This window comes from Dyadobacter sp. HNCC25DJ185, from assembly GCF_056895195.1.
This window is the reverse complement of sequence record NZ_JBXHAR010000007.1, coordinates 1-57,671: the sequence shown is the minus strand read 5'-3', so window position 1 is coordinate 57,671 and position 57,671 is coordinate 1. Positions and strand designations below refer to the sequence as shown.

The 57,671-nt window shown below is 47.6% G+C and carries 43 protein-coding genes; 37 read left to right on the top strand and 6 right to left on the bottom strand.

What is annotated here, in order from left to right:
- Nucleotides 1–20: 20 nt before the first annotated feature.
- Complete coding sequence (locus tag AC1XUF_RS20245; RefSeq protein WP_483343648.1) at nt 21–1,484, top strand: alpha-L-fucosidase; 1,464 nt, start codon at nt 21–23, stop codon at nt 1,482–1,484.
- A gap of 296 nt (nt 1,485–1,780) precedes the next feature.
- On the opposite strand, the gene AC1XUF_RS20240 is transcribed toward AC1XUF_RS20245, so the two are convergent.
- Nucleotides 1,781–2,854 (bottom strand): glycoside hydrolase family 76 protein, encoded by a 1,074-nt coding sequence (locus tag AC1XUF_RS20240; RefSeq protein WP_483343647.1) that lies wholly within the window; start codon nt 2,852–2,854, stop codon nt 1,781–1,783.
- A 178-nt stretch (nt 2,855–3,032) separates the two neighbouring features.
- Here AC1XUF_RS20240 and AC1XUF_RS20235 point away from each other — a divergent pair, with 178 nt between their 5' ends.
- The 5 genes from AC1XUF_RS20235 (at nt 3,033) to AC1XUF_RS20215 (ending at nt 11,365) form a co-directional block, all read left to right on the top strand.
- The gene (locus tag AC1XUF_RS20235; RefSeq protein WP_483343646.1) at nt 3,033–3,638 is read left to right on the top strand and encodes an RNA polymerase sigma factor; all 606 of its coding nucleotides are present in this window, start codon (nt 3,033–3,035) and stop codon (nt 3,636–3,638) included.
- A gap of 88 nt (nt 3,639–3,726) precedes the next feature.
- The gene (locus AC1XUF_RS20230; protein ID WP_483343645.1) at nt 3,727–4,839 is read left to right on the top strand and encodes a FecR family protein; all 1,113 of its coding nucleotides are present in this window, start codon (nt 3,727–3,729) and stop codon (nt 4,837–4,839) included.
- A gap of 177 nt (nt 4,840–5,016) precedes the next feature.
- The gene (locus AC1XUF_RS20225; RefSeq protein ID WP_483343644.1) at nt 5,017–8,595 is read left to right on the top strand and encodes a SusC/RagA family TonB-linked outer membrane protein; all 3,579 of its coding nucleotides are present in this window, start codon (nt 5,017–5,019) and stop codon (nt 8,593–8,595) included.
- Between the two features lie 46 nt (nt 8,596–8,641).
- Nucleotides 8,642–10,300 carry a RagB/SusD family nutrient uptake outer membrane protein gene (locus AC1XUF_RS20220; RefSeq protein ID WP_483343643.1) on the top strand — a complete coding sequence of 553 codons (1,659 nt, stop codon included), beginning with the start codon at nt 8,642–8,644 and terminating at the stop codon, nt 10,298–10,300.
- A 90-nt stretch (nt 10,301–10,390) separates the two neighbouring features.
- Entirely contained in the window at nt 10,391–11,365 is a 975-nt protein-coding gene (locus tag AC1XUF_RS20215; RefSeq protein WP_483343642.1) for a sugar phosphate isomerase/epimerase family protein, read from the top strand.
- A gap of 89 nt (nt 11,366–11,454) precedes the next feature.
- On the opposite strand, the gene AC1XUF_RS20210 is transcribed toward AC1XUF_RS20215, so the two are convergent.
- The gene (locus AC1XUF_RS20210; RefSeq protein ID WP_483343641.1) at nt 11,455–12,624 is read right to left on the bottom strand and encodes a LacI family DNA-binding transcriptional regulator; all 1,170 of its coding nucleotides are present in this window, start codon (nt 12,622–12,624) and stop codon (nt 11,455–11,457) included.
- Between the two features lie 393 nt (nt 12,625–13,017).
- Between AC1XUF_RS20210 and AC1XUF_RS20205 the strand changes: the two genes are divergently transcribed.
- From AC1XUF_RS20205 to cobA, 17 genes are all read left to right on the top strand, one after another.
- Complete coding sequence (locus tag AC1XUF_RS20205) at nt 13,018–16,044, top strand: SusC/RagA family TonB-linked outer membrane protein (RefSeq protein ID WP_483343640.1); 3,027 nt, start codon at nt 13,018–13,020, stop codon at nt 16,042–16,044.
- Nucleotides 16,045–16,075: 31 nt separating this feature from the next.
- Entirely contained in the window at nt 16,076–17,569 is a 1,494-nt protein-coding gene (locus tag AC1XUF_RS20200; protein WP_483343639.1) for a RagB/SusD family nutrient uptake outer membrane protein, read from the top strand.
- 4 nt (nt 17,570–17,573) lie between these two features.
- Nucleotides 17,574–18,506, top strand: coding sequence for a hypothetical protein (locus AC1XUF_RS20195; RefSeq protein WP_483343638.1), 933 nt, complete (start codon nt 17,574–17,576; stop codon nt 18,504–18,506).
- A gap of 218 nt (nt 18,507–18,724) precedes the next feature.
- Nucleotides 18,725–20,503, top strand: a complete 1,779-nt coding sequence (locus AC1XUF_RS20190) for an FAD-dependent oxidoreductase (protein ID WP_483344037.1) — start codon at nt 18,725–18,727, stop codon at nt 20,501–20,503.
- Between the two features lie 302 nt (nt 20,504–20,805).
- Complete coding sequence (locus AC1XUF_RS20185) at nt 20,806–21,735, top strand: FAD:protein FMN transferase (RefSeq protein WP_483343637.1); 930 nt, start codon at nt 20,806–20,808, stop codon at nt 21,733–21,735.
- On the top strand, nt 21,732–24,299 hold the full coding sequence (locus tag AC1XUF_RS20180) for a glycoside hydrolase family protein (RefSeq protein ID WP_483343636.1): 2,568 nt from the start codon (nt 21,732–21,734) through the stop codon (nt 24,297–24,299). Before AC1XUF_RS20185 ends, AC1XUF_RS20180 begins: the two co-directional genes overlap by 4 nt.
- Before the next feature lie 114 nt (nt 24,300–24,413).
- On the top strand, nt 24,414–26,135 hold the full coding sequence (locus AC1XUF_RS20175) for a sodium:solute symporter family protein (protein ID WP_483343635.1): 1,722 nt from the start codon (nt 24,414–24,416) through the stop codon (nt 26,133–26,135).
- A 33-nt stretch (nt 26,136–26,168) separates the two neighbouring features.
- On the top strand, nt 26,169–28,196 hold the full coding sequence (locus AC1XUF_RS20170) for a glycoside hydrolase family 2 protein (RefSeq protein WP_483343634.1): 2,028 nt from the start codon (nt 26,169–26,171) through the stop codon (nt 28,194–28,196).
- 60 nt (nt 28,197–28,256) lie between these two features.
- Complete coding sequence (locus tag AC1XUF_RS20165; RefSeq protein ID WP_483343633.1) at nt 28,257–30,533, top strand: FAD-dependent oxidoreductase; 2,277 nt, start codon at nt 28,257–28,259, stop codon at nt 30,531–30,533.
- A gap of 195 nt (nt 30,534–30,728) precedes the next feature.
- Nucleotides 30,729–31,841: a sulfite exporter TauE/SafE family protein gene (locus AC1XUF_RS20160; RefSeq protein ID WP_483343632.1), complete on the top strand. Its 1,113-nt coding sequence runs from the start codon at nt 30,729–30,731 to the stop codon at nt 31,839–31,841.
- 90 nt (nt 31,842–31,931) lie between these two features.
- A complete protein-coding gene (locus AC1XUF_RS20155; protein ID WP_483343631.1) occupies nt 31,932–33,119 on the top strand; it encodes a trans-sulfuration enzyme family protein in 1,188 nt (395 codons plus the stop codon).
- Nucleotides 33,120–33,279: 160 nt separating this feature from the next.
- Complete coding sequence (locus tag AC1XUF_RS20150) at nt 33,280–33,621, top strand: PIN domain-containing protein (RefSeq protein ID WP_483344036.1); 342 nt, start codon at nt 33,280–33,282, stop codon at nt 33,619–33,621.
- Nucleotides 33,622–33,687: 66 nt separating this feature from the next.
- Nucleotides 33,688–34,392, top strand: a complete 705-nt coding sequence (locus AC1XUF_RS20145) for a phosphoadenylyl-sulfate reductase (RefSeq protein ID WP_483343630.1) — start codon at nt 33,688–33,690, stop codon at nt 34,390–34,392.
- Between the two features lie 45 nt (nt 34,393–34,437).
- Nucleotides 34,438–35,382 (top strand): sulfate adenylyltransferase subunit CysD, encoded by a 945-nt coding sequence (gene cysD, locus AC1XUF_RS20140; protein WP_483343629.1) that lies wholly within the window; start codon nt 34,438–34,440, stop codon nt 35,380–35,382.
- A 41-nt stretch (nt 35,383–35,423) separates the two neighbouring features.
- On the top strand, nt 35,424–36,665 hold the full coding sequence (locus tag AC1XUF_RS20135) for a sulfate adenylyltransferase subunit 1 (protein WP_483343628.1): 1,242 nt from the start codon (nt 35,424–35,426) through the stop codon (nt 36,663–36,665).
- Between the two features lie 126 nt (nt 36,666–36,791).
- Entirely contained in the window at nt 36,792–39,020 is a 2,229-nt protein-coding gene (locus AC1XUF_RS20130; RefSeq protein WP_483343627.1) for a HEPN domain-containing protein, read from the top strand.
- Nucleotides 39,021–39,099: 79 nt separating this feature from the next.
- Nucleotides 39,100–39,873 carry a uroporphyrinogen-III C-methyltransferase gene (gene cobA / locus AC1XUF_RS20125; protein WP_483343626.1) on the top strand — a complete coding sequence of 258 codons (774 nt, stop codon included), beginning with the start codon at nt 39,100–39,102 and terminating at the stop codon, nt 39,871–39,873.
- On the opposite strand, the gene AC1XUF_RS20120 is transcribed toward cobA, so the two are convergent.
- Nucleotides 39,870–40,211, bottom strand: a complete 342-nt coding sequence (locus tag AC1XUF_RS20120) for a hypothetical protein (RefSeq protein WP_483343625.1) — start codon at nt 40,209–40,211, stop codon at nt 39,870–39,872. The two genes, cobA and AC1XUF_RS20120, sit on opposite strands and share 4 nt — an antisense overlap.
- Nucleotides 40,212–40,324: 113 nt before the next feature.
- On the opposite strand from AC1XUF_RS20120, the gene AC1XUF_RS20115 reads away from it, so the two are divergent.
- From AC1XUF_RS20115 to AC1XUF_RS20065, 11 genes are all read left to right on the top strand, one after another.
- Nucleotides 40,325–41,212, top strand: a complete 888-nt coding sequence (locus tag AC1XUF_RS20115) for a lysophospholipid acyltransferase family protein (RefSeq protein WP_483343624.1) — start codon at nt 40,325–40,327, stop codon at nt 41,210–41,212.
- Between the two features lie 12 nt (nt 41,213–41,224).
- Nucleotides 41,225–42,223, top strand: a complete 999-nt coding sequence (locus AC1XUF_RS20110; RefSeq protein WP_483343623.1) for a lysophospholipid acyltransferase family protein — start codon at nt 41,225–41,227, stop codon at nt 42,221–42,223.
- Nucleotides 42,216–43,202, top strand: coding sequence for a glycosyltransferase family 9 protein (locus tag AC1XUF_RS20105; RefSeq protein WP_483343622.1), 987 nt, complete (start codon nt 42,216–42,218; stop codon nt 43,200–43,202). Before AC1XUF_RS20110 ends, AC1XUF_RS20105 begins: the two co-directional genes overlap by 8 nt.
- Nucleotides 43,203–43,245: 43 nt before the next feature.
- Nucleotides 43,246–44,139, top strand: a complete 894-nt coding sequence (locus tag AC1XUF_RS20100; RefSeq protein ID WP_483343621.1) for a carbon-nitrogen hydrolase — start codon at nt 43,246–43,248, stop codon at nt 44,137–44,139.
- A 791-nt stretch (nt 44,140–44,930) separates the two neighbouring features.
- Nucleotides 44,931–48,086 carry a SusC/RagA family TonB-linked outer membrane protein gene (locus AC1XUF_RS20095; RefSeq protein WP_483343620.1) on the top strand — a complete coding sequence of 1,052 codons (3,156 nt, stop codon included), beginning with the start codon at nt 44,931–44,933 and terminating at the stop codon, nt 48,084–48,086.
- A gap of 39 nt (nt 48,087–48,125) precedes the next feature.
- Nucleotides 48,126–49,604 carry a SusD/RagB family nutrient-binding outer membrane lipoprotein gene (locus AC1XUF_RS20090; protein WP_483343619.1) on the top strand — a complete coding sequence of 493 codons (1,479 nt, stop codon included), beginning with the start codon at nt 48,126–48,128 and terminating at the stop codon, nt 49,602–49,604.
- Nucleotides 49,605–49,637: 33 nt separating this feature from the next.
- A complete protein-coding gene (locus AC1XUF_RS20085) occupies nt 49,638–50,210 on the top strand; it encodes a hypothetical protein (RefSeq protein ID WP_483343618.1) in 573 nt (190 codons plus the stop codon).
- Between the two features lie 122 nt (nt 50,211–50,332).
- Entirely contained in the window at nt 50,333–51,523 is a 1,191-nt protein-coding gene (locus AC1XUF_RS20080; RefSeq protein ID WP_483343617.1) for a pyridoxal phosphate-dependent aminotransferase, read from the top strand.
- 431 nt (nt 51,524–51,954) lie between these two features.
- Nucleotides 51,955–52,896 (top strand): AEC family transporter, encoded by a 942-nt coding sequence (locus tag AC1XUF_RS20075; protein ID WP_483343616.1) that lies wholly within the window; start codon nt 51,955–51,957, stop codon nt 52,894–52,896.
- A 21-nt stretch (nt 52,897–52,917) separates the two neighbouring features.
- On the top strand, nt 52,918–53,526 hold the full coding sequence (locus AC1XUF_RS20070) for a hypothetical protein (RefSeq protein WP_483343615.1): 609 nt from the start codon (nt 52,918–52,920) through the stop codon (nt 53,524–53,526).
- A 159-nt stretch (nt 53,527–53,685) separates the two neighbouring features.
- On the top strand, nt 53,686–54,744 hold the full coding sequence (locus AC1XUF_RS20065; RefSeq protein WP_483343614.1) for an agmatine deiminase family protein: 1,059 nt from the start codon (nt 53,686–53,688) through the stop codon (nt 54,742–54,744).
- A 7-nt stretch (nt 54,745–54,751) separates the two neighbouring features.
- Here the strand turns inward: AC1XUF_RS20065 and AC1XUF_RS20060 are convergent, their stop codons facing one another.
- The 3 genes from AC1XUF_RS20060 to AC1XUF_RS20050 all read right to left on the bottom strand — a co-directional run bounded on the left by AC1XUF_RS20060 (nt 54,752) and on the right by AC1XUF_RS20050 (nt 56,027).
- Nucleotides 54,752–54,889 (bottom strand): hypothetical protein, encoded by a 138-nt coding sequence (locus AC1XUF_RS20060; RefSeq protein ID WP_483343613.1) that lies wholly within the window; start codon nt 54,887–54,889, stop codon nt 54,752–54,754.
- 42 nt (nt 54,890–54,931) lie between these two features.
- Nucleotides 54,932–55,159 (bottom strand): hypothetical protein, encoded by a 228-nt coding sequence (locus tag AC1XUF_RS20055; protein ID WP_483343612.1) that lies wholly within the window; start codon nt 55,157–55,159, stop codon nt 54,932–54,934.
- 64 nt (nt 55,160–55,223) lie between these two features.
- Nucleotides 55,224–56,027 carry a glycoside hydrolase family 25 protein gene (locus tag AC1XUF_RS20050; RefSeq protein ID WP_483343611.1) on the bottom strand — a complete coding sequence of 268 codons (804 nt, stop codon included), beginning with the start codon at nt 56,025–56,027 and terminating at the stop codon, nt 55,224–55,226.
- A gap of 168 nt (nt 56,028–56,195) precedes the next feature.
- Between AC1XUF_RS20050 and AC1XUF_RS20045 the strand changes: the two genes are divergently transcribed.
- From AC1XUF_RS20045 to AC1XUF_RS20035, 3 genes are all read left to right on the top strand, one after another.
- Complete coding sequence (locus AC1XUF_RS20045; protein ID WP_483343610.1) at nt 56,196–56,573, top strand: T9SS type A sorting domain-containing protein; 378 nt, start codon at nt 56,196–56,198, stop codon at nt 56,571–56,573.
- Between the two features lie 297 nt (nt 56,574–56,870).
- A complete protein-coding gene (locus AC1XUF_RS20040; protein ID WP_483343609.1) occupies nt 56,871–57,248 on the top strand; it encodes a hypothetical protein in 378 nt (125 codons plus the stop codon).
- A gap of 53 nt (nt 57,249–57,301) precedes the next feature.
- Nucleotides 57,302–57,671: hypothetical protein (locus AC1XUF_RS20035; protein ID WP_483343608.1), on the top strand; the 370-nt coding region annotated here is incomplete at its 3' end.

Here is a 57,671-nt window from a genome sequence, read left to right as displayed (position 1 = left end):
CCTAATACTTACAATAGAAGATGACAAAATCGCTCGCCGCACTTTTACTTCTAACGGCACTGAATTCTTTTGCCCAAACCCCACCCAAACCCTACGGCGCATTGCCTGCCCCCAGGCAGGTTGCCTGGCACGAAACGGAAGTTTATGGCATCATGCACTTTACGCCGACCACTTTTGAGAACAAAGAATGGGGTTTCGGGGATGCTGATCCGAAAACGTTTAATCCAAGCGATTTCAATGCAGAACAAATCGTGTTGGCTGCAAAAGCAGGTGGCTTGAAAGGAATTGTGCTGGTAGCAAAGCACCATGACGGCTTTGCGCTCTGGCCAACTAAAACAACGGAATATAACATTTCAAAAAGCCCTTTCCGCAATGGAAAAGGCGATCTGGTAAAAGAAGTCGCGGACGCCGCCCGGAAGCACGGACTGAAATTCGGGGTATATTGCTCTCCCTGGGACCGCAACAATGCCAAATATGGCACACCGGAGTACCTCGCCATTTACCGGGAACAGCTTCGCGAGCTGTATACCAATTACGGCGAGCTTTTTATGTCCTGGCACGATGGTGCCAATGGCGGTGACGGCTATTACGGAGGCGCGAGAGAGAAACGATCGATCGACAACACCACCTATTACCAATGGGATTCCACCTGGACAAACCTAACACGTAAGCTGCAGCCTTCGGCAAACATTTTCAGTGACATTGGATGGGATGTGCGCTGGGCAGGCAATGAGGATGGAAGTGTGAGTCCTACATCCTGGGCTACACTTACGCCCAAACCTTCGGAAGGAAAAAACGTAGCGGTGCCCGGGCAAGCAAATGCGACGGAAAATCCGGGTGGCACCCGCAATGGAAAGTTCTGGATCCCAGCTGAATGTGATGTGCCGCTGCGCAAAGGCTGGTTTTACCATCCAACTGAAAAGCCTAAAACACCTGAAAAACTGTTTGATCTCTACCTCAAAAGCGTAGGCCGGGGCGCTGCATTGGACCTCGGGCTTGCGCCGGATACGCGCGGCCAGTTACACGAGGACGACGTGGCCGCACTTAAATCATTTGGAGACCATGTAAAACAGACATTTGCTACAAACCTTGCCGCCCGTGGTTCTTCCAAAGCAGTCAACGTACGGGGATATAATTCTATTTACAGCGCTAAAAACATCCTGGATGGCAAAGCAGATACCTATTGGGCCACGGATGATGACTTTAAAACTCCAGAAGTAATTGTTGACCTGACGAACCCCGTGGTTTTTGACGTGATCTGCATACAGGAATACATCAAGCTTGGCCAGCGCATCGAGGAATTTGCTGTCGACGCCTGGCAAGGCAACGAGTGGAAGGAAGTGCATAAAGGCACCAGCATTGGCGCCAAAAGACTGGTGAAGCTCGAAATCCCCATCACCACACAGAGAATCAGGTTGCGTGTTACCAAATCGCCTGTCAGTATTGCGATTAGTGAATTTGGGATTTACAAAGATTCGGAGTAGTGTCTATTTAAAATCACCATTTTATATCTATAAAATGGTGATTTTAAATGAAGAAAGATTTTGTATTCTTGAAAAATGGGATCTGTTATAGGTGACTGGTTCGGTACAATGAACTTCGGCTATTGCTGTATGCAGGCAGTCATTAAAATGTTGAAAACCCGTTTTTCTGCTAGTCCCAAAGCTCTTCGGTATTCTCCCAATTGATAAGCATACGGATTAAATGATAGCAATCCACTCAGTTTCAAAAGAATTGCAGGAACAGGCACGAATAGCACTTATTAAACCGAAACCGCGATCTACTTGCCCGAACTCAACGATTCCAGCCTCCCATACATCTCCAGCATGGCAGCCTGATCGATCAGGGATTTAACGGGTTTGCTCCCCAGCAGGCCGGTATCGTCTTTTTCATTCTTCCAGATGAGTTCGGCATCATCGGCAAACATTTGAAAATCGCCGGCGACAGCGTCAATTTTGTGTAGTTCCTCAAAACCTCTCAGCAAAACTACGTTGAACCAATAGTTGTCCGGTAGCCTGTTATTTTTATAAAAGTACTTTTTTGAGGCCTCTGCCATGATTTTGGCCTCTTCCAGGTATTTTTTCTCCTGTGTAACTGAGTAAAGCAGCACATTGGCCTGCAGCATCGTGCCCGTATTGTAAGTATATCTGGCCGAGTCGATTTTCAGGTCCGGTATCTTGATCGCATCGTAATAAATACCTTCAGGGGAACGCAGATTTTTCTTTGTCCAATCGTACAGTTGGATTGCAGTCGTGAGATATTCCTTATTTTGGGTGATCTTGTAAAGCTGCAGCGCTACCAAAATCCCCGGGCCGTTGGAACATGTATTTTTAGTATTCTTTTCGTCTTCTTTCCAATAGATCCCTCCTCCTGCTTTCGTATCATAGCCTGTCATCTGGAATTGATATATTTCCTCGGCTATTTCAAGGTAAGACTTGTCCTGCGTGCGATTGTATCCATCCAGGCAGGCAATCGCAATCCATTGATTGTCATCGTAGAAACGCGTATCCTTCTGTTCTTTTCTGACATAGGCCTGATAGCCAGGCGCAGGGGCGTCGGTATTGTAGTACTGCTCTACTGCCGCCAGGACGGGCTTCATATACTGCTTGCCGGGCAAAACCGTTTCAACCTCATCCGCCGCCTGCACCAGTGCGCACAGAGGCCATAAATAAGAATGCGGCTTCTCGTTTTTCCCGTTTGTCTCCAAAAAAAGACCCGTCGAAGGTTCGTAAAAGTTCTTTTGGATATTCCACATAATCTGTCCCATTCTGGCTCTGTAATCAGGGCTGGACTGGGCTTTGATTTTCCCAAATATGAAAATTGCAAAAAGCACCGACAGGAGTGTTCTGGACATAAAAATGTGGATCATTGGAAAGATGCGCGCGGATTGGAAGGGCCTCTCTAAACCAATCAACGCTATTTTGTAAAATAAAACAATAAAATTTTGTTATTTTAATATAATGCAAAATACTATTTTTAATACAAAGCCCATTGCCTATTTTTGAAATATACCCCAAATCCCCTGACATCGATTGGACCGGTCCACTGTACATAGCGACGATTCAGTTTTGTGGAATCTTTTCCGGAATGGGGACGAACACGCATACACAGTACTGGCCAAACGCTACTATCGTACCTTATTGACTTACGGGCTCAGGTTTACCCCTAACCTGCAGATCATAGAGGATGTTTTACAAGACCTGCTGATCCATCTCTGGCTGCATAGAGAATCAATCAATGACACTAATTCGGTACGTTTTTACCTTCTGAAAGCCTTTCGGAACAGAATCTTGAAAACCATGAAGCCTCTTGCGGACGAAGTGGAACTGACCGATCAGTTCGACGACCACAACATTGATTTCTCGGGAGAAGACCTTCTCATCCAGGGCGAAAACCACAGGGCACTTACCATGCAGGTCCGTCATGTAATAGAACAGTTGCCCGTCCGGCAGCAGGAAGTCATATACCTGCGCTTTTTTCAAAATCTCAGAACGGAAGAAATCGCCGGTCTGCTTGCAATCAACCCCCAGTCGGTAAGTAACATTATCCAGCGCGCCCTTTCCAACCTGCGCAAATGCTGGTCCCCCTCTTCTACATTTTCTGTTTTCTTTTACTGGTTTTGCCAAATTTTCGCATGAATTGAAAAAATGGACAAAATAATCTTGTCCAAATGAGTATCCGGGCAATTTTTTAGGATAATGCTTTCAGCTGACCCTAGAAAGCCTTATGAATTCCTGGTTTACCGACACATTAGAACGATTGCTTGAGAATCCCGACTTTGCCGGCTGGATCAAAGGTGAAAGGCCTCAAGACAATTCACGCTGGGAAACCTGGGTGGCCGAGGAGCCGGCCCGGCGGGATGTTCTGGAAAAAGCGAGGGAAGTGATAACGGCCATGGACCGCGAAAAGCGTCAGTTTTCCGACGACTATATTGAGTCCAGGGTTGACCAGGCATTGAGAAACGCAAAACAAATCGAGGCAGCGGGCCGAAGGAATGCGCAAAGCCGGTTTCAGTTTTCGGCCTGGACAATGGCGGCATCCTTGTTCATTGTTTTAGGAATCGGCTTTTCGGTTTTTAAAATTTACAGGAACAGTCATGTGGGACAGCCAGGGAACCTGCCCGTTTCGGAAAGCGAAAACCCAGACCTGTTTGCAAATGTCACAAACCGGCATGCAGCAGTAAGATATGTGAGACTACCGGACGGAAGTGCCGTTGTTTTACAAAAAAACAGCAGTGTCCGTTTTCCAAAAGAATTTAAAAAAACGAAAAGGGAAGTTTATCTGGTTGGGGAGGCATTTTTTGAAGTCGTCAAGGATCCCGAGCAGCCTTTTTTTGTGTATGCCAATGAGCTGGTAGCCAAGGTTCACGGAACGAGTTTCAGCATTAAAGCCGATGAAAAAGACGAGCAGGTGACCGTGGCAGTGAAAACAGGGAAAGTATCGGTATTCGCCAAAGATGATTCCAAAGCGAAGGAGTATGAAACGGACCGTGCATTGACAGCCTTGTTACTGACCTGCAATCAGCAGGCCACATTCGAAAGAAGCCGCTCGCGATTGGTGCGGTCATCGGCAAAGAGTCCGGTATTGCTGCATATACCAATCGAAAAGCAGGTGTTCACTTATTCTGAAACGCCGGTTAGCGAAGTATTCGCTTCGTTGGGGCAGGCCTACGGGATCGAGATAGCCTACGACCGGGAGGCTATGGCCAATTGCAGCATTACCGCAACGCTTGGCGATGAACCACTTGAAAATAAGCTGAAATGGATCTGCACGATACTGGAAGCATCCTATGAAGTCGACAATGAGAAAATCAAGATAAAAGGGAATCCCTGCAGATAATTATTACTCACCATAAACCAAGACTATTTGACTAAAAACAAAAAAGGTGAACGATGCGTCAACATCATTCACCTTATCTAAAATCCCCCATTTCTATGCTGGCGCTAAGATCGAATCCCGGAAGGGACCTGGGAATTATTTTGCCGATTTTTTATCACCTACAAAACAAACAAAAGTATGAAAAAAACCTTTTACCGGCAGGGACTACTGCTCAAAATTATGAGAATCAGCCTCGTACAAATGTTGATTATCGCTGCGTTTTCGCCACTATCCTTTGCGTTCGACGGATTCGCGCAGGAGGTTCTCGGCCGCAAGCTGACAGTCAACATCAGGGAACAAAAAATAGGAGCAGCACTCCATCAGATCGGTAAACTTTCGGGCGTCCATTTCATGTACAGCCCGGAGCTCATCGGTTCGCAACGCAAAGTTACTTTTTCCGCAAAAGATGAAAAACTGGAAGTGGTGCTGGACAACTTTCTGACGCCGCTGCAGGTCACTTATGAGGTTTCCGGCAAACAGATCCTGCTGAAAAGAGCGTCCGCAAAACCAGCGCAAACCTTGCCTGATCCGCCCAGCCCTTCTATCAAAATGATCCAGCCCGTTGACGTACCCGTTAAAGGGAAAGTCTCAGACGCAAGCGGTGCTTCCATTCCCGGAGCAACTATTGTTTTAAAAGGAAGCTCATCCATCGGTACTACTACCGACGCAGAAGGCGCCTTTTCCCTGACTGTCCCGGACGGCAGCACCAAGCTGGTGGTATCGTCTATTGGGTTTCTGACCATGGAAGTGGATATCACCAACAAGTCACAGGTCGACGTGACCCTGCAGTCGGACGTAAAATCACTGAGCGAGGTAGTCGTAACAGGCTATTCCTCCCAATCCAAAAGGGATATCACAGGGGCGGTTTCGACAGTCGATGCGACCGAACTCACCAAAGTTGCTGCCCCGAACGTAGCCCAGCAATTGCAGGGACGTGTTGCCGGGGTAACCGTTACTTCCAACAACAGCCCCGGGGGTGAAGCCACCGTCCGTATCCGCGGTTTCGGGACCATCAACAACAACGATCCATTGTACGTGATCGACGGGGTACCAACCAAAGGCGGGCTCAACAGCATTAACCCCAATAACATCGAATCCATGCAGGTGCTGAAGGACGCATCTTCCGCCTCCATTTATGGGTCAAGAGCAGCAAATGGGGTGATCATCATCACCACAAAAAAAGGAAAAGCAGGCGCGCCCAAATTTACGTTCAATTCAAGGGCTGGCCTGCAAACCGGCAAGGTCGACCTCGACCTGATCAAGGACCCGCAGCAATTCGGGGATTTGCTTTGGACGCAACGCAAGAATGCAGGCGTGTTGACCAATGGTAACCCCTCGCATCAGCAGTACGGCAATGGCCCGACGGCCGTGGTGCCGGACTACATTCTGGCAGGTTCCAGCTATGGTCTTTTTGAGGGCGACCCAAAAACCAACCCTTCCCTGTACAACTACAACCGTACCGGATTCTACCAGATTGTGAAGGCAAACAAAGAAGGAACAGACTGGCATAAAGAAATACTTCGCCCTGCCGCGATCCAGGAGTACAATGTGGGTGCGCAGGGTGGTACCGAAACCGGCCGCTATGCAATTGCGTTCAACTATTTCAAACAGGATGGGGTGCTGATACATACCTCATTTAACCGTTATTCTCTGCGTTCCAATACCGAGTTTTCTTTCAAAAAACGGATCAGGCTGGGTGAGAACCTGGAAGTAAGCTATACGGAAAACAAAGGTTATTACAACAACAACGGGACAGCCAGTACTGCCAACAACCAGGACGGTAACCCGATCGGAAATGGTTACCGCATCCCCTCCATCATCCCGGTCTATGATATCATGGGGAATTTTGCCGCAACCCGTGCTGCCGGGCTCGGGCCAGCTACCAACCCGGTCGCACAGCTCTGGAGAACCCGGAAGAACCAGACCAACAACTTCCGCGCATTCGGTAACGCTTATCTGGAAGTAGACATCCTGAAAGATCTGACCGCGAAATCAAGCATCGGTATCGACCTTACCGCCGCAAACCGCGTAGGTTATACCTTGCTGGATCTCGAAGAAGCTGAAATTGAAGCCGCCAACGCGCTGACCAATGCCAATGCCTACGATATTAACTGGACGTGGTCAAACACCTTGAATTACAACAAAACCTTTGGTACCATCCACAAGCTCGGCGTGCTTCTGGGAACGGAAGCGATCAAAGGGACCGGGCGCGATTTTTCTGCTACGCGTACCACCTTTTTCTCCGAAGACCCGCAGTATATGTTCCTTAACTCGGGAACTGCAGGTATCAACAATGCAGGCGGTGGCTACGAATGGGCGCTCTTCTCTATTTTCGGAAAGATCAACTATTCCTTAAAAGACCGCTATCTGCTCGAAGCGACCGTACGTCGCGACGGTTCATCCCGTTTTGGACAAAACAACCGCTACGGAACATTTCCGGCATTCAGCGCAGGATGGAGACTTTCGGAAGAATCGTTTTTGAAACCCGTAAACTGGATCGAAGACCTGAAAATCAGGGCTGGCTGGGGACAAACCGGGAACCAGGAAATTGGCAACTACAACGGTTTCAGTACTTATCGTTCCAATCTGGGCCTCTCTTCCTACGCAATCGACGGCTCTAACAATGCCGTGCAGCCGGGGTTCGACACAGATGCATTCGGGAACCCCGACGCGAAATGGGAGACCACAACACAGACCAATATCGGCCTGGACGCGACTTTCCTGAAAGGGATGTTTGGCTTTAATCTTGATTTGTACAACCGTACTACTTCCGACATGCTTTATCAGGTGGCACTGCCTGCTACCCAGGGCGTAGCGACAATTCCTTTTGTGAACGTCGGTGAAATGAACAACAAAGGGATCGATCTGGGTATTGATTTCAATAACAAGGCATTGAACGGCGACCTGACTTACTCGGTGGGTGTCAATTTCTCAACCTACAAAAACGAGGTAAAAAAACTGAACAACAGCGCAACAGCCGTACTACTTGGCCCCGCGATCCGCAGTTATACCTGGACCCGCTCCGTAGCCGGAATGCCTTTGTATTCATTCTACGGTCTGCAGATCGACGGTATTTATCAAAACCAGGGAGAAGTGGACGCCGGCCCGAAATATCCGGGATATGCTGCGGTAGGTAAGTACAAATACCATGACACCGACGGTGACGGCACCATTACCGACAACGACCGGAAATTCCTCGGCAACCCCCACCCTGATTTCACTTATGGCATCAACCTGAATGTGGGTTACAAAAACTTCGACCTTTCCGCATTCTTCCAGGGCGTAAAAGGCAATCAGATCATCAATATGGTGAAACGCTGGGTTGATTTCAACAACCAGGCGGGCAACAGAAGCCTGCGCATGCTGAACGATTCGTGGACTCCGGAAAACCCTGACGCGGTCCTGCCGATTCTTGATGCCAATGACAGCCGCAGCCAGCAGCCTTCCAGCTATTTCATTGAGGATGGTTCTTATTTCCGCATGAAAAACCTGACACTGGGTTACACGTTGCCCGCCGGCGTTTTGTCCAAGATCGGGTTTGAAAGTGCGCGTGTTTATCTGCAGGCCCAAAACCTGTTCACGATCACCAAATACAGCGGCATCGATCCCGAGGTCACCTCGGTGGGTTCAACGCCGGGAAGCACTGTACTGGGTGTTGACCAAGGCAATTATCCTAATTCCAAAATGTACCAGATCGGGATCAATTTTGGATTTTAAACCACGCTGATCAAAATTTTATTATCTGATAATCATTAGCTTATATATGAAAAAGACCATATTAACAGCAATAATCTGTGCGGCGATGATGACGTCGTGCAGCGAAAGCTTTCTGGAAACCACGCCGCTCGGCGTTGGAAATGAGCAATCGCTTTCCAACAAAACAGGGGTCAATGCCGTTCTGATCGGCGCATACAGCTTGCTGGATGGCGTGGGCTCTGGCCCTGTCAACACCTCATCAGTAAGCAACTGGATCTACGGCTCCATTGCGTCCGACGACGCCTACAAAGGCAGCGACGTGGGTGACCAGGCGCAAATCACCACCATCGAACGCTACATTCCGCAGGCCGATATCGGCGCTTATAACGACAAATGGGTCGCGGTTTACGACGGCGTGTCCCGCTCCAATAATGCCATTAAGCTCATTGGCCTGGCAACCGATATGACCGACGCAGAAAAAGCGCAGGCATTGGGCGAGGCACGGTTCCTGAGGGCATGGTATCATTTTGAAGCCAAAAAACTTTGGAATATGGTCCCCTATGTCGACGAAACAGTCACCGATTACATCAACCTCCCCAATGATAAGGATATCTGGCCAAACATTGAGGCCGACTTCCAGTTCGCAATCGACAATGTTTCTGCAACCAAAGCACAGGTGGGCCGTGTGAGCAAGTGGACCGCGAAAGCCGCTTTGGCAAAAGTGCATATGTACCAGCAGGACCTCGCTGCTGCCAAGCCGCTTTTAGAAGATATCATTACAAATGGACCCTTCTCATTGGTTAATAACTTTCATGAGAATTTCCGGATTACTACGGAAAACAATGCAGAGTCGATCTTTGAAGTGCAGATGTCGGTCGGTGATGGTGGAAGCGGGCAAAATGGGAGCTGGGGAGATAATTATAACTTCCCTTATGGCTCGGCTCCCGGCGGCTGCTGCGGCTTCTATCAGCCTTCTCAAAATCTGGTCAATGCATTCAAAACCGATGCGGCCGGGCTTCCATTACTGGATACTTTCAATGATGTGGATGTTTCCAACGACGAGGGGCTTTCTTCTACGGACCCTTTCACGCCTTACGCCGGCACATTGGACCCGAGATTGGACTGGACAGTAGGCAGAAGAGGGTTGCCATTCTTGAACTGGGGCATCCATCCGGGTAAAAACTGGATCCGTGACCAGAGCTTCGGCGGTCCTTACACTTTTAAGAAATTCTTTGCTTACAGCGGCGAAAACGCTGGGGCCGAATCGCCCCGCGCCAATGCAAACAACTACCGCGCAATCCGCTTTGCGGATATCCTGCTGATGCGCGCCGAGGTGGCTGTGGAAGAAAATGACCTGGCCACAGCCTTAAAAATCGTGAACCAGATCCGCACCCGCGCCGGCAATGTGGTGGTATTGGACGCCGCAGGAAAGCCCGCAGCCAATTATCTGGTAAAACCTTATCCCGCATTCTCCAGCCAGGAATATGCCAGAAAAGCTGTTCGGTTCGAGCGCCGTGTAGAGCTTGCCATGGAAGGTCACAGGCATTTTGACCTGGTTCGCTGGGGAGTGGCTGACGTTGTCCTGAATGCCTACCTGGCCAAAGAAAGCAAAAAGAGGACTTACCTGTCCGGCGCGACGTTTGTAAAAGGAAAAAGCGAATATTTCCCAATCCCTCAGGCTCAGATAGATATCATGGGATCCGGTGTTTTGAAACAAAATCCGTGATGGATCTGGACAAAGCAATTTGTTTTATTTAACTTGCTTTGTCCAAGTTTTTCAAATTTAAGTGATATAAACAGTTGAAACTCTTAGTCAATGAAGCCATTTGATTTGAAAGAAAATAACGACACTAACTCGCGCCGGGATTGGTTGAAAACGGCCGCCGTTACCGGGATCGCAGCACTGGCTGGCGGTCCTGCCCTTGCCAAAGTAGCGAAAAGGACAGTCGCTCCCCCTCCTGCCAGACGAATTCCTTTGGCAGTTTCGACTTATTCATACTGGCATTTTGGGAAAGACAAATACCCGGTCGAAAAAGTAATCGAAGATGCTGCCCGCCTCGGGTTCGACGGTGTGGAAATCCTTCATCGCCAAATGGACAATGAGACAGTTCCTTACATGAACAAGCTGAAAAGGCTGGCGTTCGATAACGGATTATCGCTTCCATTGCTCTCCATTCACCAAAGTTTTGTTCAGCCGAAAGCCGAAGACCGCAGGAAAGACATTGAACATACGATCAAGTGCATCAATATGGCGACGCAGATGGGTATACCGGCGATCCGGATGAACACCGGAAGCTGGAGAACAGTGAAGCGCGATGCCAACTACTATAAGGATGGAAAGGAGCCGCCGATTGAAGGATATACCGATCAAGATGCGATCAAATGGTGTATCGACTCAATGGGGGAATGTCTGGTGGCGGCGGAAAAAGCCGGTGTCGTGCTGGCAATTGAGAACCACTGGGGTCTGTCGTCCAACATTGATTATCTGCTTGAAATATACAAACCGCTGGCCTCTTCACCGGCCATGGGAATGAACGTAGATACCGGCAATTTCGTGGGCGATCCGTACCCACAATTCGAGAGGCTGGCACCGTACGCAACGATTGTGCAGGCCAAGACGTATTATGGCGGAGGCCATTATTATGATTTAGATCTTGATTATAAGAGAATTGCGGATATTCTGCGGAAGGCCAATTTCAAGGGGTATATCTCCCTGGAAATGGAAGGAAAAGAAGATGCCGCCACGGCAGTCCCGAAAAGCTTAAAGTTATTCAGGGAAGTATTCAGCTGACGCTCCCGCCAACAAACCCATAATTATATTCTGTTAGTTAATAAAGTGCGTTTTCCCTGAGGACGCACTTTTTGCTTTTTTGCAACCCATCACAACCCACACCTCCGCGAGGAGCCCCGCACGATCAGCTCCGTCTTCAAAATCTTCTTCTCAGGCAAATGAACATCCTCCATATCCACGAGTTGTAAAATCCAGTCTGCCGTGATCCGCCCCATTTCCATAGTCGGTTGGCGGACGGTCGTAAGCCCCGGACCGATGTAGACGGACTCTGGGTTATCACTAAACCCGACCACTCCCAATTCATCCGGAATACCGATCCCCTTTTCCCTGGCCATCAACATAATTTCAATGGCGGAAGAATCATTAACGGCGAAAATGGCATCGGGACGTTCGGCCAGGTCGAGCAGGTACTGGCCGTAAATCCGGGCTTTCTGCTGGGTAAGCATCCCCTGAATGATCATGTGATCTTTAATGGTTTTTCCATGCTTTTCCATCGCAGCTTTGTAGCCCCGCAGCCTTTCCTGGCTAACCAGCAGATTCAGCGGCCCGCCCAGGTGGGCAATACGCTCGTAACCATTCAGGATCAGGTGCTCCACTGCCTGAAAAGATGCCTCAAAATCGTTTACGACTACCTTCGGAGCGTCGACCTGCTCGCAAACTCGGTTGAACATGATCAGCGGGATCCCGCGCTTGGCGAATACATTCAGATGTTCAAAATTGTTGGTCTCCTGAGTCAGCGAGATCAGCAGTCCGTCGATCCGGTTGGCCAGCATCGCCCTGGTATTGGAGACCTCAACCTGGTACGACTCGTTACTCTGCATGATCGTCAGGTTATAGCCAGCCTGCGTCAATACTTCATGGGCGCCGACAATCACATTCGGGAAAAATGGATTTTGAAACTCAGGGGCAATAAGCCCGATGGTATTGGTTTTGCTTTTGACCAGGTTATATGCCAATTGATTGGGTTGATAGTCCAATTGGTTGGCTTTTTCCAGAACAGCCTGCCTGGTTTCCGGACTGATATCGGCGTGATCGTGCAAGGCACGGGAAACGGTGGAATTGGACACACCAAGCGACCGGGCGATGTCGATGATCGTGGTCTGATGACGCTTTCTTTTCAGAGGCGAACTCGCAGACGGATCTCTTTCGGATTGTGTGAAATAGTAGTTGCAGGATTTGCAAAGATACCGTTGCCTTCCCCTCACATAGCCTGCCTTCATGATGCTATCCACCTGCCCGCACTTGACGCATTTGATCATGTTGATTGTATTATTTTAATACTATTATTTATCCCACGAAAACATTCGGGCACAGATTCAGCTGATGTGACCGCCATGGGTATATTTCCTACTTACCATTTCAGTGGCGGCAAATTTAAAAAAATACCATATTAAAAATGCATAAAACCATATATCGGCAACGTATCCGCAAACGTTGCCGATATTTTTTGATTTAATTCTGGAAATTCTTGTGGTATTATCTGCTCACACAGGCCGATTACGCTCTATATCTTTATCAAAAAAGGAGGTTTCTGGTATCGCTGATCCATGGAAATTTTTCACAATGCTCAGCTATATCCTGATCTGCCAGCTCTATCGATTTTGTACTATTCCTATTTTAAGAAAAATTAATCAACCCTAATGTCTGTTTCAATGAAGAAAAAAATACCCCATCTGTTTATGCTCCTCTTTTTTGGTCTGGGCATAACCCAATCTTTACTGGCACAATCGGGCAACGTAACCGGAAAAGTGACCGACGAAAAAGGCGAAGCGATCCCTGGCGCGAGCGTTACGATCAAAGGCACTCAGCAAGGCACTCTAACGACGGTAGAAGGTACCTATTCATTGGAAGCAGCCGGAAATGCCACGCTTGTATTTTCTTTTGTGGGTTATCTGAAGGAAGAAGTCGGAGTGAATAACCGCTCGAATGTGAACATCACCCTCCGTGCGGATACTAAAGCATTGGAAGAAGTAGTGGTAGTAGGCTACGGAACACAGCGCCGCGTGGAAACAACCGGTTCCATAGCGTCAGTTAAAGCGGCCGACCTCGTCCAAACCCCTGTTGCAAACATCGCACAAGGCCTTCAGGCAAGGGTTTCAGGTGTTCAGATCAATCAGAACTCCGGCGCCCCGGGCGGTAATATCAGCGTCCGGATCAGAGGCACCAACTCGATCAACGGGTCTTCGGAGCCACTTTATGTGATCGACGGTATCCAGATCTCCAACGGCGGCGGCATCACCGATGTCAGCCCGCTCTCCACCATTAACCCCAATGATATCGAGTCTGTTGAGGTCTTGAAAGATGCGTCCGCTTCGGCAATCTATGGTGCCAGGGCTGCAAACGGGGTCATTTTGATCACCACTAAAAGAGGTAAAAACGGGGCAACCCGCGTCACGTTCGACAGCTATTATGGCACACAGAAAGTAAATAAAACACTGCCCGTACTGAATGCCGCCGAATTTGCCCAATTGGAAAATGAAGTTTTTAAAAATAATTACTACCCGGACCCCGCGTCGCTTGGCGAGGGTGTCAACTGGCAAAGTTATATTTTCCGCAAAGCGCCGATCCAGAACCACCAGCTTTCGATCAATGGGGGCACCGAAAAAACGCAACTTGCTCTATCTCTCAACTATTTCGACCAGGAGGGAACATTCATCGGCTCCGGCTTCAAGCGCTATTCCTACCGCCTGAACCTGCACCACCGGATCAGTAAAAACATAAAGATCGGGACCAGCATCCTGGGAAGCTATTCTGTTAACGACGGCATCCAAACAGGCGGTGAAAACATCGGCGACGGCGGTGCAGTATTGTCGTCTGTGTTAGGCGCCGCCATAGGCGCGCCTCCTACTTTAAAACCCTATCGTGAAGATGGTTCTATATTTCCTTTTGGCGAACAGGCAGCCGGACAATACCGCGAGGTTGTCAACCCGCTTAATTTTGCAGCTGCTTTGAACAAAAGGGACATTAAAAGGACCCTCGCTAATTTATACGGAGAATTTAACCTATTTAAAGGACTTACCTACCGGGCCTCTTTCAATGTGGACCAGAGAGGAGAATTATACGATGGTTACTCTCCAAGATCGATCGTTAATAAAAGCGATTTGAACGACAACTCAGGTTCCGCTTCCAAAGCCAACGCCAATTACCTGGCTTTGCTCCACGAAAGTATCCTGACTTACAGTACCCATATTGGTAAAGACCATACATTTAAAGCCACAGCCGTATTTGGCACACAGCTGGAACAGTCCAATTCCAATAGCCTGAACGCATCCGGGTTCCCGAACGACGCTACCCAGAACGAGGCTGTTCAGCTCGCGTTGACTCGCACAGTGAGCAGCAGCAGGAGCAGCCAACGCCTTGATTCGTACATGGCGCGGGTCAACTATGGTTTCAAAGACAAATTGTTCCTGGACCTCACGGCTCGGGTAGATGGCTCCAGCAAATTCGGTGCAAACCATAAATATGGGGCCTTCCCCGCCATTTCAGCAGCCTACCGCCTGATAGAAGAATCTTTCATGAAGGACCTTTCATGGCTTTCCGATTTCAAATTGCGCGGAAGTTTTGGAGTAACCGGCAATGCCGGCGGTATCAACCCTTATCAGTCGCTTTCAACAGCTGCCTCTACCGGAAGCGACTATATGATCAACCACACCTATGTGACGGGGATCAACCCTACCGGAATTGCCAACCCGGACTTACGCTGGGAACGTTCGGTGCAAACCAACTTCGGAGTGGACCTGAGCATCCTCAACAACCGTGTGAGCTTTATTGCAGATGTATATCATAAAAGGACCGATGATCTGCTCTACGTAAAGACGTTGCCGCTGAGCTCCGGCTACGGTACCATCACTGGTAATTTTGCTTCATTGGAAAACAAAGGGCTGGAACTGGCTGCCAATGCACGAATCCTCAACGGTGTGCTGAAATGGGATGTTTCGGCCAATACTACCTTTAACAGGAATAAAGTCCTTAGCCTCGACGGCGGTATAACCAACGAACGTTTCGTGACCACGTACACCGTTTTAAAGGTAGGCGAACCGCTGGGTATGTTCAAGACTTATGTTTTCGACGGCATCAACCAGACAGGCGAGGCTATCCTTCCTGGATATGACGGAAGGATTGGCGGTCATAAAGTGAAAGATGTAACCGGCGACGGCCAGATCACCGCTGCCGATCAGGTGATCGTCGGAAACCCAAACCCCAAATTCATCTATGGCTTCTCCACCAATCTTGCATATAAGGGTTTCGACCTGGGCGTCTTTATTTCGGGATCGCAGGGAAATGATATTTACAATGCAAGCAGGCTGTCTTTCGAAAACCCGCTGGGTCAGCGCAATTTATTGAAAGGCGTCGTGAACCGCTGGTCGCCCACTAATCCCAGCAATCAGTATGTAAGCGCAGCGCAGGGTGGAAGACTTCCTATTTCGAGTTACGTAGTGGAAGATGGCTCCTATATGCGCTGCAAAAACCTGACACTGGGTTACACGTTGCCCAAGTTAAAGGGCTTCCAGGCGATCAGAGTGTACGTGAGTGCCAACAATCTTTTTACGATCACCAATTACAGCGGATATGATCCCGAGGTCAATACCTACGCAGGTTCCAATACGGTCATCGGCGTCGACAACTTCGTTTATCCACAATCCAGGTCATTCCTAGGTGGCCTACAGGTCACATTCTAGATCCTCATCACTGATTTCATTGCATTATAATATGAGAAAGACGATCAAATTAACAGCCAGTCTGAGTATTCTGGGAGCCACTCTTCTGCTTCCCTCCTGTCAACTGGACGAAACGATTTATTCATCCATTTACACAGAAGATTTTTACAAAACAGCAGCCGACGCGGAAAAAGGCCTCGTGGCCGCATACGGGGCATTTGGAAGCCTTGGCGGAGGACCTGCACTTACCCTGATCGCGGATTTCAGCGACGACCAGACTTACCCTCGCGGTGTGGTTGGCAGAAACACGCTCACCATGTTCACTTATGATGTCAATTACACCACTCAGAAAAGCAACAGCCGAGTCAACGAATCCCCGCAGCAGATCTGGCAGTCGTGTTACAGCGGTATTGAAAAAGCCAACTGGGTTATCGCCAAAGTACCCGACGCTACCATGGACGAGGTACGTAAAAAACAGATCCTGGGAGAAGCATACTTCCTGCGTGCGTTCTATCATTGGTTTCTGTCCAAAAACTTCGGGGACATACCGGTTAAAATCACACCCAGCTATACAGAAGAAGAAGCTTTGACCGCCAAAAGCCCCAAAGCTGATGTTTATAAGCAAATTTATGCGGATCTGGATCTGGCCACTTCGGCGGGACTTACTTCGTTTCCAACAGTGGCAAAAGGCCGCGTTTCCAATGAGGCCGCCATGGCGCTTTATGCCAAAGCTGCATTATACAATGATGATTGGGGCAAGGCACTGGAAAAAGCGAAGCTGGTTATCGCTTCCAACAAACATGCACTTTTGCCGAATGTATGGGATGTTTATCGCTACGATAACGAAGACGCGGCGCGGCTGGAGAACATATTTGCCTATGAGGCCGATCCGGTATCTCCCGGATTGGGCCATCAGTTGGTAGGCCTGTGCGGACCAGCGGGCAGCGCGGCACCGGCCTATGCCAGAACTTCTTATGGTTCTATGTTCGCCTACCAATCGTTTTTCAATTCTTTCGATCCAAAGGACGCCCGCAGGACGCTTCTTGATACTAATTACGTTGATAAATCAGGAAAAACGGTAGCACAGAAAAACATTACCCCGATTACTACGGATGGTGTTTTGATCAAAAAATACCAGGACCCGGTTTCGACCATTGGAATGATCCCCAATATTCCGATCCTTCGCATGGCCGATGTGTACCTGATTGCCGCAGAGGCAGAAGCGCGCCTGAACGGGCCAACCGCCGATGCCTATGCATATGTAAATGCGATCCGCAAGCGCGCCGGCCTGCCGGACCTGAAAACAGGCCTTACCAAAGAAGCCTTTGTGGATGCCGTGATACAGGAAAGGGCCTGGGAGTTTTTCGCAGAAGGCGACCGCTGGTATGATCTGACCCGTACCAACAAATTCCTGACAGTCATCCCAAAAGCTGTAAACAGCGTGTACCCGGTCAGAAATGTAACTGCTAAAAATCGCTACTTCCCGATACCGCAGGACGAGATCAACGCGAACTCGAAACTCGAACAAAATCCGGACTGGAAATAACACGATGCTCTTCCACGTCATTTTCTTTTTGCTGACGGCTTTTCATTCCCCCAGTCCGGGGAATGAAAAGGTACGTGAGTTCAGGGTTATAGAAAATGATACGCTGACTTACACCTTAAAACTCGCTCTCGACGAATCGGGCCGGCCACAATATTTTTTCAGGAACATCTTCACGCCGGTTTGCTATACCGGCGAGTGCAAACCAGTTTATATCAATTTTTATTGGGACCTGCTCGGGAATTACATAAAGTATGATTTGCCAAAAGGGAAAATACTGACCAAAGTAGACCACGACGAGTTTAATCAGGAGGACTATGAAAAGTTACAGGACATTCTCGCACAGTCCAACTCCATTTTTGCCGATTTAAAAATGGAAGACCTGATCGTAAAAGGCACCGAAGATCTAGCCGATTCTGTGGATGCAAAAGCCGGGGCCACTTTAAAAACGATCAAAAATCAGGTGATCGACGGAGCGGTTTATACTTGCTTTACGCTATGGAAAATCGCTTACGGAACAGCAGTCCCCGAAATGAAAAAGATCATCGAAGGCTACAAAAGCGAACAGCTTCTGCACAGCTTTCTGACCAGCAACAATTACCATTACCAGTATTGGGCGATGGAGAAAGTGATAGACCCGAAAGGCAATGTCCAGCCTGGCTATGAAGGCGATATTGAAAAAGTGATTGGAGGAAAAAACATTTTCATCGCAAAAAACACCTTGCAGCGGGTAAACGACAGATTTTTAACGGGGCAGAAAAGGCAGGACTGGCTTTGGGAAACCTATCAAAAATCCTCCTACACATTGCAGGTCGCCATTCTGAAAAAGCTCCAATCGATTGCTATCAATGATTCATTGAAGAATAATCTAAAAGCGAGTCTGGAAAAATCGAATGAAGAACAAGCGTCGCTTATCAATCAAATACTGACAAAAAACTAATCATGAAAGATATCTCTGCCAATTTCTCTAAATCTCACTCTGAGATTCTCAGAAAAAATCTCTCTGGGATGATCTGCAAAATTCTATCAGAGATCCCCGAGCTGAAGCCCGGGGCAATCGAATCTATTTGGCTCGCCGAATTCAATAAGTGGCAAGCCAATTTCATTTTCTGTCGGCTTAAGCCGACGGGCAACGGTGCGGCGGGAATTGCTATCGCAATGCTCTCCCTTTTTTCATTTTGCGCAGCGGCACAAAATCATGTTTTCGTGGAAACTGAATCCTTTACGGACAAAGGCGGCTGGGTGATTGACCAGCAATCATTTGTGGTGATGGGTTCGTCCTACATCATGGCGCACGGCATGGGGCGCCCCGTCAAGGATGCGACTACTAGCGTGAAATTCCCGAAAACCGGCAGGTACAAAATATGGGTCAGGACTAAAGATTGGGCCCCGTTCCCTAAAGGACCGGGAAAATTCGAGATCAGTATCGATGGCAGGAAAGTCAACCAGGTATTCGGGTCGAGCGGATCGGATGTATGGAAATGGTACGATGGCGGCGAAACAGACATCAAAACAGATCAGGTGAAGCTGACATTGAAGGACTTAACCGGCTTCAACGGACGCTGCGATGCGATTTTGTTTACCGACGACCTGAAATTTACACCTCCTAATGATTTTGAAGCGCTGACCGCATTCCGTAAAAAACTGCTGAACCTGACCGATAAACCCGTCGAAGCAGGACGGTTTGACATAGTGGTCGTCGGTGGTGGCGTTGCCGGGACTTGCGCTGCTATTTCCGCTTCCCGAATGGGCCTGAAAGTAGCGCTGATCCAGGACAGGCCCGTCTTAGGCGGCAATAACAGTTCTGAGATCCGCGTGCACCTGATGGGTGATGTGGACAAAAATCATTATCCCAAACTGGGACGTATTGTAAGGGAAATGGACAACGGGGACCCTGGAAATGGAAACCCGGATGCCAAAGAATATGGTGACGCCCGCAAAATCTCGATTGTGAAAGCAGAGCCCAATATTTCACTATTCCTAAATACCCATGTTTACAAAGTTGAAAAGGAGAATGATATCATTACCGCAGTAGTGGGCAGGGATATCGCAACCAATAAAGAAACCCGCTTTGCGGGCTCATTCTTCTCCGATTGTACCGGCGATGGAACAATTGGTTACCTGGCCGGCGCGGAGTTCAGAATGGGACGTGAAAGCAAGGCCGAAACCGGGGAATCCTTAGCAGCTGACAAGGCCGATGATTTCACATTGGGCACCTCCAACCTGTGGGCCTCATTGGAAAAAGACTCTGTCTCGTCCTTTCCCGAAACGCCCTGGGCGATCCAGTTTTCGGACGAATACCATATCGATGAGCCCAAGGCCGACTGGCAGTGGGAAACAGGATTTGGTAATTTCAATACCATTACCGATGCCGAGAAGATACGCGACCACAACCTCCGGGCGATCTACGGAAACTGGTCGTATCTGAAAAAGAACAAACCCGCCAAATATGCGAAACGTGAACTGGCCTGGGTGGCTTACATTGGCGGAAAGCGCGAGTCGCGACGCATGATCGGCGACCATATCCTCAATCAAATGGATATACAGGAAGGTAAGTTTTACCCCGATGGCTCGGTAACTGCCACCTGGACGATCGACCTGCATTTCCCCGACGCGAAAAACAGCCAGTACTTTGAGGGACAAGAGTTTTTTGCCGGAACCAAACACATCAAAGTAGCGCCCTATACAATCCCTTACCGCTGTCTTTATTCCAAAAACATCCAAAACCTGTTCATGGCCGGACGGAACATCAGCACCACGCATGTCGCATTCGGCAGCACGCGGGTAATGCGTACCTGCGGGATGATGGGCGAAGTAGTTGGCTTTGCAGCCTATCTGACGACCAAATACAAAACCACGCCAAGAGGAGTTTACACCGATCACCTGCCTGAACTGATGACGATCCTGAAAGGCGAAACCGTAGCGCCACAGCCTTAATGAGATACGCCCTGCTTTTTTTAGTTATTTTCTTGTCTCCAAGGTTGGTACGCGTCCCTCAGTCAGCTTCCCGCCTACCGTCAGCTAAAGCAAACGGTCACTTAGCTAGCGCTCCGGGGCGAGTCCGGCAGCCCAGTCAATTACCGTTGACTTTAGTCGAAGGAAAGGCACAAAGTCACTTTGCTGACGAGCCTCGGCGAACCCACAAGCCCAGTCAACTACCGTTGACTTCAGTCGAAGGAAAAGCACAAAGTAACTTAGCTAACGCGCCGCGGCGAATCCACAAGCCCAGTCAATTACCGTTGACTTCAGTCGAAGGCTTGGCCCAGGGAACTACCTACCACGTTAAGTACTACGACCAGCTAAACAGGAATTTTAAGTCAGAAATAGATTCAATTCTTCAAGATTTCGACCATAGCCTGTCGCTCTATAACCCGGAATCAGAACTCAGCAATTTCAACAAAAACGATGCTATCACTTTCAAAACGCCTTATTTCTATCCGGTTTTGAAAAAATCACAGGAAGTATATCAAGCCACAAACGGCGCTTTTGATCCTACTGTCATGCCGCTTACGGAAGCTTATGGATTTGGGGCAAAAATGGTTGAAGACCCTGAAAATGTGAATGTGGACTCTCTCCTGAAACTGGTTGGCTTTCAGAACATTCAGTTTGATTCAATCACGATCCGGAAAAACAAAACCGGTGTGAAACTGGATTTCAATGGCATTGCGCAGGGTTATTCGGTTGATGTCATAGCAGCTTTTTTAAAAAACAGGAACATCGACCGGTATATGGTTGAAATTGGCGGCGAGGTACTTTGTGAAGGATTAAAAGAGGAAGGCAAGTCCTGGGTAGCAGGTATTGAAGACCCGCTGCATCCGGGATCCCTGGTTGCCACGGTAAGCCTCCATGGCAAAGCCATGACGACTGCCGGAAATTATCACAATCATTTTACACGCCATGGGCAGGTTTTCAATCATATCATCAATCCCAAAACCGGCTCGATGGAACAGACTGCGCTATTGAGCGTCACCGTATTTGCTAAAGACGCCATAACCGCCGACGGCTACGATACCGCGTTTTTTGTGATGGGATTGGAGGCGACGAAAGCTTTTTTATCCGAAAGAAAAGACCTGGATGCCTACCTGATTTATACCAATGCAAAAGGCGGCGTGGGCATTTTCGCGACCGAAGGGATCAAGAATTTAATTAAAGAAACCACCAGACCATGAGATTATATTTCGCTGCTTTTATATGTTTTACAGCTCTTTCCAATGCTTACGGACAGAAAAAATACGCGGGCAGTCTGTCCAATGAGCATATTGCCATTCACTTCCAGAAGAACGAAGGCAGTTTTGGAATTGCAAAAATTCTGATCAAAAAAGACGGAAAATGGGTCGAAGGGCTTACGCCATCTGGCGAATACACCTTGCTGTATTCCGACACAAAACCTTCTGCCGAGCCCAAAGAAACATTTGAAAAAATAACCGGCGGAAAATTTCCCGAAGACAATTACCATTACCAGCAGGAACAATGGAAGGAGAGCACCACGGAAGTTTCGCTGAACAAGGCCGGCCAGGTTTTTCACTTCCTGCCAGGAACTCTTTTGGTTAAAAAAAATGAGCTGGAATTCACCCAGGAAACCGAAGTGGCGACAGTCAAAGCCAACTGGAAACTGGACCCGCAATTTCCGGGTGACATTCAGGTAACCATGCGATTGGTCCCCCGAAAAAAGGGATATTTCTCATTGGCAACACCAACATTGGCTTTTGTTCCGGTAAGCCAGATGGCATGGACATCGGTACCGGGTTACTTTCAAGGGAATTTTATCCAAAAGAATTTTGCATTGGCATACGCTTATGGCCATGGTATTCCCGACAGGCCGGTGGTTTATCGCGAGAGGTGCGCGACGACGTTAAGTCCGTTGGTAAGTACCAAAAACGGCATTACGCTTTCCGTTATCCCCGAGCCTGGACTGGCGCGGGACCCCTGGGCAAAAGATAAAATTACGCAAACCGATTGGCAGCTAGGGCTTTCGCACATGAACAGGAAGGCGCAGCTTTCGCCGACATTATACTACCCGGTTTTAGGTGAACAAAAATCAGAACGCAATGCGGGTGAGGAAATTGGCTACTCGTTCCGTTACAGCCTGAGTGCCGGTGACTGGTTTGGGGCCATCAAGCACGCGGCAAATGATATTTACAAATTCCATGAAACATTAAGTCTGCGACAAAGCAAGCAGGCGCTGACCGATCGCATTGAAAAGATGCATCATTACCTCACCGATCCCAAAACTTCACTTTGGAATATCGAAGAATTTGAGGGAAAACAAATCGGCGCACAATCGTACCTCGGTGGTGTGGTCGGCTCCGATAAAGACGCAATGAAAAACGCGGATTACGGTGCAATGTGGATGCTGGCCCATGCGACCAATGATCCCGAATTGAAGGAAAAAGTATTGCCGCCCGCATTGAATTTCAAATTGGTGCAGCAGGAAACCAAAAAAGGCTTTTTCGACGGCGCTATTGAAGGGCAGTATTACCTGGCCAAAAGCAAAAAGTTCGTGGAAGAATGGGGCGAAGTCGTCGAGCCCATCGCGCTGACTTATTATGTGTTACTGGATATGGGTAACATGCTTTTGTTTGAACCCAACAACACCGAATTGAAAGAAAGGCTGCGGTTGGGGGCCGACAAACTCCTGAGCTGGCAAAATGCCGATGGCAGCTGGGCCGTAGCCTACGACCGGAAAACAGAGCAGGAATTATTCAAAGATATTAAAGATGTAAGACCAACATTCTACGGAATGATCGTCGCTTACCGGCTTTTAAAAGACGAAAAATACCTGAAAGCCGCGCAGAAAGGGGCTGATTGGTTTGTGAAAAATGCCGTGGAAACCGGCGCGTTCCTGGGCGTTTGCGGCGATGCGCGCTATGCTCCCGATTTTGCAACCGGGCAATCGGCACAGGCGCTTTTGGATCTGTATGATTTGACGAAAAACAAAAAATACCAGGATGCGGCGGTGACCTGCGCCAAGATTTATACGGCGTCGATCTACACGCATCCCATCGCAAATCATAATCCAAAAATAGTCAATGGTACCTCCCGCGAGGATTGGGAGATCAGCCAGACGGGTCTGAGTTTCGAGCACGGCGGCATTTTTGGTTCTGCAACGCGGCATGGGCCTATCCAATTAGCAAGCCACGCGGGGTTATTTATCAGAATGTACCAACTCACCGGCGAACAGATTTTCGCCGATATGGCGCGTTCGGCAGCCATCGGACGTGATGCATTTGTAGACAGCAAAACCAGCGTTGCCTCCTACTATTGGAACGCCATGAACAGGGGCGCAGGCCCCTACCCGCACCACGCATGGTGGCAGATCGGCTGGATCACCGATTATTTGCTATCGGAAGTCGCATTGAGATCAGAAGGAAAAATCATATTCCCCAGAGGATTTGTAACCCCCAAAGTAGGCCCGCACCAGACTTATGGTTTCGAGCCGGGAACTGTATTTGGCGATAAAGCGAAACTGGTGATCCTGGAAGGATTCGCAGTGCCTGACAAGCCTGCAATCGACGTCATCACCGCCAAATCGACTTCGAAAAACAGCATTTATGTGGTGCTGCTGAACAATGGTGCAGCGCCAAGTGACTTTTCTTTGAAACTTGATGAGAGTAAGATGGGGGAATCGAAGAAGATAGCAGCCATAAAGTGGCTGGGAAATAGTCAAAGCGCTAACATGAAACAGATTAATATTACTGCATTTGGCATTAAGACCATTGAAATTAAATTCTAATGACAACTCACTCTTTCTCTCTCTAATTTCCGTCGCCTGAAGGCGTCGGCAAGTGATTTACAGTTAGTTCCCGTCACCTTGAGGTGACGGATGACAATATGAACAAATTTTTTTATGACCAACACCATTGATACCATTGTCATTCTCGTCTTTTCCGCGTTCGTGATGGGCATTGGGATGTTATTCGCAAGGACGGGAAGAAATTTGAAATCGTTTTTTGCCGGAGGCGAAGCGGTCCCCTGGTTTATCGGGGGGCTGTCGCTTTTCATGAGTTTTTTCTCTGCAGGCACATTTGTAGCCTGGGGCTCTATTGCCTATAAACATGGCTGGGTGGCGATCACGATCCAATGGACGATGTGCATCGGCGCGTTGATCACCGCGCTTTATCTCGCTCCTCGCTGGAAAAGAACGGGTGCGTTAACAGCTGCGGAATTCATTCGCGAGCGGCTTGGCTTGCCGGTCCAAAAGACCTATATCTTCATTTTTACGCTGGTTTCGGTTTTTATCAAAGGCTCGGTTTTGTATCCTGTTGCCAAGCTCGTTAGTGCTTCGCTGGATCTGCCACTTGTGCCCTGCACGATTGGACTGGGGCTTTTTATGATTGCCTATACGGCGGTCGGCGGGCTTTGGGCCGTGATGGTCACGGATATTTTGCAATTCGTGGTTTTATCGGCGGCGGTTTTCATCTTGCTTCCGTTGTCATTTGATAAAGTGGGCGGCTGGGATGGTTTTAGCAAAGCGGTTCCCGATGATTTTTTCAATTTGTTGAATGGGGAATATACCATCGGTTTCGTCGCCGCATTTGTCATTTATCATATCTGCTACATTGGTGGTAACTGGACGATGGTGCAGCGCTACACCAGTGTGGACAGCGAAAAATCCGCCAAAAAAGTGGCCTTTCTTTTCGCAGGATTGTACCTGATCAGTCCGGTGATCTGGATGTTTCCGCCGATGATTTATAAGGCAATCAATCCTTCGCTAACCGGTCTGGATACGGAAAATGCCTATCTGATGATCTGCAAACTGGTGTTACCTCCCGGGTTATTGGGGTTAATGCTCACAGGAATGTATTTCTCCACTTCGGCCAGCGCCAATACCGCGTTGAATGTCGTTTCGGCGGTTTTTACCAACGATATTTATAAAGGAATGGTCAACCCGAAGGCTTCGGACAAACAGCTGATCCGGGTTGCGCGGGGTTCTTCGTGGTTTTTTGGACTGGGTATGATCGGGATTGCGCTGATGGTCCCGGCGGCTGGGGGTATTGTGGAAGTTGTTTTGAGCATTTCGGCTATATCCGGAGGGCCGCTTCTTGCACCTCCGCTTTGGGCGTTGTTTTCCAAAAGACTGAACAGCAAGGTCACATTGTGGGTTACAGGTATCGGGCTGAGTGTCAACCTGTTTTTCAAAATCCTTGCCCCGCTCCTATTGGACTTCAAACTATCCAGGGGTATGGAAACCATTGTAGGCGTGGGACTTCCCCTTTTGCTCTTGCTGGCTTACGAGCTTTGGGCCGGCTCTAAAGATATCATTGCCAAAGAGTATCTGACTTACCTTGAAACCAAAGAACAAAAGCGCATTGACGCATTGGAGATCAATGCAGAAGAAGCGATGGAGATCAAACGTCAGAACCGGTTTGGCTTGCAGGTGATTGCGGGTGCATTGCTTTTTACGGCAGTGATGCTTTTTATATTGAGTGTTTTGACCACTTCCGGGGCAATGATCACGGCTGGCGTAGCGACGGTTGTTCTGCTTTCTTCTTTGATTCCGTTCTCGGCGTCGAGGAAGGTTATTATACATGAGATTTTACCAATTCAAGAAAATCATCTGCACGAATAACTTAAATCCTTTTGAATCCTTTCTACCCTTTTTATGAATTATAAATTTAAAACATTCCTGCTGCTAGTGCTCGTTTTGACCTTAGAGACTGGTTTTGCCCAATACAAAATCCGTGATAAACACGCAATTCCGCTGCATGGCGAATGGCTGTTTGCGCTCGATCCGGCCGAAACGGGCGTGACAGGTAAATGGTATATGGATAAGGTCGCGCAAAGCAACCGGCTCGACAAGGTAACGGTGCCGCATTGTTTTTCGGCCGATCCCCGATTCGAACATTACACCGGAACGGCCTGGTATCGCAAGAATTTTCCGTGGAAACCGGTCGCCGGCAAGCGCATCATCCTGCATTTTGAAGCCGCTTATTATCAAACGCATGTCTGGCTCAATAATCAAAAAATAGGCGAGCACGAAGGTGGTTATACACCTTTCAGTTTCGACGTGACTGATTTTCTGAAAGACGGCGATAACCTGCTGGCGGTTTCTGTCAACAATGATACCTGGAAACCGGGCACCATTCCGGGGGCGAAGGATAATGGCGAAATCAATGATCCTTTTATGGGCTGGCTAAATTATGGTGGATTGATCAGGCCGGTATATTTGACGGTAGAGCCGGAAATTTATGCCGAAAACCTGAAAATAGATGCGCTACCTGATCTCGCCAAGGGTACCGCCATTCTGAAAACCAAAATCAGGGTTCGCAATGCTTCCAAATCGGCTGCTTCTCCTAAAATCACTTACCAGATTATTTTCAATGGAAAACCGGTCCCTGCCCATATGAAAGGTAAATCTGAAAGCATTGGCGCCGGGCAAACCGCACTGGTAGAAGCAGAAACAAGCCTTTCAGCTACGCAGGTGAAGTTATGGGAGCTGGACGATCCGAATTTATACCAATTAAAGGTCACTGTGGGGGAAGACTCCATTGCTTCGAATTTTGGGATCAGAAAGGTGGAAGTGAAACATGCACAGTTGCTTTTAAATGGAAAATCCATTCGTGTCGGGGGCGGAAACCGGGTCGTAGACTATCCCGGACTTGGCTCAGTGGAACCGGATTGGCTGATCGAAAAGGATTTTAGATTGATGAAAGAGGCAGGTATGGAGTTCCAGCGGCTCACGCACTACACCCCCTCGGAATACTTCTACGATCTGGCCGACCAATATGGCATGCTGATCATCACCGAGGCCGGGAACTGGCAGCTTACGCCCAGACAAATGGACAACGACACGATCCGAAAAAAATTCCGCTCACAGTTTACCGAGATGGCCGGACGCGACTGGAACCACCCGTCGGTGATCGCTTATAGTGTCGGTAATGAGTACTATTCCGACAGCCCTGCCGGCCAGCGCTGGACGAAAGATATGATCGCTTTTGCGCGCGAACTGGATCCGACACGGCTTTACACATTTGCTTCCATGCGTTTGAATGCATTCCAAAAGAAACCGGAAGAAGAATCGAGCCAGTATGTTGATTTTGTTTCTACCAATACGTACGGCAATCATGCCAAAGTACTGGACCACATTCATACCTTATATCCCGACAAACCGATCCTGGTAAGTGAATGGGGCGTGCGGGCCGATGCCAAAGATGAAGCCTTTCAGGCTCAGCATATCACGGACCTGATGGTAGAATTCAGGAAAAGGCCATATGTGGTGGGTACCTCCTGGTGGACCTACAACGATTACCAAAGCCGCCACCACGGAACCAACGCAAACGGCTACCGCCCCTGGGGCATTGTCCGTGGCGATCGATCCTTTCGACCGGCCTACACGGTTCATCAAAATGAATATTCGCCGGTGACCATCGAAAAAATGGGTTTCAAGACCGGCGGGCAGGGCGATCATCAGCTTACGGTTCGCATCCAGGCGCGAGGCGACTTCCCAGCAAGGGTAATCAAAGGATATCAATTGAAAGCAAACGCTATCAGCATCACATTGCCCGATTTGAACCCGGGCGAATCGAGTGAAATAGACATTCCGGTAACTGGTTTTGACAAACAAATCCACATCAAAATCTCAAAACCAACCGGCTTCACGGCCATTGAAACAGACCTTGAATTGAAATAATTATAAATCGTTGTTCCGGCCCTTTGCAAAATGCCGGACAAAAAGTAACGACCTGACAAAATGTTAAGAGAAGAAGGATCTGATAAAAGAGCGCCGAAAACCATTGCATCCTCGGCAGACCTGGTAATTGTGGGGGGAGGATTGACCGGCACCTGTACCGCGATTACCGCAGCGCGGGCGGGCCTGAACGTGACGCTGATCCAGGACAGGCCGGTGCTGGGAGGAAACTGCTCGAGCGAAGTGCGGCTCTGGATATTGGGCGCTACTTCTCACATGGGCAATAACAATCGCTGGGCGAGGGAAGGCGGCGTGATCGACGAGATCATGCTGGAAAATATATACCGGAATCCGGACGGCAACCCGCTGATCTTCGATACGGTATTATTGGAGAAGGTCGTGCAGGAAGAGCATATCACGCTTCTCTTAAATACCGCTGTTTACGATCTGGATAAAAATACAGAAACTGAATCTATCACCGCAGTACATGCATTTTGCAGTCAGAACAGCACCAAATACACGGTTACCGCTCCCCTTTTCTGCGACGCTTCCGGGGACGGGATCGTCGGGTTTCTGGCTGGGGCTGCTTTCCGAATGGGAGCTGAATCCGCTGACGAGTTTGGTGAAAAATTTGCACCTGACAAGGCTTACGGCGAGTTATTGGGTCACTCTATGTATTTCTATTCGAAAGATGCAGGCCGCCCTGTCAAGTTCATTCCGCCATCCTTTGCATTGCAGGATATTACCGAAATCCCCCGTTATAAAACCTTCAACCCGAAGGATTTCGGGTGCAGGCTTTGGTGGCTGGAATATGGCGGAAGATTAGATACCGTCCACGATACCGAAAAAATCAAATGGGAATTATGGAAAGTGGTTTATGGTGCCTGGAACCATATTAAAAACTCCGGCGAATTTCCTGAATCCGAAAATATGACGCTGGAGTGGGTCGGTACCATCCCCGGTAAGCGGGAAAGCCGTCGTTTTGAGGGGGATTATTTGCTAAAACAGCAGGATATTGTAGAGCAAAAAGCGTTTCATGACACAGTCGGTTTCGGCGGCTGGAGTCTCGACCTGCATCCTGCTGATGGTGTTTACAGTGACCAATCGGGTTGTAATCAATGGCATAGCAAAGGGGTTTACAGCATTCCCTACCGTTGCTATTACAGTAAAAACATCAATAATCTTTTCATCGCTGGCCGGATCATCAGTGCCACGCACGTGGCTTTTGCCTCAACCAGGGTGATGGCGACAAGTGCCATGGGCGGGCAGTCTGTCGCAATTGCAGCTTCGATTGCTAAGAAATACGGTTGTTCCCCACGCGAAGTGGGTGAGCTGCACCTGAAAGAATTGCAATTGGAGTTATGGCGTTCGGGCCAATACCTGCCTCAGACCAACATTACAGATCCGGAAAATCTGGTAGAAAAAGCGGTTGAAATAAGCGCATCTTCCAGTTTAAAGCTGAAAAGTCTGCCGGGATCGGATCATTGGGCTGCCATTGAACATTCAGTGGCGCAGCTGCTTCCTGTAAAAGGGAAAATGCCTTCCATTACCGTTTGGATTGAAGCTTTGGAAGAAACTGAGCTGGTAACGGAGCTCCGTAAAAGCAGCAAGGCATTCAATCATACGCCGGATGTAACACTTGGTTCGAAAACCTTTCATTTGGGTGCAGGGAAGCATGAAATTACATTGGACTGGGTAGCCGAATTTGACGAGGAATGTTATGCTTTTATCTGTTTTATAAAAAACAGCAACATTAAAATCCAGTATAGCGATAAGCGGGTTACGGGGTTGTTAACGGTTTTTAATGCAACAAATCCCGCGGTTTCAAATTACGGGAAACAGGAACCGACAGAAGACTTAGGTGTGGATACCTTCGAGTTCTGGTGCCCCCAACGCCGGCCCGAAGGGCGTAATCTGGCGTTCAAACTGAGTGAGGCGATCACCTTGTTTGAGACGCAAAACATCCGCAATGGCCTGCATCGGCCAATAGCCTCCCCCAATGCATGGGTGGCAGATCCCGCCGACCGCAGACCTCAGATTGGCATTCAATGGGAAGAGCCGGTTACGATTTCCAGGGTCGACCTTGTATTCGACACAGACTTTGACCATCCGATGGAAAACGTGATTTATGTTCATCCTGAAACAGTTATGCCGTTTTGCGCTACTGAAATCGGCATTTATAACTGCAAGGATGAGCTCGTAGCCAGCATCTCCGACAACCACCAGACCAAGAGAACCATCCATTTTTCCGAGCCGGTAACGACGCAATACCTCAAAGTCAGGGTAATCAATCCCAACCCCGATATACCCGCATCGCTGATGGAAATACGATGCTATTGATTGGAGCTCTGTGTTTTTTATTCTTTGAAAACTAACAATTTGATCTTAAATTTACCGCCCTGAATAGCAAACATCCGTTTGCTATTTTATTGAAAGTTTACTCTATAATAATAGTATACTACATAGACTTTGAAGGAAGCGGCGGACTTTTTACCCTCATCTGAAACAAATTCTTCTAATTGGGAATCACTCGATGTGGCTTACATCGCAAGTGGTGATCCTGAGGAAGATCGCCGTCTGGCGGTTCTGGCGAGAGAAAAAGGTCAGGTGGTGTATCTTCGGGATCTGCCGGAAGAATCTGACATCCGGTTCGCAAATGCTCCCGCAAATGCATACCAACAAAAGGCCTCCCCTCCTGTTTCCAGGAATAATACAAAAATACCGCTAACCTGGGAAACGATTCAGCAGAAGATTTGGGCGGCAACAATCAGAAAAAGAAGCCGCACAGAAGTCGCGGTGAATATCTTCTCAGCGATCGCCTTGATGATCGTGGGTCATTTGCTTTTCACTTTTTTTACCTACGACCGCCTTACTGTTCTCTGGAACGACCTTGAACTAAACGAAAATTTCTTTTACTATGTCCTCGGCGGGTTTGTGGCGCAAATGATCGATGGCGCATTGGGCATGGCTTACGGCGTTACGGCGTCCACGTTTTTGTTGACTTTGGGCGTACCGCCATCTGCGGTAAGTGCAAGCGTACATACTTCCGAAATCTTCACAAGCGGTGTTTCAGGTTATATGCACCTGAAATTCGGCAATGTGAACAGCAAGCTGTTCAAGAAGATTTTGTTCCCTGGCGTGCTCGGCGCAATCACCGGGGCTTACCTGCTTTCATCGCTTGAAGGATATATTTTCATCATAAAGCCTTTGGTGGCAGTATACACGTTGATTCTGGGAATTCTTATTATTCAGAAAGCGTTGAAGAAACGTGTCGAAAAACGGCCTATCAAGCAAATAGGCTGGCTGGCAATGGCGGGAGGCACGCTGGATTCGATCGGGGGAGGCGGCTGGGGGCCAATCGTAACCTCCACTTTGATCGCCAGAGGACGTCATCCGAAATATACCATCGGCTCAGTGAACCTGGCTGAATTTTTCGTCTCACTGGCAAGCTCGGTAACATTCATCAGCATCATCGGATTCTCGCATTGGCAGGTTGTACTGGGTTTAATATTAGGAGGGATGGTTTCCGCACCTATAGCAGCAAACTTGTCGAGACGGCTGCCGATCAAAACGATGATGATCATGGTAGGTACCATCGTCGTAATTGTTAGTTTGAGGATTATCTATATGGTTCTGAGCAGCTTATAGCCGCACAGGACCTGGAAGTAACATGAGAATTTGAATTAAGTAAATACTTAAAAGGCTAACAGCTAACAGCTAACGGCCAATCGCTAAATAATGAAAAAACAAACCAGGGCGATACGTACGCAGACACCAAAAACGAAGTATCGCGAGCATTCAACCCCTCTTTTCCTGACCAGCAGCTTCACTTTTGAGAGTGCGGAGCAGGGAAAAGCGCTCTTTGAAGAGACTGAGGAAGGCAACATTTACAGCCGTTTTTCCAATCCTTCCGTCCAGGAATTTGTGGACAAGGTGTGTTACTTGGAAGATTGTGAAGATGGCGTTGCCACTGCAACTGGTATGGCGGCAGTATTCGCAAGCATGGCTGCATTGCTGAAAAGCGGCGATCATATCATCGCAAGCCGCGCATTGTTCGGCTCTGCGCATCAGGTGATTACGCAGATTCTGAGCAAATGGGGTATTACGCATACTTACCTTGATGCGGATGCAAGCGAGGCTGATTGGGAAGCGGCGGTACAGCCCAATTCCAAAATGGTCTATCTGGAAACACCATCCAACCCGGGCCTGGACCTTGTTGATCTCGCCATGATCGGAAAGCTTTGTAAAAAGCATAACCTGATTTTCAACGTTGATAACTGCTTTGCTTCCCCTGCATTGCAAAACCCTGCCGAATTTGGCGCTGATCTGGTTTTGCATTCGGCTACGAAGTTCATGGATGGCCAAGGCCGCGTTCTGGGAGGAATTGTGGTTGGCAAAAAAGAGTATATCAAAGAGTTACGCTTTTTCTGTCGCCAGACGGGGCCGTCTATGTCTCCATTTAATGCCTGGGTTTTGAGCAAAAGTCTTGAAACACTTGGATTGAGAATGGAAAAGCACTCACAAAATGCATTGGCCTTGGCGGAAGCATTGGAGAAGCATCCTGATGTGAAGCAGGTTAAGTATCCTTTCCTGGAATCGCATCCGCAGCATGAATTGGCGAAACAACAAATGACCGCCGGCGGAGCGGTGGTTACCATTGAGCTGGAAGGTGGCTTTGAGAGGGTAGCTGCCTTTATGGATGCATTGGAGATTGCGTCATTATCCTCTAATCTGGGAGATACCAGAACAATTGTAACCAACCCGAATACCACCACGCACGCCAAGCTAAAACCCGAAGAGAAAAAAGCTTTGGGCATCACCGAAGGTTTGATCCGCATTTCGGTTGGTTTGGAAGACATTGAAGATTTGATCGAAGACTTCACCCACGCCGTGGAGGTGTCGGTGAAAAGTGATATATTGGGGTAGTTTCCTTTAAATCAAAATTCAATGAAAACGGTAACGATTGACTTACCCGATTCTCTGGACACGGAAGAATTCGATTCGATTGAAGATTTGCATAACGATATTGCCAATGCATGATGCGCTGGTCATTGCAGATTCCAGTTGTCTGATTTTATGATCAAAAATTGAAGAGCTGGAAATATTAAAGAGTGTTTACAAGCAGATATACATTACGAAGGAAATAGCAGGAGAGTTTGGCAGCAAAATTCCTGACCGGATTGAAGTAAAAGAAGCTTCTAATCATGCGCTGCAATTGTTATTTGAGGACACACTGGATTTGGGAGAAGCCTCAGCATTAGCTCTGGCATTTGAAACAAAGGCTTGTACTGTAATCCTGGACGATCTAAAAGCCCGCAAAACAGCATCGAAACTAAATGTAAAAGTGACGGGCACAATTGGAGTGATTTTGAGTGGAAAAAAGGAGAATAAAATACCATCGGCTAAGTCGTATTTGACAAATACTTAAAACTGATTTCAGGATCAGTGACCGAATTATAAAAGAGGCTTTGAAAGAAGCCGGAGAACAATCACCATGAACGAGACCATTATATCCTCTCTGAACGCTGCGATTGCTGGCAAAAGTGAGACAGAAGCGCTGGCAACTTTGGCGGACCTGTTTCCGGGAGAAGTCGTTTTTTCAACTAGTCTGGGTTATGAAGACCAGGTGATCAGCGACTTGATTTTGAAGAACAATCTGAACGTTTCCATTTTTACATTGGATACCGGAAGGCTTTTTGCAGAAACTTATATGACGTTGCAAAAAACCAATAACCGCTACGACACCAAAATAAAGGTTTACTATCCTCAGACGACCTCCGTTGAAAACCTGGTGAGCACCAAGGGGCCGCTAAGCTTTTATGATTCTGTTGAAAACCGCAAAGAATGCTGCTTTATCCGTAAAGTGGAACCTTTGAATCGCGCGTTAAAAGGCGCCAAGATCTGGATTACCGGTATCCGCGCTGAACAATCGGGAAACCGCCACGATATGCCGCAGCTGGAATGGGACGAAGCGCACCAGCTGGTGAAGTTCCACCCTATTTTGAACTGGAACTTTGAGGAGGTTAAACATTATGTAAAATCAAATGGCATTCCTTATAACCCATTGCACGACAAAGGATTCGTGAGCATTGGCTGCGCACCTTGTACCCGTGCGATCCAGGAAGGCGAAGATTTCCGTGCCGGCCGCTGGTGGTGGGAGGATGAGTCTAAAAAGGAATGTGGCTTGCATGCCAAGTAATCGCAAGCCCTCAAAAAGTTAATTCTGCAAGAAAAATAACCAAGTATGTCAATTTCAGTTAAAGAGGCCTCAGGAATAACCGACGATCGCAGCGCCCCCGATTATCTGGACCAACTCGAAGCGGAGGCTATTTACATTATGCGCGAAGTGGCTGGCCAGTTTGAGAGGCCCGCACTTTTATTTTCGGGTGGAAAGGATTCCATTACCCTTGTTCATTTGGCTCAGAAGGCATTTGCACCAGGCAAGATCCCTTTTCCATTGGTACATGTAGACACCGGCCATAACTTCATCGAGGCCATTGAGTACCGCGACGAACTTGCAGAAAAAATTGGCGCCAAGCTGGTTGTGAGATATGTGGAAGATACCATCAAGGCGAAAGGATTGAAGGAACAAACCGGCAAGAATGCGAGCCGTAACTGGCTCCAGACTTTTACACTCTTGGATACCATTGAGGAATTTGAATTTGACGCCTGCATTGGCGGCGCTCGCCGCGACGAGGAAAAGGCGCGTGCAAAAGAGCGTATTTTCTCTTTCCGCGACGAATTCGGTCAGTGGGACCCGAAACGTCAGCGTCCTGAACTATGGAATTTGTTCAATGGACGGATTCAAAAAGGTGAAAACGTACGCGTTTTCCCGATCTCCAATTGGACAGAGCTGGATGTTTGGGCTTATCTGAAAAGAGAAGGAATCGCACTTCCATCAATCTATTTTGCGCACGAAAGAGAATTGATCCTGCGCGACGGGAAGCTGCTGAACAACACGCCTGTTATCGAATCAGATCCTGAGGATCAGATCGTGACCCGTCAGGTGCGCTTCCGTACGGTTGGCGACATGACCTGCACCGCGGCCGTCGAGTCAAGTGCAGCCACACTGGATGAAGTAATTGCTGAAATCACGATTTCGAGGATCAGCGAGCGGGGAGAAACCCGTATCGACGATCAGCAAACGGAAGCGGCAATGGAAGATCGCAAAAAAGGAGGGTATTTCTGATTCAATCATCGCACCGGCGACCCGGTCAAAAATAGTACAAGGTGGATTTATTAAGATTTATTACAGCAGGTTCTGTCGACGACGGCAAAAGCACATTGATCGGACGCCTGCTATACGATACAAAAAATATCCTGGCCGATCAGATGGAAGCGATCGAGCGTGCCAGCAAAACGCGTAATACGGGAGAAATCGACCTCGCATTGCTCACCGACGGCCTGCGTTCGGAGCGTGAGCAGGGTATTACCATAGATGTTGCTTACAAATATTTCCAGACACCTAACCGCAAGTTTATCAGCATTGACGCCCCGGGGCACATTCAGTATACCCGCAATATGGTTACCGGTGCCTCGAATGCCGACCTTGCGATCATTTTGGTAGACGCGCGCCATGGCGTAGTCGAGCAAACCAGGAGACATTCGCTCATTGCCTCCATGCTCGGTATCCCTCATGTAATCGTGGCGATCAACAAAATGGATTTGGTCGGAAATTCCGAAGATCGTTTTTTGGAAATAGCAAAAAATTACACCGATCTGGCGGAGAAGCTATCTATTAAAGACTTGACAATCATTCCTGTGAGCGCTTTGAACGGCGATAACATCGTGGAAAGATCGGAGAACATGAGCTGGTATACGGGTGAAACGTTGCTTTCGGTTCTTGAAACTGTCAACGTTTTGAAAGATCAGAACCAGGAAGACGGGCGGTTTGCGGTACAGTATGTGATCCGTCCTCAAACCGAAGAACTGCACGATTACCGGGGTTATGCCGGACGAGTCCAGAGCGGCACCTTCAAAAAAGGCGATCTGATCAAAGTACTGCCTTCCGAGCAGGAATCTAAAATTGCCAAAATCGAATTTGGTGGAAACGAAATCGAAGAGGCGTCTGTTCTAGAATCTGTGACGATATTGCTTGAAGACGATATCGATATCAGCCGGGGAGACAGCATTGTTTCAATCCATAATTCTCCGATCGTAAGCCAGGATATTGAAGCGCTGGTTTGCTGGATGGACGACAGAAAAACACTGAAACCAGGCAATAAATATGTCTTACAGCATGGAACGGCACGTTCGCGCTGCTCGGTCCGTGACATTGAATACCAGATTGACATTAACTCTTATGAGAAGCTGGACTCTGAGAGCCTGAAACTGAACGATGTCGCAAGGATCGTTCTAAGAACGGCCCAACCTATTGCATACGATCCCTATCAGAAAAACCGCGCAAACGGCTCAGCTATTCTGATTGATGAAACATCGAATGTTACCGTTGGGGCTTGCATGATTGAATAACATTGTCATCCTGAGCGGAGCGGCCGCCGATGTGGTCGAAGGAATTTTGCAGTACGCACTTCGACTCCGTTTAGCGTGAAAGCAAAAATATACTAGTCCCATAGACGATTAGAATACCATCATACCATGAGCGAAATAATCATATCCGACAAAGTATCCGCCGTTGCAAAGCGAGATATCATTGATTTAAACCATAAAATCAATGCATTTAACATAGGCGAAACTCCGGAAGAAGCATTCCGTAAATTCCGTCTGACGCGCGGCGTGTATGGCCAGCGCCAGCCAGGTGTACAAATGATCCGTATCAAATTACCTTACGGACGTATCACCGCCGACCAGCTTGTTCGCATTTCAGATACTTCCGATAAATTTGCGACCGGTAACCTGCACGCTACCACGCGTCAGGATATTCAGCTTCACTTTGTGAAACTTTCCGATTCTCCTCAGCTATGGGCCGATCTGGAAGATGCCGGGATTACATTGAAAGAAGCCTGTGGGAATACCATCCGGAACGTCACAGCCTCTTCGGTGGCAGGTATTGATCCCGACGAACCTTTCGACGTAACACCACTAACCCATTCCATATTCACTTATTTCCTTCGCAATCCAATCAACCAGGATATGGGAAGGAAGTTCAAAATAGCGGTTTCTTCTTCGGAGAAGGACTCTGCGCTGGCGTTTATCCATGATGTTGGATTGATCGCCAAAATGGGAGTGAATGCGGCCGGCGAACCGGTGAAAGGCTATAAAGTTTTAATTGGCGGTGGTCTGGGCGCTCAGCCTTTCTCCGCGCAAACCGCTTTCGAATTCCTGGAAGAGGAAAATGTTATTCCCTTTATAGAAGCATTGCTCCGTGTTTTTGACAGATACGGTGAACGTGTACGTCGTCATAAAGCGCGTATGAAATTTCTTCTGAATGACCTTGGTCTGGAAGAAATGATGGCAAAAGTGGAAGAACAACGTGTTGCTCTTAAAAACAAGGTTTTTGCCATTCCCGATGATTTATTTGGGACGAAAGAAGCAGAGTCTGTTAACTATGCCCCCCGCCCATCTTTAACAGAGGCGGACATCCTGAAAATCGCAGCCGAAAGCATAGATGCCGATAAGCTTGATATTTTCACCAAATGGCTTCGCACCAATACTTTCGAACAAAAACAAAAAGGCTGGTATGCGGTTCAGCTGAGGGTTTTGCTTGGAGATATGAACTCCAGCATCGCGCGCAGCCTGGCTGATGTAGTCCGTAAATACGCCGCGGATGACATACGCGTCACGGTTAATCAGGGCTATATACTTCGCTTTGTGAAAGGGGAAGATTTGGTTGCTATTTATCATGAACTGGCAAAACTGGGACTTGTAAACCCCGGCTTCGACAGCACCATGGATATCACCACCTGCCCGGGAACCGACACCTGTAACCTGGCCATTTCGAGCAGCTATGGGATTACCCGCGTCTTGGAGGATGTAATGCGTGACGAATACCCTGAAATGATTTATAATCAAGACATTAAAATCAAGATCAGTGGATGTATGAATGGTTGCGGACAGCATAACGCCTGCAACATTGGTTTCCACGGAAGCTCGATCAAAAATGGCAAGCTGGTACTGCCTGCGTTGCAAGTGCTACTTGGGGGCGGATTTTCGGGCGATGGAATTGGGTTAATCGGTGATAAAGTAATCAAAGTTCCTGCCAAACGCGGCCCTGAAACCCTGCGTACACTTTTTAATGATTACGAAGCGAACGCATACGACGGCGAATATTACAACCAATATTACCAGCGCCAGACCAAAAATTACTTCTTCCAGTTACTCAAACCACTTGCGGACCTGTCTACCTTAACAGACGACGACTACCGCGACTGGGACCATGATGAAATGTTCAAGACGGAAATTGGCGTCGGCGAATGTGCCAGCGTTCTGGTTGACCTGGTTGCCACAACCATCACGGAAGGACAGGAAAAACTGAACCTGGCTAAAGAAAACTTCGAATCGGGCATCTGGGCGGACGCGATATATCATGCTTACAATGTGCTGATTACCGGAGCAAAAGGCTTGCTAATGACCAAAGATGTGAATACCAATACACAATACGGTATCGTCAATGACTTTGAAGCAAACTTTGGACCTGACTTCAAATACGAAACGCCAGCTGAGTTCGAGTTGCCAGAAAAAGCGGAAACGCCATTTAAATCCCTGGCATTCAGTATCAATAAATTTGAGCCAAGCAAAGAATTCGCAACCTACTTCATTGGTACGGCTGAAAAATTCCTTGATTTCGTTCGTTACACCCGCGAAGCCCAGCTTGCAGAAACTGGCGAGCCAGCATTGCAGGAGCTGAGCTTCGGAAAAGACAGTTAGTTTTTAGCTATTGGCGCTTAACAGTTAACTAAAAGCTAACTGCTAAGCGCTAACAGTTGAGAGCTAAAAGCTAAAAAACATGAAACTCACATTGATTGGCGCCGGCCCCGGCGATCCAGACCTGATCACCTTAAAAGGGATCAAAGCCTTGCAGAAAGCAAAAGTCGTGCTCTACGATTCGTTGGCCCATCCTTCACTTCTTGCCTATTGCCCTGCCGACTGCGAGAAAATCCTCGTCGGAAAGCGATTTGGAAAAACCAGCTGCGGCCAGGACGAAATTAACGAGCTGATTGTTGAAAAAGCTTACCAACACGGCGAAGTGGTACGTCTGAAAGGCGGTGATTCCTTCATTTTTGGCCGGGGTTACGAAGAAATCATGTGCGCTGCCGAGCATGGCATTGAGTCGGAAGTAATCCCCGGAATTTCAAGTAGCTATGCGGTGCCGGCCCTTGCCGGTATCCCCTTGACGTCCAGGGGCGTAAGCGAGAGTTTCTGGGTAATTACCGGCACTACCCGTGAACACAATTTGTCCAAAGACCTTTACCTGGCGGCGCAATCTACAGCGACCGTGGTCATTTTAATGGGCCTGCATAAACTGGAAGAGATCGTTAGCATGTATTCCGGACTCAATAAGCTCGACGAACCCATTACCATTATCCAAAACGGGAGTCTCGAGAACCAAAAGCTGGTTACCGGTAAGATCAGTAACATCATACCGCTCTCGAAAGTAAGCGAAATGGGGTCGCCCGCTATCATAGTCATTGGGAAAGTAGCAGCCCTTCCTGATTTGACGCACAAAAAGATCCTGGAAATGATGCAGAAAAGACAAACGCTTACGGGCAGCGACAATTAGAGGAAGCTCAGAATCCAGTGCAGGTCTATCCCCTTACCTGTACCTTTGAATTCCAGAAAGTAAATAACAACTGCGAGGGCCGCGTAACTTATAAAAAGCCACTTCTTTTTCATCTCAAATTGCTCATGGTGATGAAAGTAGTCATACACCATCGAAGCACTGAACCCAAAGACGATCAATACAAAAGACAACAGGCCGCAATCCTGCCTGTAATGCAGGTATGCTTTCAATGCGGGGGCTCCCAGTACCAGGTACATGAGCCATAATCCAAATCCCATCCTGTACAAATACATGCTCAGGCGGCGATCGTTCTTGATGTCAAATATTCCTTCCAGCACAGTTGTAACGGTTTGAAACAATGAATCTAACAAAATCAGACCGCAAATGCCAACATTTTAATTACATATAATATCTGTGTAATATTGTAAGATTATCTTGAAAATAACCCATTTTGCAAAAAGCACTTTTTGTTCTCCTTAATCAGTTCTCCTTTCTGTCCTGGAAAAATGCTTTCCGGCTCTCCGATTTCTTGTGTTGGGTTTTGTTCGATATAGGAGGGTACCGCAAGAAAGTCATCAGTGAAAACCTCAAAAACAGTTTCCCCGATAAAACAAATGCTGAACTGGAGTGCATCGCCAGGAACTTCCGCCTGCATTTCACGGACCTGATTGTTGAAACGATCAAATTCCGGACGGCCAGCCCCGAATGCGTACGGGAGCGGCTGCAGGGGGACATCAGTATCATGGACGAATTTTATGAAAAAAAGACCAATATCATCTTCCTGATGGGCCACCGGGGAAACTGGGAACTGGCCAATCTTTTCTCTTCGCTCTGTTTTACCCACGAATGCATTGTTGTTTACCGCCCTCTTCAGAACCGCGTTTCGGACCAGTGGTTTCTGGATCTGCGGACCCGCTTCGGTGCAATCCTGGTTCCGATGGACAACATATTCAAGGAACTTCAGAAACCCAGGGAGAAACCCTACGTGGTCGTTCTTGCCAACGATCAGTCTCCGAATCCAAGGACCGCTTTCTGGACCCGTTTCCTTCACCAGGATACAGGTGTTTTCCGGGGCGTCGAAACCATCGCCCGCAGGTATAATCTGACGGTACTTTATGCCGATTTTTGCAAAGTCGCCAACAAGCGAGGCTATTATCATGTTGACATTTCCACGATTACTGAAAAACCGAAGGAAGTAAAGAACAATGAAATACTGGAAAGACAGCTCCGGATCTTAGAACAGAACATCATCGATCAGCCGCATAACTGGCTTTGGAGCCACAAACGGTGGAAGCACAAGCGCCCCGAATGCCTGAAACCGGAACAAACTTTGTCTTAAAGGAGGAAAAAGGTGATAGGTCAACTAAAAGTGACTTACCCCGGAACTATTTCTTTTGCAGAATTGCTATTGAATTTTGCAAAGGATTTTTACTCAATGAAGACTCTTTTCACTCGCTTTCTATTGTTTTTACTTACAGCGGTTTCGAGGCTTTCCTGGAAAAAACTTTACAAGCTTTCTGACATTTTCCGAGTCCTGATATTCGATGTCGGTCATTACCGCCGGAAAGTAATCCTGACAAACCTTCACAATAGCTTCCCCTATTATAGCGAGGAAACGATCCAGTCGATTGCTAAAAAGTATTACCAGAATTTCACCGATATTATTTTTGAAACGATCAAACTACGGTCTATTTCGAAAAAGGACTTGCTGAACCGGTTTGATCTGGAAATGGAAATGCTGGACCATTACTATCAGCAAAAAAAGAGCCTTGTGGTTGTCTCGGGCCATCTCGGAAATTGGGAAATGCTCAACTTATTTGCTTCTGCCAAATTATCCTACCAAATTGTGGTCGTATACCACGAGTTGGCCAACGATCTTTTCGAAGAGTGGTTCAGGAAGGTACGGACAACGTTCGGGACAGAGATGGTACCCATGAAGGATGCAATGGCCAAAGCCATGGAACCAAGGGACAAGCCGTTTTTATTTGTGCTGATCAACGACCAGTCGCCCGTTCCCGAAAAGGCATATTGGACCAGTTTTCTCAATCAGGATACCGGGGTTTTTCGGGGAGTGGAATTGATTGCCAGAAGGCTGAATGCGCCGGTTTTGTATATGGGCATTTTAAGAAATGAGATCCAGAGGGGATTTTATAGAGCTTATTTCAAACTCATTACCGAACATCCCAAGACCGAGCAAGCCAATCGGATATTACAAAGCCAGATCGAATACCTGGAAGAAGATATCATCAGACAACCCGATAACTGGCTGTGGAGCCACAGGCGCTGGAAACATACCCGCCCGCAGAATCTTTTACCATATCAGCGACGACAGGAACTAAAAAGTGAATAAAACGGTCAAATTCCTCATACTTCGATTTTCATCCATTGGGGACATTGTGCTGACAACGCCGGTGGTCAGGTGCCTCAAAAAGCAATTTCCCGGCGCTGAGGTCCATTACTTGACCAAAAGCAAATTTGAGTTCATCCTGAAAGACAACCCTTACATCGATAGAATCTGGCTTTGGGACAGAAACCAAAAGCAGGTACTGGCCGATCTGAAAGCCGAGAAGTTCGACAACGTCATCGACCTTCACACCAACATCCGCACCCTGAAAATTAAGTTTGAGCTGGGCGTACCTTCCTTCAGCTTCCCAAAACTGAATGTACAAAAGTTCCTGCTGACGCAATTCAAGATCAATTATATGCCTGATCTTCATATCGTCGACCGGTATATGTCGACGCTTACATCGTTCGGGATTGTGAACGACGGAGAGGGATTGGACTATTTCGTACCCTATAAAGATCATGTGGAGAACGACTGGCTGCCTGAAACCCACCGCGACGGTTTTGTAGCGTACGCAATCGGCGGACAGCATGGGACCAAGAAATTGCCAATACCCAGAATGATCGAGCTTTGCAGGAAGATCAACTTTCCGACCGTTTTATTGGGTGGTAAAGAAGATTTTGAAGCAGGCGAAATGATTCGGACGGCGATCGGGGATGCTTTGATCTTTAATGCCTGCGGGAGATACAATTTCAACCAGTCGGCTTCGCTGATCAGGAAATCCATCATTGTGTTTGCCCACGATACCGGATTAATGCACGTAGCCGCTGCATTCAGGAAAAAAGTCTATTCGATCTGGGGAAATACCGTACCTGCTTTTGGCATGTACCCCTATAAAACCGCATTCGAAATACTCGAACGAAATGGCTTGAGTTGCAGGCCCTGCTCCAAAATTGGTTATGAATCCTGCCCTAAAAAGCATTTCAAATGTATGAACGAAATCTCGTTCTCTTTTCCGATCAAAGAACTGCCGGCGACGAAATAATGTTTCAGCTTTTAACCCACAGGCAAATCACAAACGAACATTCATGACAAAAAAGGTAAACATAGGTTTGGTGCAAATGAGCTGCACTAATGATGTTGAAGCTAATTTCCGGAAGGCAACCGAAGAAATCCGGATAGCCGCAGCAAAAGGTGCTCACATCATTTGCCTGCAGGAACTCTTCAAATCCCTGTATTTCTGCGATGTGGAAGATCATGCCAATTTTAATCTGGCCGAATCAATCCCGGGACCTTCCACCGATTCGCTTTCCGCATTGGCGAAAGAACTGGGTGTTGTGCTCATTGCTTCGCTTTTCGAAAAAAGGGCACATGGATTATACCACAATACTACGGCAGTGCTGGATGCCGACGGCGCTTATCTCGGGAAATACCGTAAAATGCATATTCCCGATGATCCGGGTTATTACGAAAAGTTTTATTTCACTCCTGGCGATGCCCCTGCATCCGAAGGCGACACAGATGGGTACCGGGTTTTTGAAACAAAATTTGCCAAAATCGGGGTCCTGATCTGCTGGGACCAATGGTATCCGGAGGCTGCACGTATCACCAGCCTCATGGGAGCGGAAATCCTTTTCTATCCTACTGCAATTGGCTGGGATACCAATGAAAAAGATCCTGAAACCAACGAGGAACAATACGGTGCATGGCAAACTATTCAACGCGGACATGCCGTTGCTAACGGCGTTTATGTGGTGTCTGTAAACCGGGTTGGACGCGAAGCCGACCAGCAATTTTGGGGAGGGTCTTTTGTATCCAATCCGCACGGAAAGTTACTTTATCTGGCCCCGCACGATGAAGAAGTGACTTATGTACAAGAACTTGATCTTGAAAAAATGGACCATTATCGCACTACCTGGCCGTTTTTGAGGGATCGCCGGGTTGATTCTTACAAGCCAATCCTGAAACGCTACATCGACTAGCCGTTTTTATAAAATATAACTATTCTACGTTGATGAAAAAGAGGGACACCCGTCGGGCGCCCTCTTTTTCGTTTCGGCGTGGCAAGCCCCACAGGACGATACCGGTATCCTTTTAGTAAACAGAAGTTATTAGATTTCACTGAATTCCCACGTATAAATGGCTATCATTTAGACAATTACGACTAAAAAAGTAGGCTTTTAATCTAGAAATTCGATAGGAAAACTCATAAACGGAGATTATTGAAAATTTTTATCAAATTATTGCAATAAACTTTCCCTTAACTTATAAATGACCAATTTTTATTGCAAATAAATTCAATAATTAAATTTATTCTCTTGCATTTTTTGACATTGTCAGTATATTTGAGATGTCATTATACGAATGACTATACTTCTAAACCAAGGATATATTCGAGCCGCACATGAATATATCTGACAGTGTTGAGAGGAATTTTACAAAAACCCGAGAGGCCTCCATTCGCCCCGCTGGTACATCCCGACTCAATACAATATAATTTTTTTAATACTGGTTCCTGATACCGTGGACAAACAACACTGTTGATGTCTGGCATTTGCTGCTTTGCACAACTCACAATCTGTTTGTCCTCGATTAAAGAGGGTATTGCTTTCCGGAAAAGCAGTTGTGCAAGCTTATGGCTGTGTTGTTCTGTCCACGCGAAAGTGTGTGCGGCGCACGGCAACGTGGACACCACACAGCCATAACTTTTTTCTCTCTCCTTCCATTGCCACTTGTTGCTTACTCACCTAAAACAATTTAACCCAAGTTCTCCATGCGTAAAGTTCTACTCTTATTAGTATGGGTGTGTCTTTGCTCTCCGCTCGCGATGGCCCAGGTCAGGCAGGTAAGCGGAAAGATATCAGCCACCGAAGACGGTCTCGGACTTGCTGGGGCTTCTGTCATTTATAAGGGCACCAATGTGGGTACCAATGCAGATGCCGACGGGAAATTCAGCTTTTCAGTGCCGGGTGACGGAATTCTTGTAGTTTCCTATGTTGGTTTTTTAATCAAAGAAATCGAAATCGGCAATCAGACACAGTTCGACATTAAACTGGAAGCCGATACCCGGCAGTTGTCGGAAGTGGTAGTCACGGCTTTTGGTATCCAGCGTGAGAAAAAAGCGTTGGGCTACACCGTACAGGAAGTAAAGGGAAGCGCGCTGACAGAGTCGCGGTCGACCAATGTAGCGAACGCTTTATCCGGTAAGATTGCCGGTGTGAGGATCCAGTCCAACGGCGGACCGGGCAGTGGCTCTACGATCCAGATCCGTGGATCATCCTCTGTTTCAGGAAATAACCAGCCCCTCATTGTCATCGACGGTGTGCCTATGGAACAAACAGCCAACAAAACGTATGGAGGTGGGATTTCAGAAGTCAACCCGGACAACATCAAAGAAATGTCCGTACTGAAAGGTCCTAATGCAGCTGCATTATATGGTTCGCGCGCAGCCAACGGGGTTATCCTTATTACAACAAAAAATGGCCAGGGAACCAAAGGGCTAGGGGTAGACATCAACTCGAACATCACTTTTGAACGCCCATGGATCAAGCCTAATTTCCAAAATACATATGGTGGAGGGAACGGGTACCGAACGTGGTACAATGACGGATGGAGCGGTAGCATTAGCGATCCCGCCGAAATTGCACAATACAGGGCCGTTTACGATGCAAGATATCCTCTGGCTGGAACAGAAGGAACCGATGAAAGCTGGGGAGCTCCCATGGATGGACGCCTGGTGAGGCAGTGGTGGACTGGTGACGATGTTGCACCACTGACTCCTCAGCCCAACAACTGGGACGAGTACTGGCAGACAGGCCGAACCATTACCAACAGTGTAGCACTTAACGGAGGAAATGACAAAGGCTTCTTCCGACTTGGATTGAGCCGCGTCGATCAGAAAGGAATCATGTATTACAATGATTTTCATCGCAATAACTTCCGCATCAACTCCGGTTATAACCTTACCAAAAAACTGAGTGTGACACTTTCAGGAGAGTATATCAAATCCGGTTCGGACAACCGCAGCTACACGGGCGGCCAGGAATTTATCTGGTCCCACCGTCACGTTTCATGGGACCAGCTTCGTGATTATGAGAGCTACGTCGGCGTGCATAACCAACGCGGCGCAGATACGGAACCGCCAAACTGGCAACATACTTTCTTTACCAACCCTTATTTCTCCCAGAAAAACCTTCCTTCCGGTAATGAAAAAGACCGGCTGCTGGGAAATATCGCCCTTACCTACAAAATACTGCCTTCTTTGACACTGTTGCTTCGCTCGGGAACTGATTATTGGAGCGATACGCGGATCAACGTATCCAACTTTCTCAGAGTAAGAAACGGCGTCCGGACACCAGGCCGTTATTCCGAAGAAGTACTGCGCAGCCAGGAGACCAACTCCGACTTTATGCTGACTTTCAACAAAAACATTACACCTGACTTTGGTTTGAATGTCCAGTTCGGAGGTATCCAGCGTAAAAACTACTACAAAAGAAACTATTTTTATGTAGGGGAGCTTGTCGTAGACGGACTTTACAACGCAGGCAACTCAGTACCAAGCGCCAACAGCATTGAAAGTAACATTACCGAATCTGAAACACAAAGCTTGTTCGGAACTGCCAACTTCTCCTGGAAAGATGCCTTGTTCCTTGACCTGACCGCACGGAATGACTGGTCGAGCACCCTGCCTTCCAATGCACGTTCTTACTTCTATCCTTCCGCTTCCCTTAGTGCAGTGGTTACCGAATTGCTGGATATTAAGGGAAATGTTTTGTCTTTTGGTAAAATCCGTGCAAGCTATGCACAGGTTGGTAACGATGCATTACCTTATCAGCTGGCTCAAACATTCGTTTCGAACGCGCCTTGGAACGGATCGGTTCCCAAGTTTTCCGAAAACACTCAGATTGCAAACAGCAGCCTTAAGCCTGAAATTACTACCGGCCTCGAACTGGGTGCGGATCTTCGTTTCTTCAAAGGAAAAATTGGTATTGATGCAACCTATTATGATCAGACAACCAAAGATCAGATCCTCGGGGTGGAAATTTCTAAGGCAAGCGGTTACAATACCCGCATCCTGAACGCAGGCAAGATCACGAACAAAGGCGTGGAAATAACAATCTCAGGAACTCCGGTGAAATTACCAGGCGGATTTAGCTGGGATGTTTCTTTGAACTATGCCCGCAACCGGAATAAAGTTGTTGCATTGGCAGAAGGCCTAACTACCTATACACTTGCTACTCAAAGAGGTATGTCTTCCGAGGCACGCGTGGGAGAAGCTTACGGAACATTCTACGGAGTGGGTTTCCAGAAGCACAACGGCCAGGTGGTTTACGGCGCAAATGGTTTGCCTATCACAGCAGCCGGACAGAAACTGGGCAATGTTCAGCCTGACTGGATCGGTGGTGTGCAGAACACACTCAACTACAAAGGCATTTCCCTTAGTGTGCTGGTGGATGCCCGTATCGGCGGTGACATTTACGACGAAGGTACAGGTACCGCCCGCTGGACAGGACAATATGCCGAAACCGCATTGGGCCGCGAAGAAGGTGTGATCGGCCAGGGTGTTCGCGAGATTACTGGCGCCGACGGAAGCAAATCGTACGTACCCAATGACATCATCGTAACGGCGAACCAGCTTTACGGATACAGCAACCCAAGAAACTACCACGAATCGGCCATTTTCGATGCCAGCTATGTAAAACTTCGCGAGTTGTCACTGGGTTACAGCTTCTCCCCAAGCGTGCTAAAAAAGATCAAAATCCAATCGGCTAAACTTTCGTTGGTCGGCCGTAACGTTTGGATGATCTTCAAAAATACGCCGCACATCGATCCTGAAATTGATGCAAAAGGTGGAAACGGCCAGGGCTTTGGCTACGGCGAGCTTCCTAGCTCACGGAGCATAGGTATGAACCTGTCATTGTCATTCTGATCCAGTCAACCCAACTAACGGACTCTAAAGATTTTTAAAATGAAAAATATATTGAATCATAAAACGATTTGGGTAACAGCGCTTGCAGGCTTTTTGACTGCTTCCAGCTGTACCAAGGATTTTGATGAAATGAATACGAGCCCCAACAGCCCCACGACGATCGGACCTCAATATCTGCTACCTATGGGCATTGAGTCGTCTATTGACAGGTACTGGGGTCACCGGGAGCGGTTTGAGAGAATCAATATTGATGCGGCCGAATTGTACGTGCAACATCTGACCCGGAACATTTACAGCAATGAGGGAGATGACTATACGGTTTCGCCAGCGCTTCTTGCTAATAACTGGAAAGGTTTCTTTAACGACGGCTTGCTGAACTTTCAACGCATCATTCTTCAGACTAATGCTGAATCGGAAGCACCAAACGCCAATTACGAGGGAGTTGCGCTCGTGATGCGCTCGTGGGTGTTCTCATTGCTTACCGATATGTATGGCGCGATCCCATACACGGAAGCGATTATGGGAACAGCAGAAACCCCGATTTATACGCCTAAATATGATCCAATGGATGTCGTATATGCCGGACTTTTGAACGACCTGAAAATGGCCAATGAAAAGCTTACTGTCGGCGGGCCGGCTATTGCAGGTGACATCCTCTATGCGGGCGATATCCTCAAATGGAAAAAATTCGCAAACTCCCTCCGAATTCGACTAGCCAACCGTCAGGCGGCAAAAAAACCAGCCGAATCAAAAGCGATTATGGCCGAGATACTAGCTGACGCAACTAAGTTTCCTGTTTTCGCCAGCAATGCGGACAATGCCTCGCTGAAATGCACAACGGTACTTCCCAGCAATAACGAGTGGAATCAGATTCTGATCCAGGGGGGCCGGACCGACTGGAATATCAGCAGCACGCTTGCAGACAAAATGAATGCGTTGGGGGATACACGTATCACGGTTTACGCCAACCCCAATAAAGATGGCAAATATCAGGGACATCCGAATGGCCTTCCCGATGCAATCGCAACCAACTATCTGTCCACAAGCTCAACCATCGGGAGTGCATTTACAAAGGCGGAGGCACCCGAGGTAATCATGACCTTCTCCGAGCTGAACTTCATTCTCGCGGAGGCAGTACTGGACGGCGACATCACAGGAGACGCAAAGAAATATTTCGAGGCGGGTATCAATGCTTCTTTTGCGCAATACAGTCTAACCCCGCCCGCTGATTTCCTGGCCAGAGTGGGTACTGTATCCAGAGAAAAGGTGCTTGAACAAAAATGGGTGTCCCTGTTCGGACAAGGCGTAGAAGCATGGACTGAATGGCGCAGGACCGGTTTCCCGGTGTTTCCGGCGCCGGACCCGAGAGCTGTCCTGAACAACGGAGGTATCCTGCCAACCCGTTTCAACTATCCCGCGTCCGAATATTCATTAAATGCGACGGCAGTCACTGCCGGAAAAGCGCTTAATGGTGCCGCCGACGATATGAAAACCAAATTGTGGTGGGCTGAAAAATAACCCTTTGTTCCAACATTCAAGAAATCCGAGATAATGAAAAATATCAGAACATTACTTCCATTTACCTGTCTGCTTTTCGCAGTAACATGGGGGATATCTTCCTGCAAAGTAGAAGATCCTTTCCTGAACCGGGATGTTGCGCCGGTTCTGGTCGACATCGTGGGTGCACCATTCGGTGCGCCGATCGCAAGTACGCCATCGGTGGCCTACGACAGCTCAAAACAAGAGCTTACCCTGACGTCCCGGCTTTTTGAACTGGACAAAACCAATATTCTGGACCATACGAAAGGAATTGACTCTATTCCGGTTCCCAACATACAAATTGCCATCGCGTTCGATCTGACAAAAACAGTTAAGAAGGACAGCTTCGCGTTCAATGGGCAGACCTACGTTTTTACGCCAGAAGTGTATAAAGCCAGCGGGAAACTCGGGGATGTGACTTCTGACGCAAGCGGCGTCGTAACTATAAAAACGAGCTACAAAGCACTTGGGCTGGTGGGAAATCGTATCCAGAGAAAAGACGACAATATTAAGTTGACCTGGACGGGTACGCACAAGGGAATAGCGTTCACCCGGACATCCCAAATGTCAGTAACAAAGAATTAACTGCAGTATTTCATCATGACATATCTAAAAATCTGCCGTAACTCTTTTTCGCAAACATTTTACTTAAAATTTTATTAAATTTCCATATAGTTATCGTCACATAGTACTAAAACATCTGACCAATGAATCAAAAAATGGACCGTCGGAATCTTCTTAAATCCGGTTTAATGGCAATCGGAGGCATGACCTTGGCTCCACATCTCAGTATGGGGGCGTTCGCTAACTCGCCGTTGTCTTTGGATCCGGAGAACCGTATTTACCGCAGCCCCATGGTAAGGGAGCACTTCCTGCCAGCCGATTTCAAAGCTCCCAAGATCCTTGCAAAACTGAACGCCAACGAAAACCCATACGGACCACCGATGTCGGCACAGAAAGCTGTTGCGGATTCTGTAAAGAATGGCAATCGTTACGCATGGAAAGAAATGTACGATCTGATCGACAAAATTGCCAAGAAGGAAGGCGTAACTGCGGACCACATTATGATGGGCCCGGGCTCTTCCGACTTATTGGAAAAAGTGGCACTGGTAACTTTTATGAAGGGACAGGGAAACATCGTGTCTGCCGATCCCTGCTATATGTCGCTCGTGCAGGTTGCTAAATCCGTAGGCGCAACCTGGAAACCGGTTCCCTGTACTGCCGACTGGTCACACGACCTGAAAGCCATGGAAGAAGCAATCGATAAAGATACCAAGTTGGTGTACGTCTGTAACCCGAACAACCCGACCGGAGCGATCACGAAAGGACAGGACCTGCTTGATTTCTGTTCACGCGTTTCAGAAAAAGTGCCTGTTTTTGTTGACGAAGCTTATATCGAGCTGGCCGTCGGCGCCGATACCCAGAGCATGGTATCCCTGCTTACCCAAAAGAAAAACGTGATCGTTGCCCGCACTTTCTCGAAAATCATGGGAATGGCCGGTATCCGTGTCGGTTATATGGTCGCCCTTCCTTCTTACCTGGAAAGCATCAATAAAATCACCCGCGGCGGTATGGGTATCTCTTACACTTCCATCTTTGCGGCTTCTGCCAGTATGGACGACAAAGATTTCCAGGGCAATACCCGCAAGCTGAACCACGAGGCGAAGTTATACCTGTACGAAAACCTGGACAAAATGGGATACAAATACATTCCGTCTTACACCAATTTCGTATTGTTCCCGATCAGCATTTCGGGCAAAGAGCTTTTAACAAAAATGTCGGCCAAAGGCGTGGCCGTACGTTCTTTCGACATCCAGAACAAGCCATGGTGCCGTGTGAGTATTGGTACAATGGACGAGATGAAAACTTTCGTCGGTGCCCTTGGCCAATTGAGTTAAGCATGCTTCACTCCTATTAAAGATATGATCATTTCCGCTTTGTCAACCTGAGCGAACCGGGCCGCCGGGCATCAGAAGTGCTCATGCACGCCGCTTCTTGTCCTTCGACTCTGCCCAGGTTGGCATTTGTGGATCTCATCCAAATATTGCATTACAGCAATAATACTCTTCAGGATGACAGAAGATGAAACATTTAATAATGCCAGCACACTGCTTTTCGTTAGCGCTACCCTCTTTAATCTCTTTAAAACCACCGGCATTCAAAATTTCTTTTGATTATGAGTGATGCATTGCAAAAAACTATAACACTCTTATTACTAATTACTTTGGGCTTGTTGCTCAAAAGCAAATTCAAAAACAAAGACCAAACAAACGGTATCAAGGAAATTATTTTATCAGTAGCATTACCATCTACTATTTTCATCTCCCTGATGAAAATAGATATTGACTCGTCCATGATCATCATCCCGTTGGTGACACTGGTCTTTAACTTCCTGATGTTCTTTTCCGCACCGCTTGCCTTCGCGCTGTTTGGTGTAGACAAAAACAGCCCGACAGGCAGAACATTGATGATGCTGATCCCATCGCTGGCACCCGGCCTTTCCTGTTTTCCTTTCATTGCTGAATTTTTGGGAGAGAAAAGCCTTGCGATCGCCGCATTGGCCGATGTGGGTAACAAATTCTTCGTTTTGATCTCGCTGTACATTCTTGCGATGAATATGTTTTTGAAAAACAGCGATGACCAGGATACCAAAATGGGCGGCAAGTTGAAAAGCCTTTTCGCCAGTATGTTCCAGGAACCCATCAATATTCTGATTTTCCTGGCGATCATTCTCCTGAGCCTGGGTATCAACTATGGCACGCTACCATCGGTTGTGACAGACTTATTCGATAAAACCAGCGCCATGATGACCCCGCTGGTACTTTTATTTATTGGCCTGGCAGTGCAACTGAAGGAAGGGAAGAAGCGTATAGTTGCAAGTATACTGTTTTTCAGAGCAGGGATAACGATGCTGATCAGCGCAGGTATGATTTACGTCCTGAACATTTCCGAGACATCGATGATATTGCTGGCTATCGTAATCCCTCTGAGTGCTGCGAGCTTCTGGCCACTGGCCCACATTTCGGCATTCAACCTGAAAGAGGATGCGAAGGGTTTACCGAAGGAAAAAAGGACTTTTGACTTAGAATTAGCGGTACTGTTGCTGGCGTTTTCGTTGCCTTTCTCTACCATACTGATCCTTGCAATCCTATCCTCGGGTACATTCTTTGCCCATACTTCAACCCTGCTTACTGCGGGTTTGATCCTGATATGCCTGGGCGCATTGCCGAATGCTTTAAGCAAAGTATTTGTCAAAATGTCGAAGGCCTGATTTGCCACCAAAAATCGATTTATGCATAAGTCTGTCATCACCTGTTTTCTTTTGTTCTTTTCAATCCAATCATTCGCACAGATAGAACCTTCACTTCCTGCCCGGCTGGAAAATAAGGCCGGTGACACCATTCGGTCAGAGGCTACTTATAGAGTATCCGAGAAAAAGAAACGGTACTCCTTCTTTTCGGACAATGCGCCGATTACTATGGCCGACGGCAGCACCAAGTCCATCGCGGAAGTGAAAATCGGAGAACACGTAAAGACTTGCAAAGGCGGAAAGACTACAAGTACGCAGGTCAAGCAGATTGAAGTGTACAACCGGCCCAATTCCAGTTTAACAGCATTATACCTGCGTCCTGCCGGTGAGAACGGAAATGGGTTACTTGTCCCCGCACTATTACTGGAAGCGGCCCCCGACCATCTTGTGCAAACCAAGCATGGAAAAAAAAGAATGAACAGATTGTCCAAACGCGATATATTATACCATTACGAGCCTTCTACAGGTATTGTTTCGTCCTGGAAGGTCGGTGCAGTGCAGCAAAATGCGCGCAGGGTTTCAAAAGCCTATAATCTTCAAACGGTAGACGGTACGTATCTGGTCGACAACGTGATGGTTGCCAGTCATTAAAAGCTTCATTATTTGCTCAACTTCCGCCAAAGTTCCGGTAACGGGCTTTGGTTTTTTTGTTTTTAGCCAAACTGTAATCATTGGATAAATTGTCTTGCATAAAAACCTTTCCGACCTTTGCGCCTCTTTCCACATCATCATTCCCAAATCGAATTCCCAATGCCTGCCCACGATATACAAGCAACGTCTAAAGATCTCGGCTTCACATTTCCGCCCGAATGGTTTCCGCACCGCGCTACATGGCTCACATTTCCCCATAACGATGCTTCGTGGCAGGGAGACAAGCTGGCGAAAATGCGGCCCCAATACTTTGAATTGATCCGGCAGATCAGCCAGGGCGAGCATGTTGGTTTTATTGCTCACGACGAGAACCTGAAAAGGTACATTATTGAAGAACTCACGAAAATCCATGTAGATCTTTCCAGAATTGAATTCATCGTCAAACCTACCAACGACGCCTGGTGCAGGGACCATGGACCGTCATTCGTCGTAAACCACGAAACCGGTCAAAAAATGATCGTAGACTGGGGCCACAACGCCTGGGGGGGCAAGTATCCTCCTTACGATGACGACAACGACACGCCAAGAGCGGTAGCCGAATACCTGCACCTGCCGATCATCACCCCGGGTATCATTATGGAAGGCGGCGCAGTTGAATTCAATGGTGCCGGAAGTGTACTCACCAGCAAATCGTGCCTGCTGAACCTGAACCGCAACCCGCACCTTAGCCAGGCACAAATCGAGCAGGTCCTTTGCGATTTTTATGGTGTTGAACAAATCCTTTGGGTAGAAGGCGGGATTGTAGGTGACGATACCGACGGCCATATCGACGATACGACCCGGTTTGTGAATGAAGATACCGTCGTTGCTTGTGTGGAAAGAGACTCTGGTGACGAGAACTTTGAAATCCTGCAAACGAATCTCAAAATGCTGAAAGAAATGCGGCTGATAAATGGGAAGCAACTGAATATCATCGAGCTTCCAATGCCAAAGGCCGTAGTGATCGATGGCTTTCGTACACCCGGTTCCTATGCCAACTTCCTGATCTGCAATGCGGGTGTGATTGTGCCTGTTTTTAACAATCCAAATGACCAGATCGCTGTTGATATCCTGGAAAAAGCGTTCCCGGAGCGCAAGATCATTCCATTGGAAGCGACGGAGATCATTTGGGGCCAGGGCAGCTTCCATTGCCTGAGCCAACAGGAACCATTGATTTAATCAGGACTTATTCCTTTTTAAATTTGATGTTGTCACCATAAACACCGGTTTCAATCGCGAAATAGTCGCTTTTCACATAGAGATTCCCCTCCGAAAGCCTGGCGTCGATATTCACAGTATAAGGATGTTTGTAAGAAAATGCCACTTTGTGTATTTCTTACTTTTATCCCGGCTATGACGGTATCGCTCACAGTGGTGGAGTTTCCCTGATAGGCTGTGTATACTTTGTCATCCTGATCTGCAGCGTTGCATCTGACTCAATGTCGATTTTCCACCGATAATTCTTTTCTTCTCCCATATTCGTAAAGAAATCAAGTTTGTAAGACCCGACCAGGTCAACAGTCATATCGGGTCTGATTTCTTCTTTGGAACAACTTAGGAGAAAAACGATCAGAAGGAGGGAGAATTTTTTCATGACGGTGAGCACTTTTAAGTGTGGGTATGTGCTAAGATAAACGATAAGTAACTGACTTTCAATATCAATTGCTACTTAAACTCTCCCAACCGTCCTTTTCGTGCAAAAAAACATTGTAATCGACAAAGCCTTTTATACCGTCGGCCCAACCCTTTTCGCTGTGCTGCCAGAAAAGTACGTGGGCGTCGGAAGCCAGATCAGTGAGGTCGGTGCGTGAATAGCCGGCAAGCCAGAGAGGATATTCGTCGAAATTCCCCGCAATGTATTTTTTATAAAAATGCTCGTTTACATAAATGATCGGCCTCACACCGTAATGCGCTTCGATCAGTTCCAGCCAGTTCCTGACTCCTTTGATAATGATCTCATCAGGTTTCCCCGCGTGCGACTCCAGATCCAGGACCGGGGGCAAATCGCCCGGCTCCATGTGCACCTGTCCAATGAAATTCTCCACCTGCCGGTCCGACATCACCCGTGGATTATAAAAGTGGTAAGCGCCCCGCTTCATCCCTACCCTTTTAGCCTCTTCCCAATTGCGTTTGAACTGCCGGTCAAGGTGCGTGGCGCCCTCAGTTGCTTTGATATAGACAAAATCAATCCCCACTTTATCCGATCTTGCATTTTTCAGTTTATCCCAATTGATCCTGGCATTGTGGTGCGAAACGTCGATCCCATGGATAGCATAGCGCAGCGGCAACCGTATCCCGAATTTGCTGATGAATTCCCATTGGTTCTCGTCATGGCTGTCCCGCCACCAGATAATCCCGCTTACAATCAGAAAAATAGCGGCAATCATGGCCCATCCTTTGGCCGGTAATGGCTTTATGTAGCTGATTTTACTTTTAGAGGCGGTTTTCTTCTTTTTTGCCATAGGCTGCAAAAGTACGAAAGATCGGCGACCGAGGCATATTGCCATTCATTTTGAATTCTTACCACTCATGTACTTTGTTATACATAGTACCTGCCATTACCCCACCTTTGTCATGTTCAAAGAGAGCAACATTAGCCAAAAACATAAAACATAAAAACTTTCAAAGCCATGAAAACTTCATTCAAATCCATCGCATTAGCAGTAGCATTTTCAGCAGTATTCGCTTTCAATTCATTCGCAGAAGAAAAAGAAGCTAAAAAAGCCAGCTTCGGAACAGGGATCTTCGCTTCCAAATCAGGTAAAATCCACATTAGCGTCGACAAATACACCAACGAAAATGCGGTTGTATTGGTAACCGACGAAAGCGGCAAATTGATGTACCGTGAGGTAGTTGGCAAAGACGTCGACAAGTTCAGAACAACATTGAATGTAAGCGAACTGCCAGCTGGAAATTACCAGATCCAGGTTACCAGCAATGGCGACAAAGAAGTAAAAACTTTTGAAGTGTCGGAAAAAAGAGCGGAAAGAGAAATCAGCGTAAAGTAAAGTAGTACCTTATCTATAGCCATGAACATGGGAGCCCCGGGCGAAATCGTCCGGGGCTCTCGATTTTTAAAATGTGCCTCAGTTACGTTCATAAGTGGTTTTAGGTGCTTTCCACCCCTTGCGATGGAGCTATTATTTCATCTAAAATCGATCATCTTTCCATGCTGCCATTCACTGGTTAAATCCACCACTCATGTACTATGTTATGCATAGTACCTAGCAATGCCCCATATTTGTCATGTTCAAAGAGAGCAACAATCAAACAAAAGCAATTTCACATTTAACCTTTCGAAAGCCATGAAAACTTCATTCAAAGCCATTGCATTAACAGTAGCATTTTCAGCAGTATTTGCATTCAATTCTTTCGCAGAAGAAAAAGAAGCTAAAAAAGCAGGATTCGCAACCGGCATCTTCGCTTCGAAAAGCGGCAAAATCCATATCAACGTAGATAAATACGGAAACGAAAATACTGCGGTTGTCGTAACAAACCAGGCTGGCGAAATGATGTACCGCGAAGTACTTGGTAAAAATGTCAGCAGATGGAGAACAGCCTTAAACGTCGAAGACCTTCCTGCAGGAACTTACCGCATTGAAGTAACTTCCAAAAATGGAAAAGAAATAAAAAGCTTTGATGTGACAGATAAAAAAGCCGAACGTGAAATCAGCCTTAAATAAACCTTATCCAATTCCAGCAATTACCCCATTAAACCTTCAAACATCCATTAGCCATGAAAACTTCATTCAAAACATTCGCATTAACAGTAGCATTTTCAGCAGTATTTGCTTTCAATTCTTTCGCAGACGAAAAAGAAGCTAAAAAAACAGGGTTCGCAACCGGCATCTTTGCTTCAAAAAGCGGCAAAATCCATATCAACGTAGATAAATACGGAAATGAAAATACCGCAGTTGCGGTAACAAACCAGGCTGGTGACCTGATGTACCGCGAAGTCCTTGGCCGAAATGTCAGCAAATTAAGAACCGCCTTGAACGTAGAAGATTTGCCCGCCGGAAATTATCGCATCGAAGTAACTTCAAGAGCTGGAAAAGAAGTAAAAAACTTTGAAGTGACGGACAAAAAAGCAGAACGGGAGATTAGCA

Bases quoted from the DNA above. Each gene is read 5' to 3' on its own strand.
- AC1XUF_RS20240 (WP_483343647.1), bottom strand. From the start codon at position 2,854: ATGTCCAGAACACTCCTGTCGGTGCTTTTTGCAATTTTCATATTTGGG.
- AC1XUF_RS20130 (WP_483343627.1), top strand. From the start codon at position 36,792: ATGAGCGAAATAATCATATCCGACAAAGTATCCGCCGTTGCAAAGCGA.
- AC1XUF_RS20050 (WP_483343611.1), bottom strand. From the start codon at position 56,027: ATGGCAAAAAAGAAGAAAACCGCCTCTAAAAGTAAAATCAGCTACATA.
- AC1XUF_RS20090 (WP_483343619.1), top strand. From the start codon at position 48,126: ATGAAAAATATATTGAATCATAAAACGATTTGGGTAACAGCGCTTGCA.
- AC1XUF_RS20200 (WP_483343639.1), top strand. From the start codon at position 16,076: ATGAGAAAGACGATCAAATTAACAGCCAGTCTGAGTATTCTGGGAGCC.
- AC1XUF_RS20155 (WP_483343631.1), top strand. From the start codon at position 31,932: ATGAAAAAACAAACCAGGGCGATACGTACGCAGACACCAAAAACGAAG.
- AC1XUF_RS20210 (WP_483343641.1), bottom strand. From the start codon at position 12,624: ATGATCAAATGCGTCAAGTGCGGGCAGGTGGATAGCATCATGAAGGCA.
- AC1XUF_RS20165 (WP_483343633.1), top strand. From the start codon at position 28,257: ATGTTAAGAGAAGAAGGATCTGATAAAAGAGCGCCGAAAACCATTGCA.
- AC1XUF_RS20195 (WP_483343638.1), top strand. From the start codon at position 17,574: ATGCTCTTCCACGTCATTTTCTTTTTGCTGACGGCTTTTCATTCCCCC.
- AC1XUF_RS20070 (WP_483343615.1), top strand. From the start codon at position 52,918: ATGCATAAGTCTGTCATCACCTGTTTTCTTTTGTTCTTTTCAATCCAA.
- AC1XUF_RS20100 (WP_483343621.1), top strand. From the start codon at position 43,246: ATGACAAAAAAGGTAAACATAGGTTTGGTGCAAATGAGCTGCACTAAT.
- AC1XUF_RS20145 (WP_483343630.1), top strand. From the start codon at position 33,688: ATGAACGAGACCATTATATCCTCTCTGAACGCTGCGATTGCTGGCAAA.
- AC1XUF_RS20040 (WP_483343609.1), top strand. From the start codon at position 56,871: ATGAAAACTTCATTCAAAGCCATTGCATTAACAGTAGCATTTTCAGCA.
- AC1XUF_RS20190 (WP_483344037.1), top strand. From the start codon at position 18,725: ATGCTCTCCCTTTTTTCATTTTGCGCAGCGGCACAAAATCATGTTTTC.
- AC1XUF_RS20205 (WP_483343640.1), top strand. From the start codon at position 13,018: ATGAAGAAAAAAATACCCCATCTGTTTATGCTCCTCTTTTTTGGTCTG.
- AC1XUF_RS20170 (WP_483343634.1), top strand. From the start codon at position 26,169: ATGAATTATAAATTTAAAACATTCCTGCTGCTAGTGCTCGTTTTGACC.
- AC1XUF_RS20220 (WP_483343643.1), top strand. From the start codon at position 8,642: ATGAAAAAGACCATATTAACAGCAATAATCTGTGCGGCGATGATGACG.
- AC1XUF_RS20245 (WP_483343648.1), top strand. From the start codon at position 21: ATGACAAAATCGCTCGCCGCACTTTTACTTCTAACGGCACTGAATTCT.
- AC1XUF_RS20055 (WP_483343612.1), bottom strand. From the start codon at position 55,159: ATGAAAAAATTCTCCCTCCTTCTGATCGTTTTTCTCCTAAGTTGTTCC.
- cysD (WP_483343629.1), top strand. From the start codon at position 34,438: ATGTCAATTTCAGTTAAAGAGGCCTCAGGAATAACCGACGATCGCAGC.
- cobA (WP_483343626.1), top strand. From the start codon at position 39,100: ATGAAACTCACATTGATTGGCGCCGGCCCCGGCGATCCAGACCTGATC.
- AC1XUF_RS20225 (WP_483343644.1), top strand. From the start codon at position 5,017: ATGAAAAAAACCTTTTACCGGCAGGGACTACTGCTCAAAATTATGAGA.
- AC1XUF_RS20065 (WP_483343614.1), top strand. From the start codon at position 53,686: ATGCCTGCCCACGATATACAAGCAACGTCTAAAGATCTCGGCTTCACA.
- AC1XUF_RS20080 (WP_483343617.1), top strand. From the start codon at position 50,333: ATGAATCAAAAAATGGACCGTCGGAATCTTCTTAAATCCGGTTTAATG.
- AC1XUF_RS20095 (WP_483343620.1), top strand. From the start codon at position 44,931: ATGCGTAAAGTTCTACTCTTATTAGTATGGGTGTGTCTTTGCTCTCCG.
- AC1XUF_RS20230 (WP_483343645.1), top strand. From the start codon at position 3,727: ATGAATTCCTGGTTTACCGACACATTAGAACGATTGCTTGAGAATCCC.
- AC1XUF_RS20045 (WP_483343610.1), top strand. From the start codon at position 56,196: ATGAAAACTTCATTCAAATCCATCGCATTAGCAGTAGCATTTTCAGCA.
- AC1XUF_RS20075 (WP_483343616.1), top strand. From the start codon at position 51,955: ATGAAAATAGATATTGACTCGTCCATGATCATCATCCCGTTGGTGACA.
- AC1XUF_RS20180 (WP_483343636.1), top strand. From the start codon at position 21,732: ATGAGATTATATTTCGCTGCTTTTATATGTTTTACAGCTCTTTCCAAT.
- AC1XUF_RS20215 (WP_483343642.1), top strand. From the start codon at position 10,391: ATGAAGCCATTTGATTTGAAAGAAAATAACGACACTAACTCGCGCCGG.
- AC1XUF_RS20175 (WP_483343635.1), top strand. From the start codon at position 24,414: ATGACCAACACCATTGATACCATTGTCATTCTCGTCTTTTCCGCGTTC.
- AC1XUF_RS20085 (WP_483343618.1), top strand. From the start codon at position 49,638: ATGAAAAATATCAGAACATTACTTCCATTTACCTGTCTGCTTTTCGCA.